General features: G+C 68.3%; 52 protein-coding genes (1 of these 52 cut by a window edge). 31 read left to right on the top strand and 21 right to left on the bottom strand.

The genetic code is table 11. The features are described 5' to 3' along the window. Positions 1-224 precede the first annotated feature (224 nt). Positions 225-2,120, top strand: coding sequence for an ATP-binding cassette domain-containing protein (locus AC3A6B_RS27210; RefSeq protein ID WP_487839755.1), 1,896 nt, complete (start codon positions 225-227; stop codon positions 2,118-2,120). A 74-nt stretch (positions 2,121-2,194) separates the two neighbouring features. Next, positions 2,195-3,937, top strand: coding sequence for a phospholipase D family protein (locus AC3A6B_RS27215; RefSeq protein ID WP_487839756.1), 1,743 nt, complete (start codon positions 2,195-2,197; stop codon positions 3,935-3,937). An 11-nt stretch (positions 3,938-3,948) separates the two neighbouring features. Here AC3A6B_RS27215 and AC3A6B_RS27220 read toward each other — a convergent pair whose 3' ends face one another. After that, the gene (locus AC3A6B_RS27220; protein WP_487839757.1) at positions 3,949-5,376 is read right to left on the bottom strand and encodes an aminotransferase-like domain-containing protein; all 1,428 of its coding nucleotides are present in this window, start codon (positions 5,374-5,376) and stop codon (positions 3,949-3,951) included. A gap of 102 nt (positions 5,377-5,478) precedes the next feature. Here AC3A6B_RS27220 and AC3A6B_RS27225 point away from each other — a divergent pair, with 102 nt between their 5' ends. Genes AC3A6B_RS27225 through AC3A6B_RS27270 form a run of 10 tightly spaced genes read left to right on the top strand, consistent with a single transcriptional unit; the run spans position 5,479 to position 13,370 of the window. Next, complete coding sequence (locus AC3A6B_RS27225; RefSeq protein WP_487839758.1) at positions 5,479-6,078, top strand: LysE family translocator; 600 nt, start codon at positions 5,479-5,481, stop codon at positions 6,076-6,078. Beyond that, entirely contained in the window at positions 6,075-7,004 is a 930-nt protein-coding gene (locus AC3A6B_RS27230) for a DMT family transporter (RefSeq protein WP_487839759.1), read from the top strand. The genes AC3A6B_RS27225 and AC3A6B_RS27230 overlap by 4 nt, the downstream gene beginning before the upstream one ends. A 25-nt stretch (positions 7,005-7,029) precedes the next feature. Then, positions 7,030-8,244, top strand: coding sequence for an aminotransferase-like domain-containing protein (locus tag AC3A6B_RS27235; RefSeq protein ID WP_487839760.1), 1,215 nt, complete (start codon positions 7,030-7,032; stop codon positions 8,242-8,244). A gap of 24 nt (positions 8,245-8,268) precedes the next feature. Further along, the gene (locus AC3A6B_RS27240; RefSeq protein WP_487839761.1) at positions 8,269-8,880 is read left to right on the top strand and encodes a DJ-1/PfpI family protein; all 612 of its coding nucleotides are present in this window, start codon (positions 8,269-8,271) and stop codon (positions 8,878-8,880) included. Further along, entirely contained in the window at positions 8,877-9,515 is a 639-nt protein-coding gene (locus AC3A6B_RS27245; protein ID WP_487839762.1) for a LysE family translocator, read from the top strand. Before AC3A6B_RS27240 ends, AC3A6B_RS27245 begins: the two co-directional genes overlap by 4 nt. A 2-nt stretch (positions 9,516-9,517) precedes the next feature. Then, on the top strand, positions 9,518-10,159 hold the full coding sequence (locus AC3A6B_RS27250; protein WP_487839763.1) for a glutathione S-transferase: 642 nt from the start codon (positions 9,518-9,520) through the stop codon (positions 10,157-10,159). Between the two features lie 4 nt (positions 10,160-10,163). Next, entirely contained in the window at positions 10,164-11,075 is a 912-nt protein-coding gene (locus AC3A6B_RS27255) for a PhzF family phenazine biosynthesis protein (protein WP_487839764.1), read from the top strand. A 2-nt stretch (positions 11,076-11,077) separates the two neighbouring features. Continuing rightward, positions 11,078-11,764, top strand: coding sequence for a VOC family protein (locus AC3A6B_RS27260; protein ID WP_487839815.1), 687 nt, complete (start codon positions 11,078-11,080; stop codon positions 11,762-11,764). A 1-nt stretch (position 11,765) separates the two neighbouring features. Continuing rightward, positions 11,766-12,401 (top strand): LysE family translocator, encoded by a 636-nt coding sequence (locus AC3A6B_RS27265; RefSeq protein ID WP_487839765.1) that lies wholly within the window; start codon positions 11,766-11,768, stop codon positions 12,399-12,401. 3 nt (positions 12,402-12,404) lie between these two features. Next, positions 12,405-13,370 (top strand): threonine dehydratase, encoded by a 966-nt coding sequence (locus tag AC3A6B_RS27270; protein ID WP_487839766.1) that lies wholly within the window; start codon positions 12,405-12,407, stop codon positions 13,368-13,370. Between the two features lie 12 nt (positions 13,371-13,382). Here the strand turns inward: AC3A6B_RS27270 and AC3A6B_RS27275 are convergent, their stop codons facing one another. Then, positions 13,383-14,021 carry a dioxygenase family protein gene (locus AC3A6B_RS27275; protein WP_487839767.1) on the bottom strand — a complete coding sequence of 213 codons (639 nt, stop codon included), beginning with the start codon at positions 14,019-14,021 and terminating at the stop codon, positions 13,383-13,385. Between the two features lie 53 nt (positions 14,022-14,074). After that, positions 14,075-17,980, bottom strand: a complete 3,906-nt coding sequence (locus AC3A6B_RS27280; RefSeq protein ID WP_487839768.1) for an autotransporter outer membrane beta-barrel domain-containing protein — start codon at positions 17,978-17,980, stop codon at positions 14,075-14,077. A 210-nt stretch (positions 17,981-18,190) separates the two neighbouring features. On the opposite strand from AC3A6B_RS27280, the gene AC3A6B_RS27285 reads away from it, so the two are divergent. Next, positions 18,191-18,865 carry a histidine phosphatase family protein gene (locus AC3A6B_RS27285; protein ID WP_487839769.1) on the top strand — a complete coding sequence of 225 codons (675 nt, stop codon included), beginning with the start codon at positions 18,191-18,193 and terminating at the stop codon, positions 18,863-18,865. On the opposite strand, the gene cutA is transcribed toward AC3A6B_RS27285, so the two are convergent. Genes cutA through AC3A6B_RS27300 form a run of 3 tightly spaced genes read right to left on the bottom strand, consistent with a single transcriptional unit; the run spans position 18,856 to position 19,820 of the window. Further along, on the bottom strand, positions 18,856-19,188 hold the full coding sequence (cutA, locus tag AC3A6B_RS27290) for a divalent-cation tolerance protein CutA (RefSeq protein WP_487839770.1): 333 nt from the start codon (positions 19,186-19,188) through the stop codon (positions 18,856-18,858). The genes AC3A6B_RS27285 and cutA overlap by 10 nt on opposite strands. A 38-nt stretch (positions 19,189-19,226) precedes the next feature. Beyond that, positions 19,227-19,559, bottom strand: coding sequence for a hypothetical protein (locus AC3A6B_RS27295; RefSeq protein ID WP_487839771.1), 333 nt, complete (start codon positions 19,557-19,559; stop codon positions 19,227-19,229). A gap of 15 nt (positions 19,560-19,574) precedes the next feature. After that, positions 19,575-19,820 carry a GlsB/YeaQ/YmgE family stress response membrane protein gene (locus tag AC3A6B_RS27300; RefSeq protein ID WP_126839786.1) on the bottom strand — a complete coding sequence of 82 codons (246 nt, stop codon included), beginning with the start codon at positions 19,818-19,820 and terminating at the stop codon, positions 19,575-19,577. Positions 19,821-19,936: 116 nt separating this feature from the next. On the opposite strand from AC3A6B_RS27300, the gene AC3A6B_RS27305 reads away from it, so the two are divergent. Beyond that, a complete protein-coding gene (locus tag AC3A6B_RS27305) occupies positions 19,937-20,566 on the top strand; it encodes a YbhB/YbcL family Raf kinase inhibitor-like protein (protein ID WP_487839772.1) in 630 nt (209 codons plus the stop codon). Between the two features lie 6 nt (positions 20,567-20,572). Here AC3A6B_RS27305 and AC3A6B_RS27310 read toward each other — a convergent pair whose 3' ends face one another. Both AC3A6B_RS27310 and AC3A6B_RS27315 read right to left on the bottom strand, forming a co-directional pair. Beyond that, complete coding sequence (locus tag AC3A6B_RS27310; RefSeq protein WP_487839773.1) at positions 20,573-21,391, bottom strand: creatininase family protein; 819 nt, start codon at positions 21,389-21,391, stop codon at positions 20,573-20,575. 23 nt (positions 21,392-21,414) lie between these two features. Continuing rightward, positions 21,415-22,323, bottom strand: a complete 909-nt coding sequence (locus AC3A6B_RS27315; RefSeq protein ID WP_487839774.1) for a LysR family transcriptional regulator — start codon at positions 22,321-22,323, stop codon at positions 21,415-21,417. 90 nt (positions 22,324-22,413) lie between these two features. Between AC3A6B_RS27315 and AC3A6B_RS27320 the strand changes: the two genes are divergently transcribed. Continuing rightward, the gene (locus tag AC3A6B_RS27320) at positions 22,414-23,424 is read left to right on the top strand and encodes a zinc-binding alcohol dehydrogenase family protein (RefSeq protein ID WP_487839775.1); all 1,011 of its coding nucleotides are present in this window, start codon (positions 22,414-22,416) and stop codon (positions 23,422-23,424) included. 6 nt (positions 23,425-23,430) lie between these two features. Here AC3A6B_RS27320 and AC3A6B_RS27325 read toward each other — a convergent pair whose 3' ends face one another. Continuing rightward, entirely contained in the window at positions 23,431-24,768 is a 1,338-nt protein-coding gene (locus tag AC3A6B_RS27325; RefSeq protein ID WP_487839776.1) for a PQQ-dependent sugar dehydrogenase, read from the bottom strand. Positions 24,769-24,884: 116 nt separating this feature from the next. On the opposite strand from AC3A6B_RS27325, the gene AC3A6B_RS27330 reads away from it, so the two are divergent. The 4 genes from AC3A6B_RS27330 to AC3A6B_RS27345 all read left to right on the top strand — a co-directional run bounded on the left by AC3A6B_RS27330 (position 24,885) and on the right by AC3A6B_RS27345 (position 29,115). Further along, entirely contained in the window at positions 24,885-25,628 is a 744-nt protein-coding gene (locus AC3A6B_RS27330) for an alanyl-tRNA editing protein (protein ID WP_487839777.1), read from the top strand. Between the two features lie 46 nt (positions 25,629-25,674). Next, positions 25,675-27,855, top strand: a complete 2,181-nt coding sequence (locus AC3A6B_RS27335; protein WP_487839778.1) for a protein-disulfide reductase DsbD family protein — start codon at positions 25,675-25,677, stop codon at positions 27,853-27,855. Between the two features lie 93 nt (positions 27,856-27,948). After that, positions 27,949-28,641 (top strand): redoxin domain-containing protein, encoded by a 693-nt coding sequence (locus AC3A6B_RS27340; protein ID WP_487839779.1) that lies wholly within the window; start codon positions 27,949-27,951, stop codon positions 28,639-28,641. 36 nt (positions 28,642-28,677) lie between these two features. Further along, complete coding sequence (locus AC3A6B_RS27345) at positions 28,678-29,115, top strand: CoA-binding protein (protein WP_487839780.1); 438 nt, start codon at positions 28,678-28,680, stop codon at positions 29,113-29,115. Between the two features lie 10 nt (positions 29,116-29,125). Here the strand turns inward: AC3A6B_RS27345 and AC3A6B_RS27350 are convergent, their stop codons facing one another. Together AC3A6B_RS27350 and AC3A6B_RS27355 are read right to left on the bottom strand one after the other, a co-directional pair. Then, on the bottom strand, positions 29,126-30,130 hold the full coding sequence (locus AC3A6B_RS27350) for a Bug family tripartite tricarboxylate transporter substrate binding protein (RefSeq protein WP_487839781.1): 1,005 nt from the start codon (positions 30,128-30,130) through the stop codon (positions 29,126-29,128). Between the two features lie 35 nt (positions 30,131-30,165). Further along, positions 30,166-31,260, bottom strand: a complete 1,095-nt coding sequence (locus AC3A6B_RS27355; RefSeq protein ID WP_487839782.1) for a tartrate dehydrogenase — start codon at positions 31,258-31,260, stop codon at positions 30,166-30,168. A 106-nt stretch (positions 31,261-31,366) separates the two neighbouring features. On the opposite strand from AC3A6B_RS27355, the gene AC3A6B_RS27360 reads away from it, so the two are divergent. From AC3A6B_RS27360 to priA, 3 genes are all read left to right on the top strand, one after another. Further along, positions 31,367-32,293 carry a LysR family transcriptional regulator gene (locus AC3A6B_RS27360; protein ID WP_487839783.1) on the top strand — a complete coding sequence of 309 codons (927 nt, stop codon included), beginning with the start codon at positions 31,367-31,369 and terminating at the stop codon, positions 32,291-32,293. A gap of 22 nt (positions 32,294-32,315) precedes the next feature. Then, complete coding sequence (gene hemE, locus AC3A6B_RS27365) at positions 32,316-33,419, top strand: uroporphyrinogen decarboxylase (RefSeq protein WP_487839784.1); 1,104 nt, start codon at positions 32,316-32,318, stop codon at positions 33,417-33,419. A gap of 369 nt (positions 33,420-33,788) precedes the next feature. After that, entirely contained in the window at positions 33,789-35,888 is a 2,100-nt protein-coding gene (gene priA / locus AC3A6B_RS27370) for a replication restart helicase PriA (RefSeq protein ID WP_487839785.1), read from the top strand. 7 nt (positions 35,889-35,895) lie between these two features. Here the strand turns inward: priA and AC3A6B_RS27375 are convergent, their stop codons facing one another. From AC3A6B_RS27375 to AC3A6B_RS27385, 3 genes are all read right to left on the bottom strand, one after another. Continuing rightward, complete coding sequence (locus tag AC3A6B_RS27375) at positions 35,896-36,105, bottom strand: hypothetical protein (RefSeq protein WP_214697642.1); 210 nt, start codon at positions 36,103-36,105, stop codon at positions 35,896-35,898. A 154-nt stretch (positions 36,106-36,259) separates the two neighbouring features. Continuing rightward, positions 36,260-37,276: an AEC family transporter gene (locus AC3A6B_RS27380; protein WP_487839786.1), complete on the bottom strand. Its 1,017-nt coding sequence runs from the start codon at positions 37,274-37,276 to the stop codon at positions 36,260-36,262. 26 nt (positions 37,277-37,302) lie between these two features. Further along, on the bottom strand, positions 37,303-38,586 hold the full coding sequence (locus AC3A6B_RS27385) for a phospholipase D-like domain-containing protein (protein ID WP_487839787.1): 1,284 nt from the start codon (positions 38,584-38,586) through the stop codon (positions 37,303-37,305). 112 nt (positions 38,587-38,698) lie between these two features. Between AC3A6B_RS27385 and AC3A6B_RS27390 the strand changes: the two genes are divergently transcribed. From AC3A6B_RS27390 to AC3A6B_RS27405, 4 genes are all read left to right on the top strand, one after another. Continuing rightward, positions 38,699-40,798 carry an ATP-dependent helicase gene (locus AC3A6B_RS27390; RefSeq protein ID WP_487839788.1) on the top strand — a complete coding sequence of 700 codons (2,100 nt, stop codon included), beginning with the start codon at positions 38,699-38,701 and terminating at the stop codon, positions 40,796-40,798. A gap of 8 nt (positions 40,799-40,806) precedes the next feature. Further along, positions 40,807-41,226 (top strand): hypothetical protein, encoded by a 420-nt coding sequence (locus tag AC3A6B_RS27395; RefSeq protein ID WP_487839789.1) that lies wholly within the window; start codon positions 40,807-40,809, stop codon positions 41,224-41,226. Beyond that, the gene (locus AC3A6B_RS27400) at positions 41,223-42,383 is read left to right on the top strand and encodes a phospholipase A (protein WP_487839790.1); all 1,161 of its coding nucleotides are present in this window, start codon (positions 41,223-41,225) and stop codon (positions 42,381-42,383) included. The genes AC3A6B_RS27395 and AC3A6B_RS27400 overlap by 4 nt, the downstream gene beginning before the upstream one ends. Before the next feature lie 90 nt (positions 42,384-42,473). Next, positions 42,474-43,802: an MFS family transporter gene (locus AC3A6B_RS27405; protein WP_487839791.1), complete on the top strand. Its 1,329-nt coding sequence runs from the start codon at positions 42,474-42,476 to the stop codon at positions 43,800-43,802. A 1-nt stretch (position 43,803) separates the two neighbouring features. Here AC3A6B_RS27405 and AC3A6B_RS27410 read toward each other — a convergent pair whose 3' ends face one another. From AC3A6B_RS27410 to araD, 3 genes are read right to left on the bottom strand one after another with little or no spacing between them, the layout of a single operon-like run. After that, a complete protein-coding gene (locus tag AC3A6B_RS27410; protein ID WP_487839792.1) occupies positions 43,804-44,784 on the bottom strand; it encodes a Bug family tripartite tricarboxylate transporter substrate binding protein in 981 nt (326 codons plus the stop codon). A gap of 38 nt (positions 44,785-44,822) precedes the next feature. Continuing rightward, positions 44,823-45,533: a ribonuclease activity regulator RraA gene (locus AC3A6B_RS27415; protein WP_487839793.1), complete on the bottom strand. Its 711-nt coding sequence runs from the start codon at positions 45,531-45,533 to the stop codon at positions 44,823-44,825. A gap of 29 nt (positions 45,534-45,562) precedes the next feature. Next, a complete protein-coding gene (araD, locus tag AC3A6B_RS27420; RefSeq protein WP_487839794.1) occupies positions 45,563-47,290 on the bottom strand; it encodes an L-arabinonate dehydratase in 1,728 nt (575 codons plus the stop codon). A gap of 84 nt (positions 47,291-47,374) precedes the next feature. Here araD and AC3A6B_RS27425 point away from each other — a divergent pair, with 84 nt between their 5' ends. Beyond that, a complete protein-coding gene (locus AC3A6B_RS27425; RefSeq protein WP_487839795.1) occupies positions 47,375-48,064 on the top strand; it encodes a GntR family transcriptional regulator in 690 nt (229 codons plus the stop codon). A 173-nt stretch (positions 48,065-48,237) separates the two neighbouring features. On the opposite strand, the gene AC3A6B_RS27430 is transcribed toward AC3A6B_RS27425, so the two are convergent. Both AC3A6B_RS27430 and AC3A6B_RS27435 read right to left on the bottom strand, forming a co-directional pair. Further along, a complete protein-coding gene (locus tag AC3A6B_RS27430; RefSeq protein ID WP_487839796.1) occupies positions 48,238-48,681 on the bottom strand; it encodes a hypothetical protein in 444 nt (147 codons plus the stop codon). A gap of 26 nt (positions 48,682-48,707) precedes the next feature. Continuing rightward, positions 48,708-49,049, bottom strand: coding sequence for a CBS domain-containing protein (locus AC3A6B_RS27435; protein WP_487839797.1), 342 nt, complete (start codon positions 49,047-49,049; stop codon positions 48,708-48,710). 384 nt (positions 49,050-49,433) lie between these two features. On the opposite strand from AC3A6B_RS27435, the gene AC3A6B_RS27440 reads away from it, so the two are divergent. Further along, a complete protein-coding gene (locus AC3A6B_RS27440) occupies positions 49,434-49,664 on the top strand; it encodes a hypothetical protein (protein WP_487839798.1) in 231 nt (76 codons plus the stop codon). 46 nt (positions 49,665-49,710) lie between these two features. Here the strand turns inward: AC3A6B_RS27440 and AC3A6B_RS27445 are convergent, their stop codons facing one another. Together AC3A6B_RS27445 and AC3A6B_RS27450 are read right to left on the bottom strand one after the other, a co-directional pair. Then, positions 49,711-50,625 (bottom strand): protein NO VEIN domain-containing protein, encoded by a 915-nt coding sequence (locus AC3A6B_RS27445; RefSeq protein WP_487839799.1) that lies wholly within the window; start codon positions 50,623-50,625, stop codon positions 49,711-49,713. A gap of 57 nt (positions 50,626-50,682) precedes the next feature. Then, the gene (locus AC3A6B_RS27450; protein WP_487839800.1) at positions 50,683-52,563 is read right to left on the bottom strand and encodes a hypothetical protein; all 1,881 of its coding nucleotides are present in this window, start codon (positions 52,561-52,563) and stop codon (positions 50,683-50,685) included. A 781-nt stretch (positions 52,564-53,344) separates the two neighbouring features. On the opposite strand from AC3A6B_RS27450, the gene AC3A6B_RS27455 reads away from it, so the two are divergent. The 3 genes from AC3A6B_RS27455 to AC3A6B_RS27465 all read left to right on the top strand — a co-directional run. Next, on the top strand, positions 53,345-53,608 hold the full coding sequence (locus AC3A6B_RS27455; protein WP_487839801.1) for a hypothetical protein: 264 nt from the start codon (positions 53,345-53,347) through the stop codon (positions 53,606-53,608). A gap of 505 nt (positions 53,609-54,113) precedes the next feature. Beyond that, entirely contained in the window at positions 54,114-54,680 is a 567-nt protein-coding gene (locus AC3A6B_RS27460; protein WP_487839802.1) for a glycine zipper domain-containing protein, read from the top strand. Between the two features lie 54 nt (positions 54,681-54,734). Continuing rightward, positions 54,735-55,537, top strand: the 5' portion of a protein-coding gene (locus AC3A6B_RS27465; RefSeq protein ID WP_487839803.1) for a hypothetical protein. The gene runs 352 nt beyond the window's last position; the window shows 803 of its 1,155 coding nt (coding positions 1-803); it begins with the start codon at positions 54,735-54,737; its stop codon lies off the right edge, out of view.

A 55,537-nucleotide genomic window follows, 5' to 3' on the forward strand; every position in this document is an offset into this window, starting at 1 on the left:
CTCGCCACCTCGAACCCCTTCAGGATCCCAAGCTGCTCGCTGTCTTGAGCGGAGCCCTCGATTATGACACGGTTTTGAACCACCCGCCACGCTCGAAGCTCTTGCCTTCATCGACCTGCACAGTGCTTCGTTGGAAGCAAGGCAACGGGTCGTTTTGAGCCGAGCCCACGAGTATATGCCAAATTTGAGGCTCGGCAAGCCAGTCCTCCGATAATCGGCGTCACATGGCACTCATCACACTTCTCGACGCGCAACTCGCGTTCGGCCACGTCCCGCTGCTCGATCACGCGGACTTCTCACTCATCGAATCGGAGCGCATCGGCCTGATCGGCCGCAATGGCGCCGGCAAGTCCTCTCTTCTCAAGATCCTGGGCGGGCTGGAAAAGCCTGACGACGGCACGCTGCAGTTTCAACAAGGATTGCGCGTCGCCTATGTGGCGCAGGAGCCCCTGCTGGACATGGATGCCGACGTCTTCACGGCGGCCAGCGCAGGCCTGGCGGAGGTGATCGCCATTCGCGAGCAGTACCTGTCCGGCGCCGCGGGAGTCGACCTCGACGCGCTGCAATCGCAAATCGAGGCCTTCGACGCCTGGAACTGGGAGCAGCGCGTCGACGAAACGCTCCATCGCCTGCACCTGGACGGCAGCGCACGCATCGGCGCACTGTCGGGCGGCACCCGCAAGCGCGTGGCGCTGGCACAGGCGCTGGTGGCCGCGCCCCACGTGCTGCTGCTCGACGAACCCACCAACCACCTCGACCTCGATTCGATCGAATGGCTCGAACAGCTGCTGATCGATTTCAAGGGCAGTGTCGTCACCATCACGCACGACCGCAGCTTCCTGAACCGCGTCGCCACGCGCATCGTGGAGCTCGACCGCGGAAAGCTCGGGTCCTACCCGGGCAATTTCGAGCAGTACCTGATCCAGAAGGAAGAACAGCTGGCCCAGGAGGCGGTCATCAACGCCAAGGCCGACAAGTTGCTCGCACAGGAAGAGGTTTGGATCCGCAAGGGCGTGGAAGCGCGCCGAACGCGCAGCCAGAGCCGCATCAGCCGCCTTGAGGCGCTGCGCTCCAACCGCGCGGCCAGGCGCGAAGTGGTCGGCAGCGTCAATATGGACGTCGCCGCCGGCCAGTCGAGCGGGAAGATCGTCGCGGAGCTGACGGGAGCCTCCAAGGCCTTCGGTGAGAAGACCGTCATCCGGAACTTCACCGGCACCATCCTGCGCGGCGACAAGGTAGGCCTGATCGGCCCGAACGGCGCCGGCAAGACCACGTTGCTGAAGCTGATCCTCGGCGAGCTCGAGCCCGACAGCGGCAAGATCCGCCGCGGCGCCAACCTGCAGGTGGCGTATTTCGACCAGATGCGCGATGCGCTCGATCTCGACGCCACGCTGGAAGACTTCATCAGCCCCGGCAGCGAGTGGATCGAGATCGGCAACCAGCGCAAGCACGTCAAGAGTTATCTCGCGGATTTCCTGTTCTCGCCGGCGCGCGCGCATTCGCCGGTGCGATCGCTCAGCGGCGGGGAACGCAACCGCCTGCTGCTCGCGCGGTTGTTCGCACGGCCAGCCAATGTGCTGGTGCTCGACGAACCGACCAACGACCTGGACATCGACACGCTGGAGCTGCTCGAAGACCTGCTGCAGAACTATGACGGCACGGTGTTCCTCGTCAGCCACGACCGCACCTTCCTTGACAACGTGGTGACCAGCACCATCGCCTTCGAAGGCGACGGCCACTGGCGCGAGTACGAAGGCAGCGTGCAGGACTGGCTGATCCAGTCGAAGCGCACACGAGAGTTCGCCGCCCAAAGAGCAGCCGCGTCTGCGCCCGCTTCAGCCGCGCCGGCGCCCGCCGCCGAAGCTGCCCCGCGCGCGACGCCCCGCAAGAAGCTCAGCTACAAGGAGCAGCGCGAGCTCGAGACATTGCCCGCTCAGATCGCAGCCCTGGAAGAGGAACAGAAGCGCATCACCGAAATGCTCGAACTCGACGGCGGCGCCATCTATGCCAACGAGGCATCACGCGCAGCCGAACTGGGCGAGCGCCATGCGCAGATCGACGACGAGCTGTTGGCCGCTCTCGAGCGCTGGGAAGAACTCGGCGCGGCGCGCCAGGGATAGCCGGGCTTTCGTCCGACGCGCGGCGTGGCGCGGCTGCGCTATACATGTAGTTACCCAAACTCATCAATTGCTGCATGTTCGCATTCGGAGCTCTCGGACGATCCGCCCGCCGCTGGTGCCTGGCAGTGGGCATTGCGCTGGTGCTGCCGGCATGCGCCGAGCTGCCCAAGAACGTGCAGCGACCGGTTTCCACTTCGCTGGCCTCCCCCGCCGGGACGCCGCTCGCGGCCTTGGTGCAGCAACGCCGAACCGCCGCCGGCGCCCGTTCCGAATCCGGTTTTCTGCTGCTCGACGGTCCGCCGGCCGCCTACGGCAGCCGGCTCGCGCTGGTCGAAGGCGCACAGAAGACCCTCGACCTGCAGTACTACGCCATTCATGCCGACGCCAGCACCGGCCGGCTGCTCCAGGCGGTACGCGATGCGGCACAGCGCGGCGTGCGCGTGCGCATCCTGCTCGACGACTTTCACAGCACGGGACGCAACGCCCAGGTGATGCGCCTGGCCTTCGTTCCGAACGTCGAGATGCGGATGTTCAACCCGCTGGCGGGCGCGCGGGGCTCCAGCCTGGGCCGCCTCTTCAATGCGCTCGACGATGCGTCGCGAATCCAGCAGCGCATGCACAACAAGCTCTTCATCGCCGACAACGTGCTCGGCGTGACTGGGGGGCGCAATCTCGGCGACGCCTATTTCGGCAATGGCGAAGCGGGCAATTTCGTCGACCTCGATGTGCTCGCCGCAGGGCCGATCGTGCAAGACCTTTCGCGAAGCTTCGATGCCTACTGGAACAACGAACGCGCCTATCCCGTGCAGTCGCTGGTGACGCGCGAAGAGCTCGACGCGATCCGCGACGAAGCGCGTCCCGGACCAGGTCAGCAGGCCACCGGCGGCGTACCGCGGCCGCCCGACGGCGAGCCGCACCCCCGCGTCACCGCACCTGTGACGGGATGGCGAGTCCCTGCGTGGGACGAAAAGCCGATGGATCTGAAGAGCGCCACCTTCGTCTGGGCGCCCGCGGCGGTGCTGGTCGACAAGCCGGCCAAGATACCGGCAGATACGCCGCGCGGCAGCCCCGGCGCCGGCAAGGCGCCAGGGCTTGTCGTGACGCAGCAGGGCCGGCGACCTTCGGCCCCCGCGCGCGGCGGCAGCTCGCTCGCGGCCGCAGCCGATACGGCTGCCGACGGCGAAACGGTGGTCGAGGGCCTGCTGCAGCTGATCGGCCAGGCGAAGAGCGAGCTGCTCATCATCTCGCCCTACTTCGTGCCCGGGCAGGACATGAAGCAGGCCTTTGCGGCGGCACTGGCGCGCGGCGTGCGGATCCGCGTGCTGACAAACTCGCTGGCTTCCAACGATGCGCCGGTCGCCCATGTGGGCTATGCGCGGCACCGCGAAGAGCTGCTGTCGATGGGGGTCGGCCTGTACGAGATGCGCAGCGAACAGGCCGGGCTCGGCAGCGCTTTCGGCTCCGCCGGCGGCAGCGAGGCCGGCGAGTCGCGCTCGATGCTGCACTCCAAGGCGCTGGTGATGGACGGCCGGCTGCTGGTGGTCGGCTCGATGAACCTCGACCTGCGTTCGCAGCTGCAGAACACCGAGATCGCGCTCCTGATCCGCAGCGACGAACTCTGCCGCGTCGCGAGCGGCCAGATCGAGATCGCCATGCGCGACGGCGCATGGCGTGTGGAGCGCGCCGATAACGGCCTCGTATGGCGCGCCCCGCAGAACAGCGGACTGAAGGACAGCAGCACCGAGCCCGATGCCAGCGTCGGGCTGCGGCTGTTGCTGAGGCTGTTCGGCCCGTTCGCGCCCGACCGGCTGCTCTGAGGCTCCCGGCTTCAGAGCTGCGCCTTCACCCGCGCGAACACCTTCCAGAAGGCCGCGTCCTGTGCCGTCGCGAAGTTGATCCGCATCAGGGTGCTGGGCGGCCGCCTGGCATGGAACAGCGAGCCCGGCGCAAGCAGGTAGCCCTCGTCGAGCATGCGCTGGGTCAGCGCATCGGTGTCGACGCCGGTGTCGACCCAGCCGAACAGCCCGGCCGGCTCCGAAGCCAGCGTGCAGCCGGCTGCGAGCGCCAGCTTGACGGTGCGGCCGCGCGCGCCGTCGAGCCGCAGCCGCACCCGCTCGGCATGCCGGCGCAACTGCCCCTGGTCGATGCACCATGCCAACGCGCGCTCGAACAGCGAGGGCGTGGTCAAGGTCGTGAGCAGCTTGGTTTCCAGCATGCGCCCCACCAGGGCCGGCGAGGCCGCGAGAAAGCCGATGCGCCAATTGGGCGCCAGGATTTTCGCGAAGCCGCTCACGTAGATGGTGCGCTGCAGCCCGTCGAGCGCGCTGAGCCGGGTCGCATGTTCGGGCGCAAGATGGCTGTAGGTGTCGTCTTCGACGATGTGGAAATTGTGCTTGTTCGCCAGCTGCAGCACGCGATGCGCGCTGCCCGGCGTGAGGCTGTAGCCGGTCGGGTTGTGCAGCACGCTCACGCTCACGAAGAGCTTGGGCTTGTGCCCGTCGCCGGCGTCGCAGTAGCGCTCCATCACTTCGAGATCCGGCCCGTCCGCCTTGCGCGGCACGGGCAGGATGCGCATGCCGAGCGCTTCGAGCCGCGCGAATTCCAGCGCCCAGCCGGGCTCCTCGACCATCACCGCATCGCCGGCGCGCAGCAGCGTGCGGCTCACGATGTCGAGCGCATGCGTCGCCCCGACAGTGGTCACGATCTGTTCCGGCCCGGCCGGCACGTTGATGTTCGCCAGCTTGGTCGCCAGGCTGCGGCGCAGGCCGCTGTCGCCCGCGGGCTCGCCGTACTGCAGCGAGAAATCCTTGAGCGCCCGCGTGCTCGTCACGCGGCGCACCGCAGCCGCCGTGAAGGGCGAGTCCAGCCATTCGGACGGGAACACCCCCATGCCGGGCTGCGGCTTGTCGCTCGGGCGGTGGAACATGCCGCGGATGAGGGTGCTCGCATCGGCGGGCACGGGCTTGGTGGCCGCGTGCTCGGAGATCGGGCCCATGGTCGACAGGGCCGGCCCGGCCTGCGCCGCGATCGAGTCGCGTACATAGAAGCCGCGCTGGCGCCGGGCTTCGACCAGCCCTTGCGCAAGCAACTGGTCATAGGCCGCGACCACGGTGTGCGGGCTCACGCCCTGCTGCCGCGCGCATTCGCGCACCGAGGGCAGGCGCGCGCCGGGTGCCAGCAGGCGCGTGCGGATGCGCTCGGAAAAGCGGTCGGCGAGTTGTTCCGTCAGCGACTGGGTCGAGGTCCGTGTCAGCATGCGCGTCCGGGTTCTGTGTCGATCGTTGGACCGATACAGGCTCGGCTCTTGTCCGGCAATCTGTATCGGTACTGTAATGGTCATCAGTTTAGAGTGTGTCTCATGAACTGGCAAGAATTCACCGCGCTGCTGGTGTTGGCCACGGCGATGAGTTTCTCGCCCGGACCCAATACCACGCTGTCGACCACGCTCGCCGCCAACGGCGGCCTGCCGCGCGCCATGCGCTTCGTCTTCGCGGTGCCGGTGGGCTGGACCCTGCTGCTGTTGCTGTGTGCGGCCGGCATTGGCGCGCTGGTGCTCGCCGCGCCGTCACTGCGCTGGGCCATCAAGGCATTCGGCATCGTCTATCTGCTGTGGCTGGCCTGGAAGCTCAGCGGCAGCGCCACGATGGGCCAGGCCGACGGCCGGCGCCTCTCGGTCGGCTTCCGGCAGGGCGTGATGCTGCAGTTCCTCAACATCAAGGCCTGGCTGCTGGCGCTGACGCTGGTGGCCGGCTGGATCGCCGGCCATGCCGACGCGCTGCAGCGTCTCGCGATCGTGGCGCCGGTGATGCTGGTCTATGCCTTCACCAGCAACTTCGCCTATGCGCTGGCCGGCGCGCTGCTGCGCAACTGGCTGGCCCGGGGGCAGCGCCTGCTGTGGTTCAACCGCGCCATGGCCGCCGTGCTGGTGCTCACCGCCTGGTGGATGGCGAGCGTATGAAGATCAAGGACGAAACCCTGGGCATGTGGCTCGGCGTGCTGGGCGTCGCCTTCTTCGCGGTCACGCTGCCGATGACGCGGCTCGCCACCGGCACGCAGGATGCGCCGCAACTCTCGCCCTGGTTCGTGACGCTGGGCCGCGCGGCGCTGGCCGGCGTGCTGTCGGCGATCTTCCTGCTCGTCACGCGGCCGCCGCTGCCGCAGCGCCATCAATGGAAGCCGCTCGGCATGGCCGTGCTGGGCAACGCGATCGGCTACCCGCTGCTGCTGGCCTATGCGCTGCGCGTGGTCAGCGCGAGCCATGCGGCGGTGGTTACGGCACTGCTGCCGCTGGTGACCGCCGCCTGCGCCGCCTGGGTGCTGCACCAGCGCGCGCGGCTCGGCTTCTGGCTCTGCGCGCTGGCGGGCAGCGCACTGGTGATCGTGTTCTCCGTGCTGCGCGCGGGCGACCAAAGCGGCGGCTTCGGCCTCGCCTGGGGCGACCTGCTGCTGGTCGGCGCGGTGTTCGCCGCCTCGCTGGGCTACATCTACGGCGCGCAGGTCACGCCTGCGCTGGGGGCAGAACGCGTGATCTGCTGGGTCTGCGTGATGGCGCTGCCCGTCACGCTGCCGGGCACGCTGTGGCTGTGGCCCGAGCAACCGGTGGCCGTCTCGGCCTGGGTCGGCTTCGTCTATGTCGGCGTGTTCTCGATGTGGATGGGTTTCTTCGCCTGGTACCGCGGCCTCGCGATGGGCGGGGCGCTGCGCGTGAGCCAGACCCAGCTGCTGCAACCCTTTCTCTCGATCCTCGCCGCGGTGCCGCTGCTCGGCGAGCCGATCGACATCGTCACCTTCGGCTTCGCGGGGGCGGTGGTGGCCACTGTGGTGGCCGGCAAGAAGCTCTCGCAACCGCGCACGCCCGCCGCGCTCGCAGCGGCATCACGATAACGACACGCACATCCAAGGAAACGACATGAACTGGAAACTCGCCGCCCGCGCCGAAAAGATGAACCCCTCGGTGATCCGTGAAATCCTCAAGGTCACCGAGCGCCCCGGCATCATCAGCCTGGCCGGCGGCCTGCCTTCGCCCAAGACCTTCCCGATCAGCGCCTTCGCCGAAGCCTGCGCCGAAGTGCTGCACAAGGACGGCCAGGCCGCGCTGCAGTACGCCGCCAGCGAAGGCTACGCCCCGCTGCGCGAGGCGGTGGCGGCAATGCTGCCCTGGCCGGTCGATCCGGCGCAGGTGCTGATCACCACCGGATCGCAGCAGGGCCTGGACCTGTTCGCCAAGGTGCTGCTCGATCCCGGCAGCCGCGTCCTCGTCGAGACGCCCACCTACCTGGGCGCGCTGCAGGCTTTCTCGCCGATGGAGCCCGAGCCCGTGAGCGTGGCCAGCGACGATGAGGGCGTGCTGGTCGATGACCTGGTCGCCAAGGCAAAGGACGCACGCTTCGTCTACCTCTTGCCCAACTTCCAGAACCCCACCGGGCGCACGATGACCGAGGAGCGCCGCGCCGCGGTGTCGGCCGCGGCCGCCAAGGCCGGTCTTCCGATCGTCGAGGACAACCCCTACGGCGACCTCTGGTTCGACGAAGCCCCGCCGCTGCCGCTGAGCGCGCGCAATCCCGACGGCTGCGTCTATCTCGGCTCCTTCTCGAAGGTGCTGGCGCCGGGCCTGCGGCTGGGCTTCATGGTGGCGCCCAAGGCGATCTTTCCGAAGCTGCTGCAGGCCAAGCAGGCGGCCGACCTGCACAGCCCCGGCTTCAACCAGCGCATGGTGGCCGAGGTGATGAAAGAGGGTTTCCTCGATCGCCACGTGCCGACCATCCGCGCGCTCTACAAGCGCCAGCGCGATGCGATGCTGGCCGCAGTGGCGCGCGAGATGAAGGGCCTGGGCGTGGAGTTCAACAAGCCGGCCGGCGGCATGTTCCTGTGGCTGCGCCTGCCCGAGGGCATGGACGCGGTGGCGCTGCTGCCGAAGGCGGTGGAACGCGGCGTGGCCTTCGTGCCGGGTGCGCCCTTCTATGCGGGAGCCAGCGATCCGCGTACGCTGCGCCTGTCCTTCGTGACCGCGAGCGTCGAAGAGATCGACACCGCGGTCACCGCGCTGGCCGAGGCGGTGCGCGAGCAGCTGGCGCACAACGCGGCTGCCGAGGTCGAGCGCCAGCTCACCGCCAGTCCCGTGTAACGGGCATCGAATCAAGGCATCACGATGCACATCGCCATCCTCACGTTCGAAGGGTTCAACGAGCTCGACTCACTGATCGCGCTCGGCGTCCTCAACCGGATCAAGAAGCCGGGCTGGCGCGTCAGCCTGGCCGGGCCGAGCGCCTCGGTCACGTCCATGAACGGCGTGACGGTGAAGCTCAGCGCATCCCTGGCGGATGCCTGCGAGGCCGAGGCCGTGATCGTCGGCAGCGGCATCCGCACGCGCGAGATTGCGGCCGATCCGGCCATTCTCTCGGCGCTCGCGCTCGACCCGTCGCGCCAGCTGATCGGCGCGCAGTGCTCGGGCACCTTGCTGCTGGCCAAGCTGGGCCTGCTGGGTGCCGTGCCGGCCTGCACCGACCTGACGACCAAGCCCTGGGTGCAGGAGGCCGGCATCGAGGTGCTGAACCAGCCCTTCTTCGCGGCCGGCAACGTGGCGACCGCGGGCGGCTGCCTGGCGTCGCCCTACCTCGCGGCGTGGATCATCGCGCGCGCCGAGGGCCCCGAGGCCGCGGCCGCTGCGCTCCACTACGTCGCGCCGGTGGGAGAGAAGGAAGCCTACGTCGCGCGCGCCATGAAGAACATCACGCCCTACATCGAGCCGCGCATGCCATGATCGACCTCGCGACGCTCTCGCTGTTCCTGGTGGCGGCGCTGGCGCTGTTTCTCTCGCCCGGGCCCAACATGGCTTTCGTGCTCTCGCACGGCGTCGCGCTGGGGCCGCGTGCCGGCTTCGCGGCCGGCCTCGGCATCGCGGCGGCGGACCTGGTCCACACGCTGTGCGCCGCGACCGGCGTCACCGCGCTGGTGGCGGCATGGCCGCCCGCCTTCGACCTGCTTCGCTATGCGGGCGCGCTCTACCTGCTGTGGCTCGCCTGGCAGGCGCTCCGCTCCGGCGATGCACGCCTGCAGGCGCGCGCCGATGGTGCCGGCTTCGCGCGCGTGCTGCGCATGGCCTGGCTCAACAACCTGGTGAATCCGAAGGCGCTGCTGTTCTTCATGGTCTTCCTGCCGCAGTTCGTCGACCCGGCGCGCGGCAGCGTGCCGATGCAGCTGGTGATGCTGGGTGTCACGCTCTCGCTGGCCGGGCTCGTCTTCAACACGGTGCTTGGCGCCTGCAGCGGACAGATCGGCCGCTGGCTGCAGCGCCGGCGCGGCGCTGCCGGCTTCCAGCGCGGCCTGCTCGCCACGGTGATGATCGCGCTGGCCGTGCGGCTTCTCTTGATCGATCGCCCTTCGAAGGGATTCTGACCATGCTCAATATCTGGGGGCGCATCAGCTCCATCAACGTCCGCAAGGTGGTGTGGTGCGCGCAGGAGCTGGGCCTCGATTTCCAGCGCACCGAGGCCGGCGGCAAGTTCGGCATCGTCCAGACGCCGGAATACCTGGGGCTCAATCCGAACGCGCTGGTGCCGGCCATCGACGACGGCGAGGGCGAGGATCGCGTCGTCCTGTGGGAATCGAACGTGATCGTGCGCTACCTGTGCGCCAAGCATTCGCCGGGCAAGTTCTATCCAGAGCGGCTGGCCGAACGCTTCGACGCCGAGCGCTGGATGGACTGGCAACAGACCACGCTGAATCCCGTGAGCGCCGGTGCCTTCAGGCAATGGATCCGCACGCCTTCGGGCCAGCGCGACCCGGCCGTGATCGCGCATTCGGTGAATGCCACCGAGCCGCTCTTCGCGCTGCTCGACGCACACCTCGCCACGCGCGCCTTCATGCTCGGCGACAGCTTCACGATGGCCGACATCCCGGTAGGCTGCGAAGCGCACCGCTGGTTCGGCCTGCCGCAAACCGAGTACACGCGGCCCGCCTGGCCGCACGTCGAGCGCTGGTTCGCCGATCTGCGCAGCCGCGCCGGTGCGCGCGGCGTGCTCGACCTCGCCCTGGAATGATCCGATGAAAACCCGCCCCTTCAAGCAAGTCGACGTCTTCACGGCCAAGCCTTATCTCGGCAATCCCCTCGCGGTGGTGCTGGACGCTTCCGGCCTCGACGATGCCGCGATGCAGAGCTTCGCGAAGTGGACCAACTTGTCCGAGACCACCTTCCTGCTGCCGCCGACCGAGCCGTCGGCCGACTACCGCGTGCGCATCTTCACGCCGGGCGGCGAGCTGCCCTTCGCCGGCCACCCGACGCTGGGAAGCTGCCATGCTTGGCTGCAGGCCGGCGGCCGGCCCAAGGCGGCGGATCGCATCGTCCAGCAATGCGCCGCGGGCCTGGTGCCGATCCGGCACGAGGGCGAGCGCCTCGTTTTCGCCGCGCCGCCGCTCAGGCGCAGCGCACCCAGCCCCTCGCTGCTGGCCAAGGTGGCCGCCGCACTGGGCCTCAAGGCACAGCAGATCGTCGCCGCGCAGCTGCTCGACAACGGTCCAGTCTGGCTGGGCCTGCTGCTCAACGACGCGGACACCGTGCTCGCGCTCAAGCCCGACCATCGCATGCTCAAGGAGCTCGGCCAGAAGGTCGGCGTGGCCGGCATCCCTGCGACGGAAGACGAGGCAGCGCCGCCCTTGATCGCGCGCTCGAACCGCGAGGCACGCGCCTTCACTCGCTCGGAGGACGAAGGCATCGGCCTCGAGGTGCGTGCCTTCGCAGCGCCGATCGGCGTGGAGGAAGATCCGGTCACCGGCAGCCTCAACGCCAGCCTCGCGCAATGGCTGATCCCCGACGGCCACTTGCCGTCCCGCTACCTCGCGGCACAGGGCCAGTGCCTGGGCCGCGCGGGGCGCGTCCATGTGTCGCGCGACGCCGAAGGCCAGGTCTGGATCGGCGGCGATTCGGTCACCTGCATCGACGGCAAGCTCACGCTATGAACATGTCCGCGCGCATCGACCACCTCGTGATCGCCGCCCGCAGCCTCGACGAGGGCGTGCGCTGGTGTGAATCCACCTTCGGCATCGCGCCCGGGCCGGGCGGCGCGCACCCGCTGATGGGCACGCACAACCGGCTGATGAAGATCGCGACCGTCGAATTCCCGCGCGCCTATCTGGAGATCATTGCCATCGATCCAAAGGCCAGGCCGACGCGGGCTGCCGGCACCCAGCGCTGGTTCGACCTCGACGATGCCGCGCTGCAGGCCGGCCTGGCACGCGGCGGGCCGCGGCTGGTCCACTTCGTGGCCGAGGTACCCGATGCCTCCGCCGCGGTGCAGGCCCTGGCGCGGCAGCGCATCGACCGCGGCCGCGTGCTCCAAGCCTCGCGCGACACGCCGGCCGGCCGGCTCGCATGGCAGATCACGGTGCGCGACGACGGCCAACGCCTGATGTACGGCACGCTGCCCACGCTGATCGAATGGGGTCCGGTGCATCCGAGCGAGAGCATGGCCGATTCGGGCATCCGGCTGCGTTCGCTGACTGTCGCGCATCCGCGCGCCGGCGACCTGGACGCGGCGATGGAGGCCATCGGTCTCTCGAACGTGCCGGTGAGCACCGGCGCGCCCAGGCTCCGCGCGGTGTTCGATACGCCGCGCGGCGCCGTCACGCTCGACTCCGAGGGGATCTGAGATGCCGATTAGCTTCACCGAACTCGCCCTGTTCGCGCTCGCCGCGCTGGTGCTGGTGCTGACGCCCGGGCCCAACATGATCTATTGCGTCTCGCGCACGCTGTGCCAGGGCCGCGCGGCCGGCCTGATGTCGCTGGCCGGCGTGCTGCTGGGCTTCGTTGTGCACCTGATGGCGGCGGCGCTGGGGCTGACGGCGCTGCTGATCGCCGTGCCCTTCGCCTTCGACGCCATCCGCCTGGCCGGCGCGGCCTACCTGATGTGGCTGGCCTGGCAGGCGGTCAAGCCCGGCGGGACCGCGCCTTTCGAGGCCCGGCTGCTGCCGGACGATCCGCCGGCCAAGCTGTTCAGCATGGGCTTCGTCACCAACCTGTTGAACCCCAAGGTGGCGATGTTCTACCTCTCCTTCTTCCCGCAGTTCCTGCATCCCGAGCGCGGCTCGGTGCTGCTGCAGAGCCTGACGCTGGGCGCGGTGCAGATCGGCGTGAGCGGTGCCGTCAACCTGTTGCTGGTGCTGAGCGCCGCGCGCCTGACGGCCTTCCTGTCGAAGAGCGAAGGCTGGCTGCGGGCCCAGCGCTATGTGATGGGCAGTGTGCTGGCCGCGCTCGCGGTGCGCATCGCGCTGCCGGAACGCAAGTAGCCGATGCGATTCACACGCGAGGAGATCGCCGCCGCGCGCCGCACCGTCTACGCGGCGATGCCGCCGACGCCGCAGTACGCCTGGCCGCTGCTGGCCGAGCGCCTGGGCTGCACGGTCTGGGCCAAGCACGAGAACCACACGTCGGCCGGCGCCTTCAAGCTGCGCGGCGGGCTCACCTACTTCGAGACGCTGGCGCGCGAGGAGCCCGGCGTGCGCCACGTCATCAGCGCCACGCGCGGCAACCACGGCCAGTCGGTGGGCTTCGCCGCGCGGCGCCACGGCCTCGCGGCGACCATCGTGGTGCCGCTCGGCAACTCGGTCGAGAAGAATGCCGCCATGCGCGCGCTCGGCGTCACGCTGGTCGAGCATGGCGACGAATTCCAGACCGCGAGCGAGCATGCCGCGCAGCTGGCCGAGTGCGACGGGCTGCACCGCGTGCCCTCCTTCCACCGCGAGCTGGTGCGCGGTGTCGCCACCGCCTATGTGGAGTTCTTCGAAGCGCTGGCCGATGCGCCGCCCGAGGTGCTGTTCGTGCCGATCGGACTGGGCTCCGGCTTCGCGGCCGCCGCGGCGGCGCGCGCGCACTGCGGCGTCAGCACGCGGCTCGTCGGCGTGGTGTCGGCGCATGCGACCGCGTACCTCGATTCGTTCAGGGCCGGCCGCGTGCTCGAGGCCCCCGTCAGCACGCGGCTGGCCGACGGCATGGCCTGCCGCGCGCCGGTGCCGGAGGCGCTGGAAGTGATCCGGCGCGAGGCCGACGAGGTGGTCTCGGTGAGCGACGAGGAAGTGGCCGCGGCGATGCGCGCGTTGTTCACTGACACCCACAATGTCGCCGAAGGCGCGGGCGCGGCGGCCTTGGCGGCCGCGATGCAGCAGCGCTCGCGCTGGCAGGGCAAGACGGTCGGCATTGCGGTGACCGGTGGCAACGTCGATGCCGCGATGTTCGCCGGGGTGCTGTCGCAGCGTTGAGAGCGGCCCGCCTCAGGCCGCGATGACGATCGGAAAGCGCGCCCGCACGCCATCCGCCGCTGGCTCGAAAGGCACGGTAATCGCCGCCCGCGAAGCCTCGGGCAGGTTGCGCCAGAGGAAGTCGCGCGCATTGCCCGGATCGCCCTCCACATAGAGCTGCGTCGTCAGCAACTCGCGTGCGCCCAACTTCACCTTCACATGGATGTGGGGCGTGCGGCCGCTGTAGGCCACGGGCCGGATGGTGCGAAAGCGCCAGCGGCCTTCGGCATCGACCGCCACGCGGCCGAAGCCCTGGAACGCGGCATCGGCGCGGCCGCCGTCGCCGGGGTGGTGGTAGTGGCCGTCCTGGTCGCATTGCCAGATCTCGACCTGGGCGCCGCGCAGCGGCTGGCCGGACAGGTCGGTCACGCTGCCCTCGACCCAGGCGGGCTGGCCGCTGCGGTAGTTCAGCGTGCCGTTGCGCAGCAGATCGTTGTCCGCATCCTGCGGCAGGCGGACGGGGTAGAAAGGCCCCTCGGTCTGCGCGGGTGTCGCGATCCGCGCCGCCTGCGGCTGCGCGCGGGCGCCGAGCCAGAGAACGGGCGCTGCGACGAGCGCGGCGGCGACAGTGCGCCGGGGAAGAGAACCGGGGGAGGTGGTCAGGGCAGGCATGGCGGTACGAGCCCGCCCGGCGCACGCGAGTTCCACCCGCCGCGTTTTCTTTGCTACCAGCGCACGCGCACGCCGATCGCGCCCTGGATCGACGATTTCACCTTGGTGTCGCCGCCCGCGCTGAAGACCTTGCCGACTTCGCCATACAGGCTCACGGTCTTGCTCAGCGACAGCGTGGCGCCGCCTGCCAGTTCGACCGAGGTGTAGTTGCCCGTGCTGCCGATGGGCGTGACGAAGGGGCCGTTGACGAAGCGCGCGACATCGCTGCCGCCGCTGCCGCGGACCACGCCGACGCGCGCGTAGGGTTGCAGCCGGCCGGCCGCGGTGGAAATGTCGCCCTTCACGCGCACGCCGAGGCCGGCGGTCCAGTTGCCGGAATCGTCCTGCTGCACCAGCGCCCCTGGGATCGCCAGGTCGTCAAGGCGCGCCTTGCGATAGCTCAGCTGCGCCTGCGGCTCGATGGTCCAGCCGCCGCCGAGCGCGAAGGCCTGGCCGACCTCGACCGAGGCCGTCAGGCTGTTGCCTTTGCCCGAAGCCGCGAAGCCGCCGAGCGGCCGGATGGTGTAGCGGTGCGAGCCGTACTGCAGCACGGTGTCGACGTAGAAGCCGGTCGCGTTGGCATACGAGGCGTAGGCGCCGAGGTAGCGGGCGCGCAGGTCGGTGCTGCCGACCGGGCGATGGACGCCGCTGGCGAAGCCGCTCAGGTCGGCATCGCCATCGAGCGTGCCGACATAGACGCCGGCATGCCAATCCCCGAGCTGCGAAACGTAGAGATCGGTGCCCGCCTGGACGCCGGCGACGTGGCCCTGCGTCGAGGGACTGACGACGTCCGACTGGCGGATGTCGACATCGCTGTAGACCGCACGGGCCCAGGCGCGGCGCTCGGCCGAGAGCGCACCGCCGACGGGTGTCAGGCTGGCGACCGCGCGACCGCTTGCATCGTCGTCGCCCATGCGGCTGCGCAGGCTGCCGATCATCGCCAGGTCGGTCCGGCGCAGTTGCGACGGCAAGGCCGCGAGCATCGGGGCCTCGGCGCGGTAGGCCGTGACCGGTACCGGCGCGGGCGCGGGCGCCGGAGCGGGTGGTGCCGGGGGCGCCGGGGGAGCAGGCGGAGCAGGCGGCGCAGGCGGAGCGGGAGGAGGCGGCGGCGGAGGGGGCGGCGGAATCACTTCCGAACGCAGATACCAGTTCTCCCCGACGCCGCCCGCGTCGGCGGCGTACAGGCGGTACTCGAAGGCGCCCGCATCGACGTGACCCGCGCCGCCGAGCGCAAAGGCGTTCTTGGTCGTCTGCGCCGTAGTGGTGGCACCGTTCAACGCGGTGATCACCTCGATGCCGCTGCCCACGGTCTGGCCGCCGAGGCCGCCGAGGTTGGTGATCTGCACGGTGGTGCTGCCGCTGGCGACGGCGGTAGCGCCATCGAGCACCAGTCGGTCGGAGGGGCCGCTGGCGCCGAGCGTGGCGCCCAGGCGCAGGGTGCCGTTGTTGCCGACGTAGGGGCCGTTCACCGTGAGCGCGGCACCCGGCGCGGCGCCGACCAGCGAGACGGTGCCGCCGTTCGTGAGCGAGGCCATGCTCTGGCTGAAACCTGCCAGGTCGAGCGTGGCGCCGGCCGCCACGCTGTGCGCCGAGGCGGCGCTCAGGGTGTTGGCCGCGCCAGCACGCAAGGTGCCGCCGCTGACGGTGGTGCTGCCGGTGTAGGTGTTGGCGCCCGAGAGCGTCAAGGTGCCGCTGCCCGCCTTGACCAGCGAGCCCGCGTTGACAGGCGTGACGAGGCCGTTCGAGATCGCGCCGCTGAAAGCACCGGCGCCGACCGTCAGTTGCGAGCCGTTCAGACCCACGGTGCCGTTGCCGTTGAGCTGTGCGACGGTCTGGACCGCGTTGACGAGTTCCAGGCCTGAGATCGGCGCGGGCGCCGTGGCGCCGACGGAGTTGATCGTCAGGTTCGCGGTCGGCGCGAAATGGCCGCTGCCCTCCGCCACGACCGCGCCGCCGGGATGGACCAGCAGGTCGCCGGGAACGTTGCCCGACCCGGTCAGCTTCAGCTGCGCATTGCCTTGGACGGTGGTGGTGCCCGTGTAGGTATTTGGCGATCTGAAGGCGAAGTCGGCCCATGGCCCGACGGTGTTGTCGAGCGTGATGCCGTGGCCGCCGCTGATCCCGCCGTCGAAGTTCACGACACCGGCGGGCGTGACCTGGTTCAACGTCGCGTCGGCAGTGAGGACCACCGGCCCGTTCAGCCCGAGGCTGCCGTTGGTCGCGAGATTGACGTTGCCGGCCACGACCACGGTGTTGCCCAGCACCATGGGGCTGGACGTGGTGAAGGTGCCTCCCTCGAGGGTGATGGCGCCGCTGCCGAGCACCCCCGCGCTGCCGATGCTGAGACCGCCCAAATTCAGGATGGTGCCGCCGCTGTAGGTGTTGGCTCCTGTGACCGTCGTGGTACCGGTGCCGGCCTGCGTGAGCGTGCCCGAGCCGGTGATTGCGTTGGCCAGGGTGTAGTTGTCCGAACGGTTGATGATCAGCGACGCATTGTTGGTGATGGCGCCTTCCACGCTGCCGCTGGCGGTGCCGGCCCCCAACTGCAGCGCGCCGCCGCTGATGGTGGTGCCGCCGGTGTAGGTGTTGTTGCCCGTCAGCGTCAGGGTGCCGGCGCCGACCTTGATCACGGCGCCGTTGCCGAGCATCACGGGATTGATGTAGAGCGACCCGTTCTTGTCCTGCGCCCCCGGGCCCGTGTTCGAGATCACGCCGCTGATGGTGTCGTCCTTGCCGAGCGCCCCGACTTGCAGCGTGGCATTGCCGAGTACGACGCCCCCCGAGCCCGACAGGGAACCGATCGCCGCTGCCGGCGCGCTGATGTCGTTGACGTAGACCTGGCCGTGATTGACGACGGTGGCGCCGCTCAGGTTCGCCGTGTTCGCCATCTGGAGCGTGCCGCTGTTGTTGTTGATGGTCGCCGTGCCGCCGTTGCTGGTTTCCTGGAAGATCAGCCGGCCGCCGTTGTTGTTGAGCGTCGCCTGCTGCGCGCTGGCGCCTCCACCGCCGAACAGCACATAGGAGCCTGCGCCGTTGTTGGTGATCGTCGCCGTGCCGGCGTTCGCGCCGTTCTGGAACTGGAGGCCGCTGTTGCTGCCGTTGACGTTGGTGTTGACGCCGACCGGCACCGTGATGGCGAGGTTGCCGGCGCTCGCGGTGGCGTCCTGGAAGCGCAGCTCGGCGTTCTCGAGGATGGTGATCGGGCCGCTGCCGAAGGAGCCCGTCGTGTGCGTCCAGACATTGAGGCGGCCGGCCGTCCCATTGCCCTGCAGGACAGTTCCGCCCGTGTAGTTGTTCGCGGCGTTGTCGATGCTCAGGCGCTGGGTCTCGCTGCCGAGCGCATTGGTGCCGGTGTTGCGCAGCGTGAGCACGCCGCTGCCCGTGATCTGGCCGCCGAGCGTATTGGCTTGGGTGCCGGCCACATCGACGGTGCCGCCGGCGACGCCGAGCACGATCGCGCGGCCGCTGGAGAAGTTGTCGGCGCCCAGGCGCAGCGTGCCGCCACCGAAGGCAATGGCTCCGCCGGTGCCGAGGTTGGCATCGGAATTCACCTGCAGGGCGCCCGCGTTGATCGACGTGGTGCCCTGGTACGTGTTGGAAGCGCCCAGGACGACGATGCCGGCGCCGGTCTTGACGATGCCGTTGGTACCGCTGACGACGCCGCTCTGCGTGGCCGTGCCCGCGCCGAGGCTGTTGAGCGTCACGTCCGACGGCGTCGTGTCGATCGGCGCCGCCAGGTTGGCGCCGTCGCTGTAGTTGACGGTCTGCGCCGCGCCGGATGCCGCCAGGACGCTCAGCCCCGCAGCCACCACCAGGCTGCCCAGCCCGCCGGAACGCTTGCCGCGCGCCGCCGTGATCTCCGACACCGCGACCCAGGCGCCCAGCGCGGGATTCCAGACGCTGCGATACGACTTGTTCATGCTCTGCTGTCCTCTTGTTATGAAAGCGGCGTCTTTCGGACCAGCGGCTCTCAATCAGCGTTAACGAAAGTTTGCATTCTTACTGAATGAGAACTTTGTAACTCACTTTATTACACTGCGTGTATGAAAAAGTTCACACTTCCATCCGTGGCGCCCCCAAGGTCGCCGCAGTGACCTCCCGTTCGGGAGCGCGTCGGCAGAATCCCGCGCATGGGAACCCTCTATCTCGTGCGCCATGGGCAAGCCAGCTTCGGCGCGGCCGACTACGACCAGCTGAGCGATCTGGGCCACCGCCAGTCGCGGCGCCTGGGCGAGTACTGGCGCGAGCGCGGCATGCAGTTCGATGCCGTCATCACCGGCACCCTGAAGCGCCATCGCCAGACCTGGGAAGGCATTGCCGAAGGATTGGGGCTTGCGCGCGACGACGTGCTGCCCTGGCCGGGGCTCGACGAGTACGACGCCGAAGCGGTCATTGCGACCATCCATCCCGAGAAGCTCGAGAAGCCCGACTCGCCCGAGAAATACCGCCACCACTTCCGGCTGCTGCGCGACGGCTTGGGCGCCTGGATGCAGGGCCGGACCTCACCGGCCGGCATGCCGAGCTACGTCGACTTCCTGGCCGGGGTGACGAGCGCACTGGACCACGTGCGCGGCAGGCACCACGGCGCCCGGGTGCTGGTGGTCTCGAGCGGCGGCCCGATCAGCACCGCGGTCGGCCATGTGCTGGGCACCAGCCCGGAAACCACCATCGAACTGAACCTGCGCATCCGCAACACGGCGGTGACCGAATTCGCCTTCACGCCCAAGCGCCACATGCTGGTGACCTACAACACGCTGCCGCACCTCGATGGCCCGGCCTGGGCGGACTGGGTGACCTACGCCTGATCGATTCCTGCGCTGCCGCCAGCGAGCCAGCGCAGGTAGTCCGCAGACCCGGCCGTGATCGGCAGCTGCACGATTTCAGGCGTTTCGTAGCTGTGGCGCTCCCGGATGAAGGCTTCCAGCACCGCATAGCGAGCGACGAGGGTCTTGATGAAAAGCAGCCATTCGGGCTCACGGTGCAGCGCGCCCTGCCAGAGGTAGAAGCTGCGCACGCGCTGCACCTGCACGCAGGCCGCGAGGCCCGCCTCGACGATCGCGGCGGCCAGTGCTTCGGCCTCGTCCTCGGTGCTGGCGGTGGTCATCACGATGCAGGCCGTACCGTCCATAGCGCCTCCTTTCGTTGCAAGCCTGGGGAGAGCTTATTTCAGGCTTGCCAGACGCCGTAGCCGGCTTCGCGCAATGCGATGCCGAGTTCGACCTCCATCTCGCGCGCGGCCTCGTAGGGCATCGGGTTGTAGACCGCATACAGGGCCGGCAGCAGCCTGAGCCCATAGTCACGCACGAAGGCGTTGGCCTGGATGCCGGCCTTGTGCTTGTCGAAGCGTACGTCGGGATCCAGCCCCGTCATGCCGACGTAGACGAAAGGTTGGCCGAGCCGGTAGGCGGGGTTGGCGCGCCGGAAGCGGGCGACGTTCCAGACCCGGTCGTCGAGTTCGACGACGTAGACATGGTGGTGCGCCTTGGATTTGCGGGCCATCGCTGCCCGGCACGCTCACTTGCGTTTGACGAGGCCCCAGATGACGAGCAGCACGATCGCGCCGACCACCGAGGCGATGAAGCCTGCCCCCTGGCCCGCCGTGTACCAGCCCATCGCCTGCCCCAAGTAGGTCGCGATCAGCGAGCCGGCGATGCCGATCAGGGTGGTCACGATGAAGCCGGCCGAGTCGTCTCCGGGCTTGATGGCGCGCGCCACGAGGCCCGCGACGAAACCGATCAGGATGGTCCAGACGATGCTCATACGCTTCCTTTGGTATTGGAATGGGAGGGAAGAGGCGAGCGCGGGAGCGCAGCGCCGTTTCATGATAGCGGAGCCTGCCTACACGCCGGCTTCCGCCCGCAGGCTATACAGGAGAGATGCTCGAAAAACTTCCCGAAGCCATCGGCCACGCCTTGCACGGCGTACGCGCCGGCCTCGACGAGATCGCCTTCAACACCCTGGGACTGCGCCAGGGGATGGCATCGATCACGGTCGCCAGCCTGGCCTTCGTCGACCATGCGCCGCTGCCGCCGCGCTACACGGCCGACGGCGAGGGCCTGTCGCCGCCACTGCAATGGACCGGCGTGCCGGCCGGCGCCGCTTCGCTGGTGCTCTTGGTCGAGGATGCCGATTCGCCGACGCCCCATCCGCTGGTGCATGCGATCGTGGTCGACCTTGCGGCGGAGGACGGCAACCTGCCCGAAGCTGCGATCGCCAGCGCCGGCAACGAGGGAACCGGTGTTCACACCGGCCGCAACTCCTACCTCCAGGCAGCCTGGCTGCCGCCCGATCCGCCGCCGGGCCACGGCGTGCACCGCTATGCCTTCCAGCTCTTCGCGCTCGACAGCACACCTGCCTTCTCCGCCAGTCCGGGGCGCGACGAAGTGCTGGAGGCGCTGCGCGCGCATGCGGTCGCCAGCGGCCTGCTCATCGGCACCTGCGAGCGGCCCGACGGCACGATCAAGATCGAGGAAACCGCGCCGGGCGGGCCGGCGGTGGCCGGCTGACGCCGTTCAGCCCAGCGGCCCGGTGTGCGCGGTCGACAGCGGCAGGCGCGACACCTCGGCCAGCAGGGCCGCCAGCTGGCCCGCTGCGGCGTCGATCACTGCCCGGCCCTTCTCTGCGGTTGCCGCCGCGGCATTGCCGGCCGCGCCTGCGGGGTTGTAGTCCTCCATGGCCCAACCCAGCCTGGCGCTCTTGCCATTGCCGAGCACCGGGTAGTCGGCCGCCCGCTGACGCGAGCTGGAGCCGAAATCGCGTGCCGCCTGCATCGCCACCTGGCCAGGCGCCAGGGCCAGCATCATCGAGGTCTCGATCTCGCCGGCGTGCACGCCGAAGCGATGTTCGTCGGCGCTGAACTGCGCACCCGCATCGCCAAGCGGCAGGTTGAACCAGCTCGCGCTGTAGACAATGAGACCGTGCGCCGCACGCAGCTCGCGCGCGACGATGTCCATCGCGCCGGTATGTCCGCCGTGCGCATTGAAAAGCACCAGCTTCCTGACGCCGGCGCGCGCCACGCCGGCGCCGATCTCGCTCCAGAGCCGGATCAGCGTCTCGGCCGACAGGGTGAGCGTGCCCGCGAAGCGCGCATGCTCGGGGCTCAGGCCGATCTGCTGGGTCGGCAGGAACAGCACCGGCAGCTCGGTCGGCAGCAGCGGCAGCGCGGCGGCGACGATGCCTTCGACCAGGGTCGAGTCCACGCCCAGCGGCAAGTGCGGCCCATGCTGCTCGGTAGCGCCCAGGGGCAGCACCGCGACGGTCGTCGCCGGATCGAGCGCGGCGAAATCGCGTGTCGTGAGTTGGGACCAGAATCGGCTGGCAAGGGCAGTCATGAGGCAATCTTAGTGGTGCGAGCTTAGTGGTGCGAGGGAAGCGCCGCGAACTTGGCCGCCAGGAAATCGACCAGCGCCCGCACCCGCGCCGGCACGAAGCGGCCGCTGGGCAGCAGGGCATGCAGCGGATAGGGCTCGGTGTCCCAGTCGGGCAGGAGCCGGACCAGCGCGCCCGAGGCCTCGTCCTGCTGCACGTCGAGCGCCGACTTGAGCGTAATGCCGCGGCCCGCGAGCGCCCACTGGCGCGCGAGCGAGGCGTCGTCGACGATGCGGTCGCCATCGACGCGCACCTCGCTCCACTGGCCGTCGCGTGCGAAGCGCCAGACGCGCTGGCGCCGGCCGCCGCGATGGAAGGTCAGGCAGTTGTGCTGCAGCAGGTCCTGCGGCAGCTGCGGCGCCGGGTGCCGGCGCAGGTAGGCGGGCGAAGCGCACGGCACTGGGCGTGAATCGGCCAGCTTGCGCGCCACCAGCCGCGAATCGGCCAGCGCGCCGTAGCGCAGCGCCACGTCGACCTCGTCGCGCGTGACGTCGAGCGGCCGATCGCCGACCGAGAGCGCGAGCTGCAGGCCCGGGTGCGCATCGAGGAACTCGTCGAACCAGGGCAGGAGCGCACTGCGCGTGAGGTCCGAAGGCGCGGCGACGCGCACCGTGCCGACCAGCGCGCCGCGATCGGCCGTCACCAGCGATTCGCCCTCGGCCAGCAGCTCGAAGGCGCGGCTGGCGTAGTCGAGCAGCGTCTGGCCCTGCGGCGTGAGCCGCATCGCGCGCGTCGAGCGTTCGAACAGGCGCGCGCCGAGCTGCACCTCCAGCCGCTTCAAGGTCGCGCTGGCCGCCGCGGGCGTGATGCCCAGCGCGCGCGCCGCCGCCGTGAGGGTGCCGCCCCGCGCCGTGTGCACCAGCACGTGGAGATCTGCGAGATTTTCAACCTTCATTTGAAACTGATGCGTTTTGAAGGCAGCTTATCAAACGCTGCGATGGTGTCTACATTCGATCCGATCGATTCCATTCCTCAAGGACACACCATGAAAGCCGTCGGCTATCGCCAATCCCTTCCCATCGACGACCCCGCGTCGCTCGAGGATTTCAACCTGCCCGACCCCACGCCGGGCGCGCGCGACCTGCTGGTGCGGGTGAAGGCGATCTCCGTGAACCCGGTCGACACCAAGGTGCGCAAGGGCGCGCGGCCCGGGGCGGCCGACGCGAAGGTGCTGGGCTGGGACGCGTGCGGCACGGTCGAGGCCGTCGGCGCGGCGGTCCAAGGCTTCAAGCCGGGCGACCGCGTGTACTACGCGGGCTCGATCACCCGGCCCGGGACCAACAGCGAACTGCATGTGGTGGACGAGCGCATCGCGGCGCTCGCGCCGAAGAGCCTGGACGACGCGCAGGCCGCCGCCCTGCCGCTGACCACGATCACCGCCTACGAGCTGCTGTTCGACCGGCTCCGGGTGCCGAAGAACGGCGGCGCCGGGCAGACGCTCCTGATCATCGGCGGCGCCGGCGGCGTCGGCTCGATCCTGATCCAGCTCGCGCGCCGGCTCACGCAGCTGCGCGTGATCGCTACCGCCTCGCGCGCCGAGACGCGTGCCTGGTGCCTGGCGCTGGGCGCACACGCGGTGATCGACCATTCGAAGCCGCTCGACGCCGAGCTCAGGGCCGCCGGCATCGGCGAAGTCGACATGGTCGCCAGCCTGACGCAGACCGGGCAGCACTACGCGCAGATCGTCGAGTGCCTGAAGCCCCAGGGCCAGCTCGCGGTGATCGACGACATGGCGGTGTTCGATGCCATGCCGCTCAAGGGCAAGGCGATCTCGCTGCACTGGGAGTCGATGTTCACGCGCTCGAAGTTCGAGACGCCCGATGTTGCGCGCCAGGGCGAGCTGCTGGCCGAAGTCGCCGCGCTGGTCGATGCGGGCCGCATCCGCACCACGGCCAACGAAAGCTTCGGCGCCATCAACGCAGCGAACCTGCGCCGCGCCCATGCGCTGATCGAGAGCGGCAAGGCGCAGGGCAAGGTGGTGCTGCAGGGCTTCTAGAGGCCGCTACTTCGCTCGCGCGACGCGCCAGACGGCGTTGCCTACATCGTCGGCCACCAGCAGCGCCCCGCTCTTGTCGAGCGCCACGCCGACCGGCCGGCCCTGCGCCTTCTCGTCGGCGCTCAGGAAGCCGGTGACGAAATCGACCGGCGGCCCGCTGGGCCGGCCGCCGCTGAAGGGCACGAACACCACCTTGTAGCCCGACAGCGGCTTGCGGTTCCACGAGCCGTGCTCGCCGATGAACGCGCCGTTGGCGAACTGGGGCGGCATGCCGCGCGGGTGGGAGAAGGCCAGGCCCAGCGCGGCCACGTGCGAGCCCAGCGCATAGTCGGGCGCCACCGCCTTGGCCACCATCTCGGGCCGCGGCGGCGTCACCCGCACATCGACATGGCGGCCGTAATAGCTCCAGGGCCAGCCGTAGAAGGCGCCGTCCTTCACCGAGGTCAGGTAGTCGGGCACGAGGTCGCTGCCGATCTCGTCGCGCTCGTTCACCACCGTCCACAGCACGCTGGTCTCGGGTTCCCAGGCCATGCCGTTGGGATTGCGCAGCCCCGTGGCGAACAGCCGCTTCTCGCCGCTCTTCACGTCGACCTCCCAGATCGCGGCCCGGCCCTCTTCGGCCGCCAGGCTGTTCTCGCCGATGTTGCTATTGGAGCCGACCGTCACGTAGAGCTTGGTGCCTTCGCGGTTGGCGATCACGTTCTTGGTCCAGTGGTGGTTGATGCCGGCCGGCAGGTCGGTCACCTTGGTGGGCGTCGCGGTGATCGAGGTCTGACCCTCCGTATAAGGCACCTTCACCAGCGCGTCGGCGTTGGCGATGAAGAGCTCGTTGCCGACCAGCGCGACGCCAAAGGGAGACATCAGGTTCTGCATGAACACCTGGCGCACCTCCGCCGCACCGTCGCCGTTCGCATCGCGCAGCAGGGTGATGCGATTGGCGCTCGGGACTTCGGCGCCGGCGCGCTTCATGACGCGGCTCATCACCGCGCTGCGGATTTTCTTCATCAGGCCGCCGTCGCCTGCGCCTTCCGGCTTCGGCGGCTTGTTGCTCTCGACCACCAGCACATCGCCGTTGGGCAGCAGATAGACCCAGCGCGGATGGTCCAGCCCGCGGGCCAGCGCCGTCACGGTGAAGCCGCTGGGCACGCTCGGGCCGGCGGTGTCGGTCCAGCCGGTGGCCGGGGCGATGTGGACGGTCGGGATCAGCGTCTTGTTCGGCGCCGGCAGTTGCGGCGTCGGGCCGATGCCGGCCTCCGGCGGCAGTTTGGCGGTTTCGCCGCAAGCCGCGAGCAGCACGGCGGCGGCCAGCAAGGCCGCGGTCGAAGAATGCTTGTGATTGTTCATGGGTCGAATGGCCCTCCAGCCATGAATCTTCCGGATCGCGCAAGCCCTCGCTGTCGGTTGTGGGCGCTTTCTGGCGTGGGCGCACCCCGCCGCGGCGCCGCCGCTACCATCGGGCGATGACCGACGATCTGTTCCGCTCCGACGCCTACCTGCGCGACTGCCAGGCCCGCGTCGTGCGCGCCGACGAAGCCGGCATCGTGCTCGACCGCACGGTGTTCTATCCGCAGGGCGGCGGGCAGGCGGGCGACAGCGGCCACCTGGTGCTGGCCGACGGGCGCGAACTGGCGATCGCCGACACGCGCAAGGGCAAAGACGCCGAGGGCCGGGCGACCGACGAGATCGTCCATGTGCCTGCAGCGAACCAGGCCGAACTGCTCGCATCGCTGAAGCCCGGAGATGACGTAACGGCCCGCATCGACTGGGAGCGCCGCCATAGGCTGATGCGCTTCCACACCGCGACCCATCTGCTGTGCCACCTGGTGCCGCAGCCGGTCAACGGCTGCTCGATCACGCCCGAGTACGCCCGGCTCGACTTCCACATGACCGACCCGCTGGACAAGGAGGCGCTGACGACCGGCCTGGCGCGCCTGGTCGCCGCCGGCCATCCGCTGGCCGTGGGCGCGATCACCGATGCCGAGCTCGATGCCAACCCGGCGCTGGTCAAGAGCATGAGCGTGCAGCCGCCGCGCGGCACGGGCACGGTACGCACGATCCGGATCGGAGACGCCGAATCGATCGACTTCCAACCGTGCGGCGGCACCCACGTGGCGAACACGCGCGAGATCGGCCAGGTCGTCGTGACCAAGATCGAAAAGAAGAGCGCCACCACCCGCCGGGTGGTGCTGGGGTGGGCGACGTGAGCGCCATTCGGAACTTCGTCCGGCGCCGGCGCTCCGACTGACCGGCATGGCCTTTATCTCTCCTCTCCGTCTTGCGGCCGTCTTGGTCGCGTCGCTCGCAGCCTGCCTGCCGGCTGCGGCCCAGCTGGCATCCAAGCTCGGACCGGTCGTCACCACGCCGCACGTGCGGGCGGAACTGATCGCCCATGCGCCGCAGGGCGTCGCCCCCGGCGCGCCGGTCTGGGTCGGCCTGCAGATCACGCACCAGCCCGAGTGGCACACCTACTGGAAGAACGCCGGCGACTCCGGCCTGCCGACCGAACTCGCCTGGTCGCTGCCGGCCGGCATTTCCAACGGCGACATCGCCTGGCCGGTACCGAAGAAGATCCCGGTCGGCAACCTGGCCAACTACGGCTACGAAGGCACGGTGCTGCTGCCGGTGCCGCTGACCGTGGCGTCCGACTTCAAGCCCGCCGCCAGCCTCACCGGCGCCGACGCGCTCGACGTCAAGCTCAAGGCCTCCTGGCTGGTCTGCCGCAAGGAATGCATTCCCGAAGACGGCGAGTTCCTGCTCAAGCTGCCGCTGCAAGGCTCGACCGCACTGCACAAGAGCGCCTTCGACGCCGCCCTGGCCGCCCAGCCGGCCGCGCTCGCCAAGCCGGGCACGATCGCCGTCGAGGGCAACAAGCTGCAGGTCCGGCTCGAAGGCCTGCCGCCAGCCGCGCGCGGCAAGACGCTGGAGTTCTTCGCCGAGACCGGCGAGGTGATCCACACCGCGGCCGTGCAGGGCAAGGACTGGACGCAGGCCTGGCAGGGCGACACCTGGACCGCCAGCGTGCCGCTGTCCGAGCAGCGCAGCGCCAGCCCGGCGACGATGCCGGTGGTGGTCGCCCTGGCCGAGGCCGATCGCCAAGCCGGCCAGCCCATCGCCTGGCGCGCCGAAGCGCCGGTTGCCGGCAGTTGGCCCGCCACGGCCCCGCGGGTCGAGGTTTCGCCGGCATTGCAAGCCGCGCTCGAAGCCAACACCGCGGCGCCCCTGCCGCAACCAGCAGGCAGCTTCGTCGCCGCGCTGCTGGGCGCGCTGCTCGGCGGCCTGCTGCTCAACCTGATGCCTTGCGTGTTCCCGGTGCTGGCGATCAAGGTGCTGGGCTTCACGCGCCAGGCCGAAGACCACAGCGGCCACCGGATGGCCGCCGTCGCCTACACGGCCGGCGTGATCGTGTCCTTCCTGGCGCTGGGCGGCGCGATGCTGGCGCTGCGAGCGGCCGGCGCCGAACTGGGCTGGGGCTTCCAGCTCCAGTCGCCGGCGGTGGTGGCCGTGCTGGCTGCGCTTTTCACGCTGATCGGGCTCAACCTCGCGGGCGTCTACGAGTTCCGCATGCTGGCGCCGGCTTCGCTGTGCGGCGCCCAGGCCAGGCACCCGGTGGCCAACGACTTCCTGTCGGGCGTACTCGCGGTGGTGATCGCCTCGCCCTGCTCGGCGCCATTCATGGGCGCCTCGCTGGGCTTCGCGATCGGACTGCCGGCCACGCAGGCCTTGCTGATGTTCGCGGTGCTCGGCTTCGGCCTCGCCCTGCCCTACCTGGCGGCGGGCTTCGTGCCGGCGGTGGCGCGCCTGCTGCCGCGGCCTGGACCGTGGATGAACACGCTGCGCCGGCTGCTCGCTTTTCCGATGTTCGCCACCGTCGCCTGGCTGGTCTGGGTGCTGGGCCAGCAAAGCGGCATCGACGGCGCGGGCGCGCTGCTCGGCCTGCTGGTATGCCTGGCGGCGATCGTCTGGGCCTTCACGCTGCGCGGGCGCACGCGCATCGTGGTGGCCGGCCTGCTGATCGCGGCCACCGCGGTGCTGGCGGGCGCCATCGGCGGCAACGTGGTGCGCAGCGCGGCGCCGGCCGTGGCCGCGAGCGGCGACCGCTGGCAGCCCTGGTCTGCGACGCGCGTGAGCGAGCTCGCGGCCGCCGGCCGGCCGGTATTCATCGACTTCACGGCCGCCTGGTGCGTGACCTGCCAGTACAACAAGCGCAGCACGCTGGCCGATGCGGCGCTGCTGGCCGAGTTCGATGCCAGGCAGGTCGCCATGCTGCGCGCCGACTGGACGCGCCGCGATCCGGCGATCACCGCCGCGCTGACCGCGCTGGGGCGCAGCGGCGTGCCGGTTTATGTGCTGCAGGCGCCGGGCAAGGCACCCGTGGTGCTGACCGAAATCCTTAGCAAAGAAGAGGTACGCTCGGCACTGGCGACGCTTTGACCCCGGCCTTCTACGGGTTGTCACAAGCAGGTGAGAAAACCGCTCTAAGCTGTGGCGGTTGTTGAATATATTGATCAGGAGTTCAAGCTGACCATGGCTTCATCGTCATCCTCCGACTCGCGTTCCTACCGTGCCGCGCGCAATGCCCGCGCCGCCCTGAGCCGGGCCTCGCGCCGCGCCGTGGTGGCCGCCGCGGTGGCGCTCGGCGCCACTTTCCTCATGGGCACCCACGCCATGGCCGCGCCGGCCGTGGGCCAGAAGGCGCCCGATTTCGTCGCCGTCGACACCGGCGGCAAGCAGCACCGGCTGTCGGATTTCGCCGGCAAGTTCGTGGTGCTCGAATGGACCAATCCGGGCTGCCCCTTCGTGCGCAAGCACTACGGCAGCGGCAACATGCCTGCCACCCAGAAGGCGGCCACCGACAAGGGCGTGGTCTGGCTGTCGGTCAACTCGACCGAGCGGGCCGCCAGCGACTACCTGAAACCGGCCGCGCTCGATGCCTGGATGAAGGAGCAGTCGGCCGCGCCCACGGCCGTGCTGATGGACGAGGACGGCGTGATCGGCCGCGCCTATGCCGCGCGCACCACGCCGCACCTCTTCATCATCGATCCCAAGGGCGTGCTGGTGTACGCGGGCGGCATCGACAGCATTGCATCGGCGCGCGCCGAGGACATCAAGAGCGCGACCAACTACGTGAACCAGGCGCTCGGCGAAGCCTTCGGCGGCAAACCGATCAGCGCGGCGGCCACCAAGCCCTACGGCTGCTCGATCAAATACAAGGCCTAAGCGGTAGGGTCGCGCGCCGCGCCGCAAAATGGCGCGATGAAAGACGCAACCCCACCCACCGACATCGGCGCGCTGCTTGCGCGCACGCGCACCATCGCCGTCGTCGGCCTCTCGCCGAGCCCGCATCGCACCAGCTACGGCGTCTCGCAATACATGAAGGCACGCGGCTTCCGCATCGTGCCGGTCAACCCGAACACACGCGAGGTCTTCGGCGAGAAGTCGTACCCGACGCTGACCGAGGCCGCGAAGCACGAGAAGATCGACCTGGTGAATGTGTTTCGCCGGGCCGAAGACGTGCCGCCGGTGATGGACGAGGCCATCGCCATCGGCGCGCCGGCGCTCTGGATGCAGCTCGGCATCATCAACGAGGCCGCGGCAGCCAAGGGCCGCGCGGCCGGGCTGGAAGTGGTGCAGGACCGCTGCGTCATGGTCGAGCACTCGCGGCTTACCAGGGGCGCGACGCCCTGGCGCTGATCGCTACTCACTATTCGATAGCGACCTTTCCTTCTTTCACCAGCTTCGCGAACTTCGCCGTCTCCTCGCGGATCCGGCCTGCCATGTCCTGCGAGCTGCCGCCCAGCGGCTCCGCGCCGATCGCGTGCATGCGTTCGACGAATTCCGGCGACTGGATGATCTTCACCATCTCCGCGTTGAGGCGCGCCACCACCTCCTTCGGCGTGGCCGCCGGCGCGAGCACGCCGAACCAGGTGCCGATGTCGAAGCCCTTGAGCCCGGCCTCCTCGAGCGTGGGCACCTCCGGCAGCACCGACGAGCGCTTCGCAGTGGTCACGGCCAGCGCGCGCAGCTTGCCGCTCTTGATGTGCTGCAGCACCGGCGTGATGGTGTCGAAGGACATCGCCACCTGGCCGCCGAGCAGGTCGGTGGTGAGCGGGCCGCTGCCCTTGTAGGGCACGTGCAGCAGTTCGGCGCCGGTGCTGGCCTGGAACTGCGTGCCGATCAGGTGCTGCGCGGTGCCGTTGCCGTTGGAGCCGTAGGCCAGCTTGTCCTTCGCGGACTTGGCGAGCGCCACCAGTTCGGCGACGTTCATGGCCGGCGTGTTGGCGGCGTTGACCACCAGCACGTTGGGCACCATGGCCACGAGGGTGATGGGCGCCAGGTCCTTCTGGAAATCGTAGGGCAGCTTCTTATAGACGCTGGTCGCGATGGTGTGGTGCACCGCGCCCATCAGCAGCGTGTAGCCGTCGGGCTTGGCCTTGGCCACGTAGTCGGCGCCCAGCGTCGCACCGGCGCCGGGCTTGCTCTCGACCACCACCGGCTGGCCGAGGCTTTGCGAGAGCCGGTCGGCCAACGCGCGGGCCAGCACGTCGGTGGTGCCGCCCGAGGGGAAGGGCACGATCAGGCTGATGGGCTTGGCAGGCCAGGGCTGCTGCGCAAAAGCCTGCATGGACCCCAGCGTGGAGGCCAGGCCGAGTGCGAGGGCACCGGCTTGCACCAGGCGCCGGCGGCGGGGCTCGAAGAGAAAGTTCATGTTGTCTCCATCTCGTTGTATTCGGCGGCGCTCCCTCAGGCCGCGCGGCGCTCGCCCTGGGTGGCGGCGATGTAGCCGCAGACCGCGCGGGTCACCTCCTCGGTTGTCGCGGTGCCGCCGAGGTCGCGGGTATGGAGCGCAGGATTGGCGGTGACGTGCTCCACGGCCTGCATCAGGCGCGCGGCGGTCTGCGCCTCGCCCAAGTGTTCGAGCAGCATCACGACCGACCAGAAGGTGCCGACCGGATTGGCCAGGCCCTTGCCCATGATGTCGAAGGCCGAGCCGTGGATCGGCTCGAACATCGAGGGGTAGCGCCGCTCGGGATCGATGTTGCCGGTCGGCGCGATGCCCAGGCTGCCGGCCAGCGCGGCCGCCAGGTCGCTCAGGATGTCGGCATGCAGGTTGGTGGCGACGATGGTGTCGAGCGTGGCCGGGCGATTCACCATGCGCGCGGTGGCGGCGTCGACCAGTTCCTTGTCCCACGTGACGTCGGGAAACTCCTTCGCGATCTGCACCGCGATCTCGTCCCACATCACCATCGCGTGGCGCTGCGCGTTCGACTTGGTGACCACGGTCAGCAGCTTGCGCGGGCGCGATTGGGCGAGCCGGAAGGCGAAACGCATGATGCGCTCGACGCCGGCGCGGGTCATCATGCTGACGTCGGTCGCGGCCTCGATCGGATGGCCCTGGTGCACGCGGCCGCCGACGCCGGCGTACTCGCCCTCGGAGTTCTCGCGCACGATCACCCAGTTCAGCTGCTCGGGCGTGCAGCGCTTGAGCGGCCCGTCGATGCCCGGCAGGATGCGCGTCGGCCGCACGTTGGCGTACTGGTCGAAGCCCTGGCAGATCTTCAGGCGCAGCCCCCACAGCGTGACGTGGTCGGGGATGTGCGGGTCGCCGGCAGAGCCGAACAGGATGGCGTCCTTGTCGCGCAGCGCGGCCAAGCCGTCGTCCGGCATCATCACGCCGTGCTGGCGGAACCAGTCGCCGCCCCAGCCGAAATCCTCGAACTCGAAGTTCAGCTGGCCGCCCGAGGCGGCGGCCAGCGCTTCCATCACCTGACGGCCGGCCGGGATCACTTCCTTGCCGATGCCGTCGCCGGGAATGGTCGCGATGCGGTATGTCTTCATGCGTCTGCTCCTGTTGAAAAGATGGGCCGACTGTAGGAGCCGGACAGCTCTACGATAAGGGCATGAATTCAATCCATCGTTAACCTGCATTCAACAATCTATCCCCATGACCAGCGGCATCCAACCGGCCGAGCTCGGCTTCTTCTCGGCGCTGGCCGGCGCCCCCAGTCTCAGCGCGGCCGGCCGCGACCTGGGAATCAGCACGGCCGCCGTCAGCAAGCGGCTGGCCCAGATGGAAGGCCGCCTGGGCGTGACGCTGATCAACCGCACCACGCGCCGCATGAGCCTCACGCCCGAAGGCGAGGTGCTGCTCGAACGCGCGCGCAGCATCCTCGACGAGATCGCCGAGCTGGACGAGCTGCTGAGCCAGTCGAAGGGCAGCCCCAAGGGCCTGCTGCGCGTGAACGCGACCCTGGGCTTCGGCCGCACGCACGTGGCGCCGGTGATCTCGCGCTTCGTGCGCAGCCATCCGGAGGTCGACGTGCAGCTGCAGCTGTCGGTGAATCCTCCCCCCTTCAGCGAGGACGCCTTCGACGTCTGCATCCGCTTCGGCGAGCCGCCGGACGCGCGCGTCATCGCGCGGCGCATCGCGGCCAACCAGCGCCTGCTCTGCGCCTCGCCGGCCTACCTGGCGCGCTGCGGCCAGCCGAAAGTGCCGCGCGACCTGATGCGCCACAACTGCATCGGCATCCGGCAGGGCGACGAGGCCTACGGCCTGTGGCGCCTCAGCACCGGGCGCGGCGCGCGCGAGCGCACCGAGGCCATCAAGACGCGCGGCAGCCTCACGACCAACGACGGCGAGATCGCGGTCAGGTGGGCGCTCGACGGGCATGGCATCGTGATGCGCGCCGAGTGGGACATCAACCGCTACCTGCGCAGCGGCCGCCTGGTGCAGGTGCTGCCCCAGTACCGCACGCCCGGTGCCGACATCTATGCGGTCTACCCGCAGCGCTACCAGCTCTCGACGCGCGTGCGCGCCTTCGTAGACTTCCTCGCGCAGGCATTGGGGCAAGCCGAGCGCGCGGCCGAATGAGCGCGCCTGCGACAATCGGGGGATGCCTTTCGCGCCCCTCCAGAACGACACTTTCCTGCGCGCCTGCTGGCGCCAGGCCACCGATCACACCCCCGTCTGGCTGATGCGCCAGGCCGGGCGCTACCTGCCCGAATACGTGGCGACGCGGGCCCGCGCCGGCAGCTTCATGGGCCTGGCGACCAACGTGGACTACGCCACCGAGGTAACGCTGCAGCCGCTCGAACGCTATCCGCTCGATGCCGCGATCCTGTTCTCCGACATCCTCACGGTGCCCGACGCGATGGGCCTGGGCCTCTCCTTCGAGGCCGGCGAAGGCCCGCGTTTCGCGCGGCCGGCGCGCGACGAGGCCGCGATCGGCGCGCTCGCAGTGCCCGACATGGCCAAGCTGCGCTACGTGTTCGACGCTGTCGCGTCGATCCGACGCGCGCTCGACGGCCGGGTGCCGCTGATCGGCTTCTCGGGCAGCCCCTGGACGCTGGCCTGCTACATGGTCGAAGGGGCAGGATCGAGCGACTACCGCCAGGTCAAGACCCTGCTCTACAGCCGTCCCGATCTCATGCACCGCCTGCTCGCGGTGAATGCCGATGCCGTGGCCGCCTACCTCAATGCGCAGATCGATGCCGGCGCCCAGGCCGTGATGGTGTTCGACAGCTGGGGCGGCGTGCTGGCCGACGGCGCCTTCCAGGACTTCAGCCTGGCCTACACCGCACGCGTGCTCGCGCAGTTGAAGCGCGAGGGCGCCGACGGCCTGCCGGTGCCGCGCCTCGTCTTCACCAAGGGCGGCGGACTCTGGCTCGAAGACATGCGTGCGCTCGACTGCGAGGTGCTGGGCCTGGACTGGACCGTCAACCTCGGCCGCGCCCGCGCGCTCGTGGGCGAAGGCGCCGGGGCCAAGGCGCTGCAGGGCAACATCGATCCCAACGTGCTGTTCGCCGCGCCGGCGCAGATCGAGGCCGAGGTGGCGAAGGTGCTGCAGAGCTTCGGCCGCCCGCATGCCGATCGCGCTTCGAGCGGGCCGACCCACATCTTCAATCTGGGCCATGGCATCAGCCAGTTCACGCCGCCCGACCATGTCGCGGCGCTGGTCGCGGCAGTGCATGCGCAGTCGCGCGCGCTGCGTGTTTGATGCGACTGTTATAGGTTGTAAGTACCTGAGAACGACCGATTCGCATTTGTCAAGTCCAAAGGGTGAGGACCGACTGACTTATGCACAAAACACTTGCTGCGCCGCGCAAAAATATCTGTGGACCGCAAATCCCTGCTCCTAAAGCGATAGCGCTGCTAAGTCATTGATTTATATGGATTTTGAACTTTGCTTTTTTTGCGGGCATTCCAGCCGGAGCCTTGATTTTCAAGGGCTGGCGGCGAGTCGGGCCCGGATATCAACAAAGTTATCCACACAAACTCTGGATGGCTTTCAAAGCGCATGCAAATCAACGACTTAAGCCGCTTTGCTACAACTTGCTTTAACCAACGGCCGTAACAGGACCCCGCCTTGAACTGGCGCATCGACGTGACGGTGCAGACTCCCGCCCACAGCGCATTAGGGGATGTACTGAGCTACGCCAGCGCCGAGACGCCGGCCATCGGGTCGCTGCTGCGGGTGCCGCTGGGTCGCCGCGAGGTGCTGGGCGTGGCATGGGCGGTTCATGCGCTCGAGGACGGCGCGACGCCCGCCATGGAGCTCAAGCCGGTCGCCGCCGTGCTTAACGGGTTGCCGCCGCTGAACGATGCCTGGCGCGACCTGGTGGCTTTTGCCGCCCGCTACTACCAGCGCTCGCTGGGCGAGATTGCGCTGGCTGCGCTGCCGCCCCAGCTGCGCGACCTGAGCGCAGTGCAGCTGGCGCGGCGGCTCAAGCGGCAGGCCGTGCCGGCGCTCTCCCCTGCCGCCGGCGCGGCGCCCGGCGGCCCGACACTGTCTGCCGAGCAAGCCGAGGCACTGGCCCGCTTCGATGCTGAGACCGGCCCCTTCCTGCTGTTCGGCAGCACCGGCAGCGGCAAGACCGAGATCTACCTGCAGGCCGTGGCGGCGCTGCTGGCGCGCGAGCCGGCCGCGCAGGCGCTGGTGATGGTGCCCGAGATCAACCTCACGCCGCAGCTCGAAGCACGCTTCAAGGAACGCTTCGGCAGCGGCGCCGTGGTCTCGCTGCACAGCGGCATGACGAACCCGCAGCGCCTGGCCAGCTGGCTCGCGGCGCACAGCGCCGCGGCGCGCATCGTGCTGGGCACGCGCATGGCGGTCTTCGCCTCGATGCCGGCGCTCAAGCTGATCGTGGTCGACGAGGAGCACGACCCCAGCTACAAGCAGCAGGAGGGTGCGCGCTACTCGGCGCGCGACCTGGCGGTGTGGCGCGGCCAGCGCGAAGGCGCGAAGGTGATGCTCGGCTCCGCCACGCCCTCGCTCGAAAGCTGGCACCAGAGCCGACCGGCCGCGGGCGATGATGCCGGCGGGCGCTATCTGCGGCTCGCCATGCCCTCGCGCATCGGCGCCGTCGAGCTGCCCGCGGTGCGCCTGGTCGACATGAGCCTGCAACCGCCCCGCACCGTGCTGTCGGGCGCGCTGCTCGATGCCATCGGCCAGCGCATCGCCCGCGGCGAGCAGAGCATGGTGTTCCTCAACCGGCGCGGCTATGCGCCGGTGCTGGCCTGCGGCGACTGCGGCTGGAAGAGCGAATGCCCGCACTGCAGCGCCTACCGCGTGTTCCACAAGATCGACCGCACGCTGCGCTGCCACCACTGCGGCTTCACCGAGCGCGTGCCGCGCGCCTGCCCGGCCTGCGGCAACCCCGACATCGCGCCGGTGGGCCGCGGCACGGAACGCCTCGAGGAGCACCTGGGCGAGCTGTTCGCGAGCGTCAAGCGGCCCGATGGCAGCGCAGTGCGCATCGCGCGCATCGACGCCGACAGCACGCGTCGCCAAGGCGCGCTCGAATCGCAACTCGCCGCCGTGCATGCGGGCGAGGTCGACGTACTGGTGGGCACGCAGATGATTGCCAAGGGCCACGATTTCCGGCGCATCACGCTGGTGGCCGCCGTCAATCCCGACGGTGCGCTCTTCTCCAGCGACTTCCGCGCGCCCGAACGCCTGTTCAGCCTGCTGATGCAGTCGGCCGGGCGCGCCGGGCGCGACGCTGCCTATCTTTCAGCGCAGGGCGCGACCGCCGAAATGTGGATCCAGACCCACCATCCGCAGCACGCGTTGTTCGCGGCGCTGCGACGGCACGACTACCCGGCGTTCGCCGAGCGCGAGCTCGAAGAGCGCGCCGCCGCAGGCATGCCGCCCTACGCCTTCCAGGCGCTGCTGCGGGCCGACGCCCGCACGCAGGAGGCGGCCCAGGCTTTTCTGAATGCCGCGAGCGAGGCGGCCGATGCGCTGCCGGGGGCCGAGCGCGTGACCCGCTACCCGGCGGTGCCGCTGGCGATCCAGCGCGTGGCGAATGTGGAGCGGGCGCAGATGCTGGTCGAAAGCGCGTCGCGTGCGGCGCTGCAGCGCCTGCTGGCGGCCTGGCAGCCGCTGTTGCACGGGCTGCGGCGGCAGCCCGAAGGCAAGGGCGTGATCCGCTGGCTGGTCGATGTCGACCCGCACAGCATCTGAGCGCGGCTCAGGGCAGGCCCACGGGCTGCTTGCCCATCTCGATGTAGCGCAGCTCCGAGCGGCGCCGCCGGTGCGAATGACCCGGCCATGCGAACAGCAAGAGGCTCGCTGCGCCCGTCGCGAGCGCGCTGCCGATGCCCAGCGCACCCGCAAGCCAAAGCCAACTGACGGTGGCAAGCCACGCCACCCAAAGCACCCAGCGCGTCAAAGTCGTCATGCCGTTCCCCCGGTATCTGGCGCCACTTTAGCAGCGCGAATGCAAACCTAAGCATTAGTCGAAAGCAATAGTTCACACTATCCACCGGGGAGTGAGGTCGGCTTGTAGGAAATATTCTGAAACAGAGATTGCCGACGGCAAATGCGTGCCGAAGTTAGCCCCGACTAGCCATCCATCCCGCCGCCAGGGGGAAGCTGAAGGCGGCCACGGTGGTCCACAGGATGATGCGCGCGATGCGACCGTTGTCGGCGCCGAAGCGCTCGGCCAGCATCGACACATTGCTCGCGCTCGGCAGCGCGGCCACCAGCACGATCGCCGCCAGCGCCGGCTGCCCCAGCGGCACGCCCAGCGCGATCGCGCCTCGCGCGAGGCCATAGACCAGCACAGGATGCAGCAGCAGCTTGATCGCCGCGACGGACAGCACGTCGGCCGGCCTCGCCTGCCGCAGCGGCTGCGAAGCGCTGCCCATCGCGGCGGCGACGAGCGCGCTGGCCCGGTGCTCGCGCGCCAGCAGCGCTGAGCGCGCCAGCACCGCGCCGATGGTGAACAGCGCCACCGGCGAGGCGGCGTCGGCCAGCATCGCGATCGTGCGCTCGACCGGCGCCGGCAGCGCGAAGCGCGCGGCCGATGCCAGTCCGCCGAGCACGATGGCCCACGGCATCGGGTTCTGCACGATCCCGCGCAAGGCCTGCCGGGCGGCCTTGGCCGCACCGTGCTCGTCGGCGCCGGCCAGGCGCGACAACGCGATGCACAGCGACGAGGTCACGACCAGGTCGAAGGCGATCGTGATGATCATCGGCGACGCCGCCTGCGTGCCGAGGATCGCGATCAGCAGCGGCACCCCCATGAAGCCGGTATTCGGAAATGCGGCCACCAGCGCGCCGAAGGCCGCATCGTTCCAGCCGATGCGCTGCCTGCGCGCCAGCGCCACCGTGGCGGCGACCACGATCAGCGCACTGGCGCCCCACACCAGCGCCACGCCGGCATCGAGCAGCTGCGCGATCGGCGCACCGGCGCCGAAACGAAACAACATGCAAGGCAGCGCGAAATAGAGCACGAAGGCATTGAGCCCCGGAATCGCCGCAAGCGGCAGTGCACCGGTGCGAGCCGCTGCGTAGCCGGCCGCGATCAAGGCGAAGAAGGGGATGGTGACGAAGAGGATCTGCAGCACGCGGGCGATTGTCGTTGTCGCGGTGTTCAGAGCTGCGGCCCCAGCAGCGCGGCCAGGTGCTCCAGCAACTTCTCGCGCCATGGCCGGTCCTGCCACTGGGCGAAGCTCACCGCCCTGCTCTTCGCCAGATCCTCCTCGAACACCTTCACCTGCGCCCGGGCGAAGGCCTCGTCGTAGATATTGAGGTTGGCCTCGTCGTTGAGGCGGAAGGAACGGTTGTCGAAGTTGGTCGAGCCGACCGACACCAGCAGGTCGTCGACCACCATCACCTTGCAGTGGTACATGGTCGGCTGGTATTCGCTGATCTGCACGCCGGCTTCGAGCAGCGGACCCCATCCGGCGCGCGACGCGCGGCGCACGGTCTGCGCGTCCATGATCGGGCCGGGCGTGATGATGCGCACGCGCACGCCGCGCTTCGCCGCGGCGACGAGGGCAGCGCGCGCGAGATCGTCGGGCACGAAGTAGGCGCTCGAGAGATCGATGGTCCGGGTGGCCGCCGCGATCGACAGCAAGTACATCAGGTGCATGCTCTCGCTGCCGCCCGAGGGCGAGCTGCTGAACATCTGGGCCGCACCGCCGCCGCGCGGCGCAATCGCCGGGAAGTAGCGCTCGCCGTGCAGCACCTCGCCCGATGCCTTGATCCAGTTGTCCATGAACACGGCCTGCATCTGCGCTACCACCGGCCCTTCCACCTTGTAGTGCGAGTCGCGCCAATGGCCGGGGTCCTGCGCGTTGCCGGTCCACTCGGGCGCGATGCCGACGCCGCCGGTGAAGCCCACCACGCCGTCGACCACCAGCAGCTTGCGGTGCGTGCGATTGTTGAAACGCGCGATGTCGTACCAGCTCGGCTTGTGGAACCTGCGGATCTCCACGCCCGCTTCTTCCATCGATTGCAGAAACTTCTCCTCGATCTTCTGGCTGCCTACCCAGTCGAGCAGCACATGCACCTTGATGCCGGCGCGGGCTCGTTCCGACAGCGCATCGGCAAAGGCGCGGCCGATGTCGCCGGACCAGTAGATGTAGGTCTCGAAGGTGACGCTCTTCCTCGCGCCGCGGATGGCCGCGAGCATGGGCGGAAATATCCGGTCGCCGTTGATCAGCGACTCGAACCGGTTGCCCTCCGTGACCGGCGGCCCGAGCAGGACGCCCATCGCACGGCGGAACTGCGCATCGTGCAGGCCGTACTCGCGCTCGATGTGCTGCTCGATCTTCTTTTCGCCGGGCAGGAAGTTCAGCACGACCAGCGTTGCCGCCACCGTGGCGAGCGCGGACCAGAACGCGATGGTGAGCGGATGTCTTGTCTTCTTCATGGGGCGGCGCCGATCACAAATGCGAACAGGTCTAACACCGCCATACACCTTCGGTCGTCCGACGGCGCCCCGTATCATTGCCCGCTTTGCGCCTCCCCTCCCCCCGCCCCTCATGTCCTCTGGTCTCAACCTCGCGCAACAAGAAGCCGTCAACTACATGCACGGTCCCTGCCTCGTGCTTGCCGGTGCGGGCTCGGGCAAGACGCGCGTCATCACGCACAAGATCGCGCGCCTGATCCAGGCCGGCCTGGAGCCCAAGCGCATCGCGGCCATCACCTTCACCAACAAGGCTGCGGCCGAGATGCGCGAACGCGCCAAGGGATTGATCGGGCGCGATGCGAAGCATGTGGTGGTGTGCACCTTCCACGCGCTGGGCGTGCGCATGATGCGGGAGGACGGGGCCGTTCTGGGCCTGAAGCCGGCCTTCAGCATCCTCGACAGCGACGACGTGACGAAGATCCTGAAGGACGCCGGCGGCACCACCGACGCCGCGACCGCGCGCATCTGGCAGTGGACCATCAGCAAGTGGAAGAACATGGGGCTGAACGCTGCCCAGGCCGAGGCCCAGGCCGCCGACGACAACGAGCGCATCACCGCGCGCATCATGGGGCGCTATGAGGAGCGGCTCGCCGCCTACCAGAGCGTGGACTTCGACGACCTGATCGGCATGCCGCTCAAGCTCCTGCAGCAGCATGACGAGGTGCGCGCCAAGTGGCAGGCGGCGCTCGGCCATGTGCTGGTCGACGAATACCAGGACACCAACGCTACGCAGTACGAGGTGCTGAAGGCGCTGGTCGGCGAGCGCGGGCGCTTCACCGCGGTGGGCGACGACGACCAGTCGATCTACGGCTGGCGCGGCGCGACGCTCGACAACCTGAAGAAGCTGCCCATCGACTACCCGAGCCTCAAGGTCATCAAGCTCGAGCAGAACTACCGCAGCACCAGCGCGATCCTGCGCGCCGCCAACAACGTGATCGGGCCGAACCCCAAGCTTTTTCCGAAGACGCTGTTCAGCGAGCTCGGCGAGGGCGAGCCGGTGCGCGTGGTCGATGCCGACAGCGAGGCCCACGAGGCCGAGCGCACGGTGGCGCGCATCCAGAGCCTGCGCGGCGGCGATGCCACTGCACAGGGTCCGCAATTCAAGGAGTTCCGCGACTTCGCGATCCTCTACCGCGCCAACCACCAGGCCCGGGTGTTCGAGCAGGCCTTGCGCAAGGCGCAGATCCCCTACAAGGTTTCCGGCGGCCAGAGCTTCTTCGACCGCGCCGAGATCAAGGATCTGTGCGGCTGGTTCCGGCTCTGGGTCAACAACGACGACGACCCGGCCTTCCTGCGCGCCGTGACCACGCCCAAGCGCGGCATCGGCCACACCACGCTGGCCAGCCTGGGCACCTTCGCGAGCCAGTACAAGCTGAGCCTGTTCGAGGCCCTGTTCTCGCCCTCGCTGCCGAGCGTGATGCCGAAGCGCGCGCAGGAAGGCCTGCACGAGTTCGGCCGCTACATCAACGACCTCGAATACCGCGCGCGCCGCACCATGGGCGCCGAGGACGCGCGCAGCTTCCTGGCCGACTGGCTGAAAGAGATCGACTATGAGAAGCACCTCTACGACGGCGAGGACAGCGAGCAGGCCGCGGCCAGCCGCTGGACCAACGTGCTCGAGTTCTGCGACTGGATGTCGCAGCGCTGTGGCGGGCAGATCGACGATGCTTCCGGAGCGACGGTCGAGAGCGAACGCAAGAGCCTGCTCGAAGTGGCGCAGACCATCTCGCTGCTCTCCACCATCAGCGAACGCGAGAAGGACCAGAACGTGGTCACGCTCTCCACGCTGCACGCGGCCAAGGGCCTCGAATGGCCGCACGTGATGCTGATCGGCGTGACCGAAGGCCTCCTGCCCTTCAAGCTCGACGACGACGGCGGCCGGCAGGAGAAGGTCAGCGACGAAACGCTGCAGCGGCTGCAGGAAGAGCGCCGCCTGATGTACGTGGGCATCACGCGCGCGCAGCGCAGCCTGGCGGTGAGCTGGACCAAGCGGCGCAAGCAGGGCCGCGAAATGGTGCCGGCGCAGCCGAGCCGCTTCATCGCCGAGATGGCGCTCGACAAGACAACCATCAAGGAAGACCCGCGCGAGAAACTGAAGGCGCTACGCGCCGAATTCGCGCGCAAGGTCCAGGACAACGCGGCCGCAGCGGCGGCCGCCGCGGCAGTCCCATGAAGTGCCGTGTGCTGCTCATTGCCCTGTGCATGGCCGCCGGCAGCACGGCGGCCCAGCCTGCATGCCCCGCCAGCGGCCGCGAACTGCCGCTCGAGGCGCTCTATGGCCAATGGGAGGCGCGCTTCGAAGGCGTGCCGGGCATCGCGCGGCTGCAGCTCGCCAAGCATCCTGAATACGCCGGCGTGCGCGGCACCATCACGCGCGACGGCGGCGCGGCCAGCCCCTCGGTCGCGCAGCTCGCGGGCGACATCGACGACGAGGGCCTGCTCAACATCGACGAATCGATGGACGGCCGCGCCATCAGCGGCGTCTGGCTCGGCGAGCTGCAGGCCGGATCCTGCGGCAAGGAATTCAGAGGAACCTGGCGAAACGCCGCCGACGACAGCACACGGCCATTTGTGCTGAACAAGACGGGCAGTTGGCAATGACGAACACACGCACAACCTTATCCACCGCGCTCCTTGCCGGCCTCGGCATCGCAGGCGCGCATGCGCAACCTGCACAGAGACCGCAGAGCCCGCTGGCCGAAGCCCAGCTGACCTGGCAGCAGTGCCAGCGCCTCGCCGACAACAAGGAAGCGCGGCTGGCCTGCTTCGACCGCTGGGCCCAGCAGCAGACGCTGCCGGCCGCATCGGTACCCGCCGCACCGCCGGTGCTTGCGAACACCCAGCCGCCCGCGCCCGTGGATGCCGCCGTGCCCGCCACGCGCGTGGTCTCCGTGGCCACCGAAGAAGGCTGCCGCGACCACCAGTACTCCTTGCTCTCGCGCTTCTGGGAGCTCGAGAACGGCACCGACTGCGGTACCTTCAGCTTTCGCGCCTACCGGCCGCTCAACGTGTCCGCCTCGGCGGCCACGAACCACCCGCAGACGCCGACCTCGCCCTCGGCCGGCCACACCGGCGAGGACATTGCCTACCAGGCCAACGAGATGCGCATCGGCCTTTCGGTGCGCACCAAGCTCGCCCAGGGCATGCTGACGCAGAACGATCCGGTCAAGAAGGATTCGCTGTGGTTCGGCTACAGCCAGCAATCGACCTGGCAGCTCTTCAACGGCGCAATCTCGCGGCCCTTCCGCACCACCGACCACGAGCCGGAGCTGATGTATGTCTATCCCACCGACTACCAGCTGCCGGGCGGGTGGCGCTGGCGCTATGCGGGCCTTGGCCTGGTGCACCAGTCGAACGGCCAGAGCCTGCCCTATTCGCGCAGCTGGAACCGCGTCTACCTGATGGGCGGCATGGAGCTCGGCGACCGCTTCACCGTCACCGGCCGGGTGTGGCAGCGCCTGCATGAGGATGCTGCGAAGGACGACAACCCCGACATCTCCAACTACATCGGCCGTGCCGAACTCACGGGCCGCTGGAACCTGAACCCCTACAACACGCTCGGGCTGACGGTGCGCAACAACCTGCGCGAGAGCGGACGCGGCTCGGTGCGGCTCGAATGGCTCAAGGACCTCGGCAACTCGAGCAGGAGCAACCTGCGCTTCCACACGCAGCTGTTCCACGGCTATGGCGACACGCTGGTCGACTACAACCGCAAGCGCACCGTGCTGAGCATCGGCCTGAGCCTGGTCGATTTCTAGGGTCATCGCAGCGCCCGGCCGATGCGGGGCTGCCGGCGGCCTTAGCATGAGAGTTCTCCCGTACAAACACATCAAGACACGGAGGCTCCCATGAGCGCAGTCACGCCCGCTTCGGGCATCGCCGCGGACACCCCGGTGCCGCACTACACCGCCGAAGAAAAGCGCCACCGCATCTTCGCCATCGTCGGCGCCTCTTCAGGCAATCTGGTCGAGTGGTTCGACTTCTACGTCTACGCGTTCTCGTCGATCTACTTCGCGGCATCCTTCTTCCCGAAATCCGACCCCACCGCGCAACTGCTCAACACCGCGGGCGTTTTCGCGGCCGGCTTCCTGATGCGGCCGATCGGCGGCTGGCTGTTCGGCCGCATCGCCGACCGCAAGGGCCGCAAGACCTCGATGGTGATCTCCGTCACCATGATGTGCGCCGGCTCGCTGGCGATCGCCTGCCTGCCCACCTACGCGAGCATCGGCGCCTGGGCGCCTGCCCTGCTGCTGGTCGCGCGCCTGTTCCAGGGGCTCTCGGTCGGTGGCGAGTACGGCACTACCGCCACCTACATGAGCGAGGTGGCGCTGCGCGGCCAGCGCGGCTTCTTCTCGTCCTTCCAGTACGTCACGCTGATCGGCGGCCAGCTGCTCGCGGTGCTGGTGATCGTGGTTCTCGAACAGCTGCTGAGCGAGGCCGAACTCAAGGCCTGGGGCTGGCGCATTCCCTTCGTGATCGGCGCCATCACCGCGGTGGTCGCGATGCAGCTGCGCCGGCAGCTGCACGAGACCTCGAGCAGCGAGAGCCGCAGCAGCAAGGAGGCCGGCACGCTCGCGGGCCTGTTCCGCCACCACAAGGCGGCCTTCTTCACGGTGCTGGGCTTCACCGCGGGCGGCTCGCTGATCTTCTACACCTTCACCACCTACATGCAGAAGTACCTGGTCAACACGGTCGGTCTGTCGATCAAGACCACCAGCTACGTTATGACCGGCGCCCTCTTCGTCTACATGTGCATGCAGCCCGTCTTCGGCGCGCTGTCGGACCGCATCGGCCGGCGCAACAACATGCTGCTGTTCGGCGGACTCGGCGCGCTGGCGACGGTGCCGATCCTCAGCGCGCTGCAAAGCGTGACCAACCCGGTGTCCGCCTTCGGGCTGATCATCGTGGCGCTCGCGATCGTGAGCTTCTACACATCGATCAGCGGCATCGTGAAGGCGGAGATGTTCCCGCCCGAAGTGCGCGCCCTCGGCGTCGGCCTGGCCTACGCGGTGGCCAACGCGATCTTCGGCGGCTCGGCCGAATACGCGGCGCTGGGACTCAAGTCACTGGGCCATGAATCGAGCTTCTTCTGGTACGTGACGGCGATGATGGTGATCGCCTTCTTCGTGAGCTGGCGGCTGCCGCGGCAGGCGGCCTACCTGCACCACGACCGCTGAGTCAATCGGCCGTCGCGCCGGACTTCTTCACCAGCTCGGCCCAGCGCGGGATTTCGCGCGCCATGTGCTCGCGCAGTTCTTCCGGCGTGCTGCCGACGATCTCCATTGCCAGCTGGTCCGAGAGCTTGGCCTGCACGTCGGGCTGCTTCAGCGCCTTGACGATCTCGGCGTTGAGACGCTGCACGATCGGCTTGGGCGTGCCCTTGGGGGCATACACCGCCTGCCACGACGACATCTCGAAGCCGGGAATGCCCGATTCGATCATGGTCGGCAACTCGGGCGCGAGCGCGATGCGCTTGCCCGTGGTCACGGCCAGCAGCTTGAGCTTGCCGCTCTTCACCAGCGGCAGCGCCGCCGTCACCTGGTCGAACATGAAGGGCACCAGCCCGGCGGCCACGTCGGTCATGGCCGGCGGCGTGCCCTTGTACGGCACGTGGGTGAGCTTCACGCCGATGAGGTCGGCGAACATCTCGCCGGCCAGGTGGGTGGAGGTTCCGGCGCCGGAAGAGGCGAAGCTGCGCTTGCTCTCGTCCTTCTTCAAGAGCGCCACCAGCTCGGCCACCGAGTTCACGCCGAGCTGGCTGTTGACGATCAGCACGTTGGGCAGCCGCGCAACCAGCGAGACCGGCTCGAAGTCCTTCATCGGGTCGTAGGGCAGCTTCTTGTAGAGGCTGGCGTTGATGGCGTGCGTGCTGATGGTGCCGCCGAAGAGCGTGTAGCCGTCGGGCGCGGCCTTGGCCACGTAGGCGGCGCCGATGCCGCCGGCCTGGCCGGGCTTGTTCTCGACCACCACCGACTGCTTGAGGCTGTCGCCCAGCTTCTGGGCCAGCGTGCGGCCGACGATGTCGGTGGAGCCGCCGGCCGTGAAGGGCACGACATAGACGATCGGCTTGGCGGCCGGCCATTCGGGGGCCTGGGCCCAGGCGGCCACAGGGGCGAGCGCGGCCAGAAGCAGCGTCACGGCGCGGCGGGTGAAAGGCATGGTTTGTCTCCTTGGATTCTCGAAAAAGAAAATAGTCCTCAGCGGCCCTTGGCCTGGCGCCAAGCCGCGAAGTCGCTGCGGCTCTGCTCCTCGGTCGGCGGGTAGAGGCCGAGGATCGAGCGGCCTTCGAGCACCTTTTCCTGCACGAAGTCCTCGAAGGCGGTCATCTCGATCGCCTCGGTGGCGATTTCGTCGGCCAGGTGGGCCGGGATGACGATCACGCCTTCGGCATCGCCCACGATCACATCGCCGGGAAACACCGGCGCGTCGCCGCAGCCGATGGGCACGTTGATGTCGATTGCCTGGTGCACCGTGAGGTTGGTCGGCGCGCTGGGGCGGCAGTGGTAGGCCGGGAAGCCGAGCTTCGCGATCTCGGGGCTGTCGCGGAAGCCGCCGTCGGTCACCACGCCGGCCGTGCCGCGCTTCATCAGCCGTGTGACCAGGATGCCGCCCGCCGACGCGGCGCGCGCGTCCTTGCGGCTGTCGATCACCAGCACGGCGCCTTCGGGGCACTGCTCCACCGCCTGGCGCTGCGGATGGTTGCGGTCGAGGAAGACGCTGATCGGGTTCAGGTCTTCGCGCGCCGGCATGTAGCGCAGCGTGAAGGCCTCGCCCACCATGTTGGGCAGGCCGGGGTTGAGCGGCCGCACGTCCTGGATGAACTGGTTGCGCAGGCCGCGCTTGAACAAGGCCGTGCACAGGGTGGCGGTGCTCACCTTCATGAGCTGCTCGCGGGTGGCGGAATTCACGTGGGGTCTCCGTTCTCGAAAAAGGTGGGTCAGAAGATGTCGGGCTCGGGCACCGGCTTGCCAAAGCCGGTTTCCAGGAAGTCGAAGTCGCAGCCTTCGTTGGCCTGCTTGATGTGGCGGCCGAACATCCAGCCGTAGCCGCGCTCGTAGCGCGGCGGCGGCGGCGTCCACTGGGCCTTGCGTTGAGCGAGTTCCTCGTCGCTGACTTCGAGGTGAATGCGCCGCGCCGGCACGTCGACGCTGATGCGGTCGCCGGTCTTCACCAGCGCCAGCGGGCCGCCGATGGCCGCCTCCGGCGAGCAGTGCAGCAGGCAGCCGCCGTAGCTGGTGCCGCTCATGCGCGCGTCGGAGAGGCGCAGCATGTCCTTGACGCCTTGCTTCAGCAGCTTGGTCGGGATCGGCAGCATGCCCCACTCCGGCATGCCGGCGCCGCGCGGGCCGGCGTTGCGCAGCACCAGGATGTCGTCGCCCGTCACGTCCAGGTCGGGGTCCTCCACCGCCTTCTTGAGGGCCGGGTAGTCGTCGAACACCAGCGCGCGGCCGCTGTGCTGCAAGAGGTGCGGCGCGCAGGCGCTGGGCTTGATCACCACGCCGTCGGGCGCCAGGTTGCCGCGCAGCACGGCCAGCGCGCCTTCGGCGTAGATCGGATCGTCGAGCGGCCGGATGACATCGTCGTCATAGACCTCGGCGCCTTCGATGTTCTCGCCGAGGGTGCGGCCGTTGACGGTGAGCGCCTCGGTCTGCAGGTGGCCGCGGATGCGCTCCAGCAGCGCCGGCAGGCCGCCGGCGTAGAAGAAGTCCTCCATCAGGTAGGCGTCGCCGCTGGGCCGGATGTTGGCGATGACAGGGACCCGGCGGCTGAAGGCATCGAAGTCGTCCAGGCTCACCGCATGGCCGGCGCGGCGCGACATCGCGATCAGGTGCACGATGGCGTTGGTGCTGCAGCCCATGGCCATCGCGCAGGCGATGCCGTTCTCGAAGCTGGCGCGCGTGAGCAGCTTCGCCGGCGTGAGGTCTTCCCACACCATCTCGACGATGCGGCGGCCGCAGTCGGCGCTCATGCGGATGTGGTTGGCGTCGGCCGCGGGAATGCTGGAGGCGCCCGGCAGGCAGAGGCCCACCGCCTCGGCGATGCCCATCATGGTGGCGGCCGTGCCCATGGTCATGCAGGTGCCGTGGCTGCGCGCGATGCCGGCCTCCATCTCGGCCCAGGCCTTTTCGCCGAGCCGCCCGGCACGGCGCTCGTCCCAGTACTTGAAGGCATCGGAGCCCGAGCCCAGCACCTTGCCCTTCCAGTTGCCGCGCAACATGGGGCCGGCCGGCAGGTAGATGAAGGGGATGCCCATGCTGAGCGCGCCCATCGTGAGGCCGGGCGTGGTCTTGTCGCAGCCGCCCATCAGCACCGCGCCGTCCACCGGGTGGCTGCGCAGCAGCTCTTCGGTTTCCATCGCCAGGAAGTTGCGGTAGAGCATGGTGGTGGGCTTGACCATGCTTTCCGAGAGCGAGATGGCCGGCAGTTCCAGCGGGAAGCCGCCGGCCTGCAGGATGCCGCGCTTGACGTCCTCCACCCGCTGCTTGAAGTGCGCGTGACACTGGTTGGCATCGCTCCAGGTGTTGACGATGGCGATCACCGGCTTGCCCATCCAGTCGGCATAGCTGTAGCCCATCTGCAGCACCCGCGAGCGGTGGCCGAAGGAGCGGAAGTCGTCGGGCGCGAACCAGCGGGCGCTGCGCAGGGATTCGTAGGGGCGTTTCATCGGTGGTGTCTCTTGGACCGCAGGTCGCGTCGGCGGGATTAAAACACTAATATATTAGTACGTCAATGCCACAATCCAACCCCGATGAGCGCCCTCCCCAAGATCCGACTCGACCGCACCCGCCTGGCCGCACCCCAGGTGCTGGAAAAGCTGCGCGATGCCATCCTGTCGCTGGAGCTGGCACCGGGCACCGTGCTGGCGCGGCAGGAACTGGCCGACCACTTCGGCGTGAGCCAGACGCCGGTGCGCGAAGCGCTGCTGCGCCTCAGCGAGGAAGGGCTGGTGGACGTGTTCCCGCAGCACGCCACGCTGGTCAGCCGCATCGACATCGCGGCGGCGCGCCAGGCGCATTTCCTGCGCCGCTCCATCGAGCTGGAGCTCGTGCACCAGCTCGCGCTGGAGGCGCCGGCGGGGCTGGTCGAGCAGATGAAGGCCACCATCGCGCAGCAAGCCGCGCTGGCAACGGCACAGCGCTACGGCGACTTCGTTGGCGCCGACCGCGCCTTCCATCGCCTGATGTACGAAGCCGCAGGGGTGCCCGACCTGTGGGAGCTGGTGGGCCGCGTCTCGGGCCACGTGGACCGGCTGCGCCGCCTGCACCTGCCGACCGCCGGCAAGACCGAGGCGATCCTGCGCGACCACCGCGCCATCGCACGCGCCATCGACGCGAAGGACCCGGCCGCCGCCCAGGCCGCGCTGCGCAAGCACCTGTCGGGCACGCTCAGCGCAGTGGACGAGATCTGCCGCCAGTACCCCGACTATGTTGCGGCCTGAGCGGGACGCCTGAAGGCCCGCGGACCCGCTACCTGCCGCGGATCGACTTCAGGGCGCCGCGGCTTGCCCAGCATCGAGGGCGCCGCCGTGGCATCGCCGCGCGCCGGCGCCTGACGTTACAAAGCCCCTGATTCCGTCAAGAATCAAGGGCTTGGGTGCAAGGTGCCTGCCGCTCATTTCTTCATCGCCATCGCCTTGATGTCGGCCTTGCCCTTCGCCTCTTCTGCCTTGGCCGACGTCACGCATGCTTTCTTGGCATCGCCCTTCTGGTCATCGCATTTCTCCTTGGCGACGCTGTAGGCGGCCTCCACCTTGGCCTCGGCCACCTTGCGCGCGTTGCCATCGCTGGGCTTGCGCTGCTGGTCGAGCTCGGCCTTGGCGACTTTTTCCTTGCCCTTGGCTTCCTCCATGCAGACGTCCTTGGCGTTGTCCTTCATGGCGTCGCACAGGGCCTTGGCAGCCTTGGCGTCGGCTGCGATCTTGTCGCGGGCGGCCTTGTATTCGGCATCGACCGGATCGACCGCCGCGGCCGGCGGCGGCTGCGTGGCCTGCGCGCCGGCGTGGCCGGCGACCAGGCACGATGCTGCAATGGCGAATATCGACAGAAGCTTTTTCATGATGATGGTTCCAGGTCGTCTGTGGTTCAGGCCGGCTCCGAGATCTCGCACAGCGCCTCGGCCGCGGGAGCCTTCTTGGGTTCCTTGACGGCAAGGTCGGCCAGCGCCACGATGCCCACCAAGCGCTTCTCGCGATTGACGATGGGCAGCCGCCTGATCTGATGCTCGCCCATGAGCGCGACAGCGCGCTTGATCGGCTCGTCTTCATACGCCCACCGGATGCCATCCGACATCACGTCGCGTACCTTGGCGTCGCCACCGCGACCGTCGGCCACTGCTCGCACGGCAATATCGCGGTCGGAAATGGAGCCGATCATCCGATCGTTCTCGCCAACCGGCATCATGCCGAAATCGCCGTCGCGCTGCATCGCGCGGCCTCGGCAATCGTCGCGTCCGGGCCGATCACTTGAACGTCCCGGCTCATCACATCCTTGATCGTGTGCATGAAAATCTCCTGGTAGATTTGGCAATGCCGTGCGGCAAGCCCCACTGATCCTGCCGCGTCGTGCGCGCCCAAAAAAGACTATGCAAACACCGGCCGCTTCGCTCCTGTAGGACGCGGCCCTCGAACGTGATCGTCCTCGCTGCCGTCAATCCGGATCGATGGAAAGTTGATCTGGCGCAAAGGTCTGAGCCCCCGGCGAAGAATGCTTCGCTCGCCGGCATGCCGTGGCGAGTGGGCACGCAGAGCGCGAGGTCGGATTGGCTTAGCTCGCACGAAACTTTCGCTCTTCGCTATTGAAGGAGCTTGCATGCCGAAAAAGAAGGCAGCAGAACAAATCAAGGTTGTTGATCAGGTAGGAAAGCGGCACGTGGTGGTGCGCTACACCGTCTACCCGGACCCCGAGCACGAGGACGGCCAGAGGGCACGTGCAGGAGAAGTCGCATCCGAGTACCGGCTCGCAACAGGACGCATCGTTCAGAGGACTGGCGAGGACACCTATCAGACCGCCGACGGAATCCTGTGGCTCAAGGCCATGTAAGGCTGATCAGCTGGCTACCTGACCAAGCAGGCGGCGTCAGTACTTTCTATCCAGGCAGCGGTTCCAGGCCGGGTGCGTCGTCAACCTCGGAGGGCTTGTAGAGCTTGTGCTGCGCCGCGGGGCCGAGGGCGTCCGTGACGACCGCAAGGCGCCAGGGGTCGCCCCGCTGCGCGCATGCGCGCTCCTCGCCCGTGAGTTGAAACCCCGTCATTCCAGCCGCAGTACCCTTTACCGCGAGCTTGAGCAAAGTGGCGCCCTTCTTGTCCGACACCTCGATGTCATAGCCGAGCTTTTGGCTGGCCACGTTCTCGGCTTTGTATCCGTACCCCGCGAAGTGACGCGTCAGGTAGTCCATCGCGGCCGCTTGGATCTCTTCTCGAGATGCCTGACCCGATGGGCCCTGCGGCGCAGCAACGGGGATGCCGCCCCGCACCCGTGCGGCTTGCATGTCTTCTTCGGTCGGCAGCCACCCGCGTGCACCGCGAACCAGAACCGCAACTTGTTGGTCGGCATCCCACGTCGCGACATGCCATTCTTCGTCGTCCGGGACGCGCGTCGAGACCTTTGCGGCCCTGTCGTTTTCCAGATCGAGGATGGGTACGCGGTTCGTCTGCAGTACCGCACGGAACCCCCGGGCTGCATCCAGCGAGCGCTTGAGCAATTCGAGCCTGTCCTTGGCTCGCTGACTTTGCAGAGCGGTGCGCTCTCCGCCGCCGATCCGATGCTGCGCATCCAGGGACTCGAGATAGAACCACCGCCCGTCGGCTCCGATCCTCACGAACTCCGCCCAGATGGTGGCGATGACGATGTCGCCCGTCGCCAGCCAAGCGTACTCGGACGCCTTCTGGCGTGCATCGAACACACCCATCCTGGCGATGATGTCGACGGGAGTGCGCTTCTCGCTTAACAGGCGCTTTTCGTTGATGACCGCAAGTACCGCGGGGTCGACTTCTTTGTCCATTCAGTGGGGTTGAGGCGTTGTGACCTCTTCAAGTATGCCTGCCTCGAACTCAGCGCGTCACGGCACGTTCGAAGCGTGCACCGCGAACGGCTTGAACGGCAGGGCCAGCTTGCCCGCGTACTCGCCATGGGAGGCCAGCGTGGGGCAGACACCGGGCGCTGAACAGAAGTTGGTGTCGGGGTAGATCAGGTCATCGAACCGGTAGTTGTCGATGCTCTGCCCGCTGTAGTTCGCCACGCTGACGATGTTGCCCCGCGTGGAGTAGTTGTCGGACATCGTCACCATGATCGGGTCGACGCGCGAGTCCTCCATGGTGCGCAGGATGGTGCCGCTGTTGCCGTCGGAGCCAAACTTGAGCCAACCCCACTTTCGATTGGCGCGATCGGTGAAGATCAGCATCGTGTTGATGGCGTCGTCCTGGTTCGGATAGTCCTTGGCCGCGGCGAGGTGCGTGATGTTGCTGCCGAGGCCCGTCACCACGCCGACTTCCGAGATCTCGGCGGGCGTGCCGACCGCCGGCTTGGGGCCCTGCACGTACTGCCCCAGCGAGTACAGATGCACCTTGCCGTTCTCGGTGGCGACCCAGGCGCGTGGATAGCGCGGCACGGTCTTCCAGTACGGGCTGTCCGGCGTCACGCGCTCGCGGTCGTCCTTGCTCCAGTAGCTGTAGGTCGAGGTCGTCAGGACGCTCGTGGGCTTGTCGGCCAGCGTGATCGTCTTGATGACCGTCGGCATGGCCTGCGGGCGATCCGCCAGCAGGTACGGCCACTGGTTGGCGGCGAGCCCGACGTTCTGCGTTTCCAGGTTGCTCGCAGCGCTGCCCAGGTACATGTCGTTCGTGTACTTGAAGAGCGGGCCGAGGTCGATGAAGGCCAGGGTCTTCTCCGACTTCGAGGCCACCACGGCCACGCCGCCCTTGGCGTACTTCTCGTAATACTCGCCGCCCGGCAGCATCTTCGCCCGGTTGTCGGCCATCGGCGAGGCTTCCTTGGCGATGCCCGACAAGCCACCGTTGCCGGTGTACACGACGGCCGCATACGGGTGCATGCCGGTCGTCACCTTGATGGAGGTCGGGGCCTTCATGTTGGCGGGCAGATCGACGTAGCCCAGCACCTTCATGAAGATGTAGTTGCCCTGGTTGAAGAAGCCGGGGTGGACCATGTCCATCCAGTCGTGCCACCAGTCGTACTTGGGACCATTGAGCGTACACCCCTCGCAGCTGCCGCCGAGCGAGATCACAGCGACCTGGCCCTTGTGGTTGATGGTGTCCCACACGGTGACGAAGGCGAACTCGCCGCCGCCGGTCACGGAAATGGCGGTCGGCACCTTGCCGACGGCCAGCTTGACGCTGGCGCGGTTCTGCGCGGTGAACGTGCCGACGGTGAAGATCGTTGCCGGCTTCGTCGGGCTGCCCTGTGTCGCAATCAGCGACAGGCGCGTCGAGGGGCTGTCCGCTGCGTTCTCGCCGCGATCTTCGACGATGGGCAGGTCTGCCGGGTCGTTCGGCGACAGCACGCCTGCGGCGTAGTAGGTATCGATCGACGTGGGCAGTATTCGCCGGTCCTGCCACAGCATCTGCGGGCGCTGCATGAAGGTCACCCGGTCGGTCGCCTGCGACTGGAACCACGCGACCGAGTTCGACAACGAGCTCCCGCTGGCGGGCGTGCCGATCGCCGCGCCATGGATGCTCACGTACAGGTTGCTCGCGGAGGTGTTTTCCGCACCGAGCTGGTAGTAAAGATCATTGCCAACGCCGTGGTTGATCGCGCCCACGTCGGAGCGCAAAGGAAGCGTGTTGACGCCGGTCCTGGTCGCCGCCGGCCCGAATCGGTAGGCCACGCCCTCGGATTGGCCCAGCTTGTAGGCGATGTCGGCGTAGGCACTCGCAACGATCGCGCCGGAGCTGTCCACCACGTCGCCGGCGATGGGTGAGGGCACGGGAGCAGGTTTGGGGGCAGGAGCCGGGTCCGGATCCGGAGCCGGAGCCGGACCTGGAGCGGCCTCAGGTGCAGGCGCGGGACCGGCCGACACACACGTTTTCGCCGTCATGAACGCGGGATCGCCTCCGAAAAACGTGTTCGTGCACGCTGCTGTGCCAGTGACCGACTTGGTGATCCAGCGCGAGTCGGCGCCGTACTTCACCAATGTGGGGGCAGGCACCGTGAATGAGGAACCTTCCTGGGCGAGCAAGGTTCCCGCGGCAGGGGTTTGCACATAGCACGCCTTCGCCACGTACTCCAGCGGGTCGCGGCCGAAGGTTGCGTTGTTGCAGACCACGGTGCCGGCGAGCGTCTTGCTCGTCCAGCCGGAATTCGCGCCGTATTGCACCACTGTCGACGAGGCCAGGTTGAACGCCTGGCCTTCGTTGGCGACATTGACCCAACTCGAGTCGAGCTTGCTGAGCACTGCCTCCTTGTCTGCGGCGGGCGCCGTCGATGTGGCCGGCGAAGCAGTCGACCCATCCGTGCTTTGGCTTTGAGGGGAAGCGAAGCTGCCACCTGGGCCGCTTCCGCCCCCTCCGCAGCCCGCGAGTGCGCCTGCTGCAATAAAAAACAAAAGCGCGCTTTTGTTGATCTTTTTCACACTGAATCTCCTGATCGACCTGTGATTGAGAAAAAGAAGTCCCCCTGCGCCTCAAAAAAGGCGCAAAGAAATCGGTAAAAGAAACTGCTGGAATGGGACGGGCTGATCGCCGCGTGGGCTAAAGGGATGTGGCACGTTGTCCGTGCTCAACCCTGTCCGTGGTGTGGGGCCTGAGGCCGCCGGACATCGAACCCAACCGGACCGCGGCGACAGCCTTATCGTTCTTCAAGAGAACGCCCACGTGTCGCCTTTCCTCTTCGCGGTGCCGCTGCGATTCGATCGTCAGAGCTGCAACCGATTTGTCATCGGTTCTTTTGAGTACTTAGGTAAGCTGCATGCGCTGCGCGTCGTCGCTGCAGTCCGCTGCGACAGAAGCCTTCATCGTGTTGCCTTTAATTGATTCAATAAATTTCTGGACTGATGTTATTGTCGGCTCACCGATCTCTTTTGCGTCAAATCAAAGGCGCAAAGACAGGCACAACTTCACGTCGTGGCCGCGCGATATTGAATAGCGGCTCTATGAAGCCATTTGAATTAACAAATTAGTTCGAAGACTTGCGCCTCTTGCACGCGATCGACGAATACTTAATTCAGATTAAGCTGAAAGAACTAGAGCCGATCAATGCCAGGTGAACCGTCCAGGGCCGGCCGACGCATTTCTCTTTGGCATGGGGGCAAGTCTTGTTGCTGCAGCAGAGGCGTGGGTCGATGAGGGCGCACGCCGCTGGACGTCGCACATACTCATCGCCACAACGAGCTTGCATTGGTCCTGCAGGGCAAAGGTGCGAAGAGCGCCGACGATCTCTCGGGCGCCTAAACAACGCTGAGCCCTCCAGCGCGTCGCGCCTGGGTGTAGGCAGGCACCGTCATGCCGCAGCGCTCCCACCCTTCACTCTGATCAGTCCGTGGACCCTGTGCTTCTCATCGGCGCAGGCAGAACTTTGATTCTCCAATTTACCAAGGAGACTTCGATGGCTGAACGGAACGAACCCAAGGACAAGAAGACTGCCACAGGGGTTGGCGCCGCGGTTGGCGGCGTCGCAGGTGGCGTGGCAGGAGGCGCGGCCGCCGGAGCGGCTGTCGGCGGCGTGACCGGTCCCGTAGGCGCCGCCGTCGGGGCGGCAGTTGGAGCGGTGGCTGGGGCAGTCGCCGGCCGAATGGCAAAGGCAGATCCGGCTGTCGAGGATGCATATTGGCGCGACAACTACACCGGGCGCCCCTACGTCGAGAGCGGAACAACATATGACGACTATGCGCCGGCGTACCGCTATGGCGTCGATGCCTATTCGCGCTACCCTGACCGCCGATTCGACGATGTGGAGCTCGAACTAAGTCGTGGCTGGGGAACCGCCCGCGGCCAATCCTCGCTTGACTGGGAGCGCGCCAAGCACGCGACGCGTGATGCGTGGCAACGCCTGAGCGACAAGGTCGAGCGTGCAATCCCCGGAGACTCCGACCGCGATGGTCGCTAGTCGAGCGAACAGGAAAGAAGGCCCCGTGAGGGGCCTTCCCTGGCCGTCAGATTCATGACCGCCCCACGCGCGGCTTCCATCGTCGATCTCGTGCTGGGCTCGGAACTCGGAGCTTCCGACAAGGCCGCTGGCAATCGCTGCTCGCTCGAGGGCGTCACTCTGGAATCCAAGCAGGATGGCCTGACCGAGATCCGCATCCGGAAGTTCGAGGCGGCAGCGCTTCGGCTTGCGTCGGGGGCGCTCGTGCTGGAGTTCGGCCGCATCGCCGTGCATGGGCTGGTGGGGCAGCTGCGGACCGAGGCCGGCGTACCGCGCCTTTCTGCCATCGGCGCCGTCGAGGCCGAATTCTCGGGCGTGAAGCTGCACGGCCCCTTGACCGTGCCGCGGCAGATTCAAGCGATGTGGAACGCCTCGCAGAGGCAAGGAACGGCGGCACCATCTGCCGATACCACTGCGCGCCGGGCGGCAGCCGACACGTGGTGCCTCGGCCCGCTCGGTGAGGCCGACGGCACGATACGCGGGCAGATCACCGACGCCCACTTGCTGTTCGACGCCGAGGTGACGGTGCCGATACAGCGTGGGCAGATCGACTTCAATGGCGCGACAGTCGAGCATGTCGGACCTGACTCGCGCATGGGCGTGAGTCGACTCGGCCTGTATGTCGACGCGCCGAATGGGCGGAGCTATCTCTATCAGTTCGCATCTGCACCACTCGCGGGTGTGGAGTTCGAGCACCGCGGGGCTTTGCTGAGCCCGTGGGTCTCCGAGCGCGGCAAGCTGCGCCTGCGAGCTTTCGCCGAGTCGATGCTGCGCCAGAGTCGCGATGGTCAGAGCCAGGGACTCACGGAGCAGGCGCG

The organism is Variovorax sp. Soil_C_33, from assembly GCF_057656935.1.

What these genes read in the sequence shown, in the direction of transcription:
- AC3A6B_RS27210 (WP_487839755.1), top strand. Translation starts at nt 225, where the DNA reads ATGGCACTCATCACACTTCTCGACGCGCAACTCGCGTTCGGCCACGTC.
- AC3A6B_RS27215 (WP_487839756.1), top strand. Translation starts at nt 2,195, where the DNA reads ATGTTCGCATTCGGAGCTCTCGGACGATCCGCCCGCCGCTGGTGCCTG.
- AC3A6B_RS27220 (WP_487839757.1), bottom strand. Translation starts at nt 5,376, where the DNA reads ATGCTGACACGGACCTCGACCCAGTCGCTGACGGAACAACTCGCCGAC.
- AC3A6B_RS27225 (WP_487839758.1), top strand. Translation starts at nt 5,479, where the DNA reads ATGAACTGGCAAGAATTCACCGCGCTGCTGGTGTTGGCCACGGCGATG.
- AC3A6B_RS27230 (WP_487839759.1), top strand. Translation starts at nt 6,075, where the DNA reads ATGAAGATCAAGGACGAAACCCTGGGCATGTGGCTCGGCGTGCTGGGC.
- AC3A6B_RS27235 (WP_487839760.1), top strand. Translation starts at nt 7,030, where the DNA reads ATGAACTGGAAACTCGCCGCCCGCGCCGAAAAGATGAACCCCTCGGTG.
- AC3A6B_RS27240 (WP_487839761.1), top strand. Translation starts at nt 8,269, where the DNA reads ATGCACATCGCCATCCTCACGTTCGAAGGGTTCAACGAGCTCGACTCA.
- AC3A6B_RS27245 (WP_487839762.1), top strand. Translation starts at nt 8,877, where the DNA reads ATGATCGACCTCGCGACGCTCTCGCTGTTCCTGGTGGCGGCGCTGGCG.
- AC3A6B_RS27250 (WP_487839763.1), top strand. Translation starts at nt 9,518, where the DNA reads ATGCTCAATATCTGGGGGCGCATCAGCTCCATCAACGTCCGCAAGGTG.
- AC3A6B_RS27255 (WP_487839764.1), top strand. Translation starts at nt 10,164, where the DNA reads ATGAAAACCCGCCCCTTCAAGCAAGTCGACGTCTTCACGGCCAAGCCT.
- AC3A6B_RS27260 (WP_487839815.1), top strand. Translation starts at nt 11,078, where the DNA reads ATGTCCGCGCGCATCGACCACCTCGTGATCGCCGCCCGCAGCCTCGAC.
- AC3A6B_RS27265 (WP_487839765.1), top strand. Translation starts at nt 11,766, where the DNA reads ATGCCGATTAGCTTCACCGAACTCGCCCTGTTCGCGCTCGCCGCGCTG.
- AC3A6B_RS27270 (WP_487839766.1), top strand. Translation starts at nt 12,405, where the DNA reads ATGCGATTCACACGCGAGGAGATCGCCGCCGCGCGCCGCACCGTCTAC.
- AC3A6B_RS27275 (WP_487839767.1), bottom strand. Translation starts at nt 14,021, where the DNA reads ATGCCTGCCCTGACCACCTCCCCCGGTTCTCTTCCCCGGCGCACTGTC.
- AC3A6B_RS27280 (WP_487839768.1), bottom strand. Translation starts at nt 17,980, where the DNA reads ATGAACAAGTCGTATCGCAGCGTCTGGAATCCCGCGCTGGGCGCCTGG.
- AC3A6B_RS27285 (WP_487839769.1), top strand. Translation starts at nt 18,191, where the DNA reads ATGGGAACCCTCTATCTCGTGCGCCATGGGCAAGCCAGCTTCGGCGCG.
- cutA (WP_487839770.1), bottom strand. Translation starts at nt 19,188, where the DNA reads ATGGACGGTACGGCCTGCATCGTGATGACCACCGCCAGCACCGAGGAC.
- AC3A6B_RS27295 (WP_487839771.1), bottom strand. Translation starts at nt 19,559, where the DNA reads ATGGCCCGCAAATCCAAGGCGCACCACCATGTCTACGTCGTCGAACTC.
- AC3A6B_RS27300 (WP_126839786.1), bottom strand. Translation starts at nt 19,820, where the DNA reads ATGAGCATCGTCTGGACCATCCTGATCGGTTTCGTCGCGGGCCTCGTG.
- AC3A6B_RS27305 (WP_487839772.1), top strand. Translation starts at nt 19,937, where the DNA reads ATGCTCGAAAAACTTCCCGAAGCCATCGGCCACGCCTTGCACGGCGTA.
- AC3A6B_RS27310 (WP_487839773.1), bottom strand. Translation starts at nt 21,391, where the DNA reads ATGACTGCCCTTGCCAGCCGATTCTGGTCCCAACTCACGACACGCGAT.
- AC3A6B_RS27315 (WP_487839774.1), bottom strand. Translation starts at nt 22,323, where the DNA reads ATGAAGGTTGAAAATCTCGCAGATCTCCACGTGCTGGTGCACACGGCG.
- AC3A6B_RS27320 (WP_487839775.1), top strand. Translation starts at nt 22,414, where the DNA reads ATGAAAGCCGTCGGCTATCGCCAATCCCTTCCCATCGACGACCCCGCG.
- AC3A6B_RS27325 (WP_487839776.1), bottom strand. Translation starts at nt 24,768, where the DNA reads ATGAACAATCACAAGCATTCTTCGACCGCGGCCTTGCTGGCCGCCGCC.
- AC3A6B_RS27330 (WP_487839777.1), top strand. Translation starts at nt 24,885, where the DNA reads ATGACCGACGATCTGTTCCGCTCCGACGCCTACCTGCGCGACTGCCAG.
- AC3A6B_RS27335 (WP_487839778.1), top strand. Translation starts at nt 25,675, where the DNA reads ATGGCCTTTATCTCTCCTCTCCGTCTTGCGGCCGTCTTGGTCGCGTCG.
- AC3A6B_RS27340 (WP_487839779.1), top strand. Translation starts at nt 27,949, where the DNA reads ATGGCTTCATCGTCATCCTCCGACTCGCGTTCCTACCGTGCCGCGCGC.
- AC3A6B_RS27345 (WP_487839780.1), top strand. Translation starts at nt 28,678, where the DNA reads ATGAAAGACGCAACCCCACCCACCGACATCGGCGCGCTGCTTGCGCGC.
- AC3A6B_RS27350 (WP_487839781.1), bottom strand. Translation starts at nt 30,130, where the DNA reads ATGAACTTTCTCTTCGAGCCCCGCCGCCGGCGCCTGGTGCAAGCCGGT.
- AC3A6B_RS27355 (WP_487839782.1), bottom strand. Translation starts at nt 31,260, where the DNA reads ATGAAGACATACCGCATCGCGACCATTCCCGGCGACGGCATCGGCAAG.
- AC3A6B_RS27360 (WP_487839783.1), top strand. Translation starts at nt 31,367, where the DNA reads ATGACCAGCGGCATCCAACCGGCCGAGCTCGGCTTCTTCTCGGCGCTG.
- hemE (WP_487839784.1), top strand. Translation starts at nt 32,316, where the DNA reads ATGCCTTTCGCGCCCCTCCAGAACGACACTTTCCTGCGCGCCTGCTGG.
- AC3A6B_RS27375 (WP_214697642.1), bottom strand. Translation starts at nt 36,105, where the DNA reads ATGACGACTTTGACGCGCTGGGTGCTTTGGGTGGCGTGGCTTGCCACC.
- AC3A6B_RS27385 (WP_487839787.1), bottom strand. Translation starts at nt 38,586, where the DNA reads ATGAAGAAGACAAGACATCCGCTCACCATCGCGTTCTGGTCCGCGCTC.
- AC3A6B_RS27390 (WP_487839788.1), top strand. Translation starts at nt 38,699, where the DNA reads ATGTCCTCTGGTCTCAACCTCGCGCAACAAGAAGCCGTCAACTACATG.
- AC3A6B_RS27400 (WP_487839790.1), top strand. Translation starts at nt 41,223, where the DNA reads ATGACGAACACACGCACAACCTTATCCACCGCGCTCCTTGCCGGCCTC.
- AC3A6B_RS27405 (WP_487839791.1), top strand. Translation starts at nt 42,474, where the DNA reads ATGAGCGCAGTCACGCCCGCTTCGGGCATCGCCGCGGACACCCCGGTG.
- AC3A6B_RS27410 (WP_487839792.1), bottom strand. Translation starts at nt 44,784, where the DNA reads ATGCCTTTCACCCGCCGCGCCGTGACGCTGCTTCTGGCCGCGCTCGCC.
- araD (WP_487839794.1), bottom strand. Translation starts at nt 47,290, where the DNA reads ATGAAACGCCCCTACGAATCCCTGCGCAGCGCCCGCTGGTTCGCGCCC.
- AC3A6B_RS27425 (WP_487839795.1), top strand. Translation starts at nt 47,375, where the DNA reads ATGAGCGCCCTCCCCAAGATCCGACTCGACCGCACCCGCCTGGCCGCA.
- AC3A6B_RS27430 (WP_487839796.1), bottom strand. Translation starts at nt 48,681, where the DNA reads ATGAAAAAGCTTCTGTCGATATTCGCCATTGCAGCATCGTGCCTGGTC.
- AC3A6B_RS27435 (WP_487839797.1), bottom strand. Translation starts at nt 49,049, where the DNA reads ATGCAGCGCGACGGCGATTTCGGCATGATGCCGGTTGGCGAGAACGAT.
- AC3A6B_RS27440 (WP_487839798.1), top strand. Translation starts at nt 49,434, where the DNA reads ATGCCGAAAAAGAAGGCAGCAGAACAAATCAAGGTTGTTGATCAGGTA.
- AC3A6B_RS27445 (WP_487839799.1), bottom strand. Translation starts at nt 50,625, where the DNA reads ATGGACAAAGAAGTCGACCCCGCGGTACTTGCGGTCATCAACGAAAAG.